The sequence below is a fragment of the Bartonella sp. LJL80 genome, from assembly GCF_054871565.1.
Map to the genome: position 1 here is coordinate 7,501 of NZ_JBTXLM010000001.1, position 56,372 is coordinate 63,872.

56 protein-coding genes and 1 riboswitch (2 of these 57 only partly in view) are annotated in these 56,372 nt (G+C 49.9%); of the genes, 33 read left to right on the top strand and 23 right to left on the bottom strand.

All coding sequences use genetic code 11. The annotated features are described in order from the left end of the window. Window positions 1-295, bottom strand: partial view of a zinc ABC transporter substrate-binding protein gene (locus ACYSNS_RS00040; protein WP_461721086.1) — the start only. 602 nt of this gene lie to the left of the window's left edge; only the first 295 of its 897 coding nucleotides appear in the window; it begins with the start codon at window positions 293-295; its stop codon lies off the left edge, out of view. 153 nt (window positions 296-448) lie between these two features. Here ACYSNS_RS00040 and ACYSNS_RS00045 point away from each other — a divergent pair, with 153 nt between their 5' ends. The 6 genes from ACYSNS_RS00045 to ACYSNS_RS00070 all read left to right on the top strand — a co-directional run bounded on the left by ACYSNS_RS00045 (window position 449) and on the right by ACYSNS_RS00070 (window position 6,560). Beyond that, window positions 449-1,246, top strand: a complete 798-nt coding sequence (locus ACYSNS_RS00045) for an ATP-binding cassette domain-containing protein (protein ID WP_461721087.1) — start codon at window positions 449-451, stop codon at window positions 1,244-1,246. After that, window positions 1,239-2,045 (top strand): iron chelate uptake ABC transporter family permease subunit, encoded by an 807-nt coding sequence (locus ACYSNS_RS00050; protein ID WP_461721088.1) that lies wholly within the window; start codon window positions 1,239-1,241, stop codon window positions 2,043-2,045. The genes ACYSNS_RS00045 and ACYSNS_RS00050 overlap by 8 nt, the downstream gene beginning before the upstream one ends. Further along, window positions 2,038-2,430: a Fur family transcriptional regulator gene (locus tag ACYSNS_RS00055; RefSeq protein ID WP_461721089.1), complete on the top strand. Its 393-nt coding sequence runs from the start codon at window positions 2,038-2,040 to the stop codon at window positions 2,428-2,430. The genes ACYSNS_RS00050 and ACYSNS_RS00055 overlap by 8 nt, the downstream gene beginning before the upstream one ends. A 72-nt stretch (window positions 2,431-2,502) precedes the next feature. Beyond that, window positions 2,503-3,609, top strand: a complete 1,107-nt coding sequence (locus ACYSNS_RS00060; RefSeq protein ID WP_461721090.1) for an HlyD family secretion protein — start codon at window positions 2,503-2,505, stop codon at window positions 3,607-3,609. Window positions 3,610-3,616: 7 nt separating this feature from the next. Then, window positions 3,617-5,188 (top strand): DHA2 family efflux MFS transporter permease subunit, encoded by a 1,572-nt coding sequence (locus ACYSNS_RS00065; RefSeq protein ID WP_461721091.1) that lies wholly within the window; start codon window positions 3,617-3,619, stop codon window positions 5,186-5,188. Between the two features lie 199 nt (window positions 5,189-5,387). Continuing rightward, on the top strand, window positions 5,388-6,560 hold the full coding sequence (locus ACYSNS_RS00070; protein ID WP_461721092.1) for an iron-containing alcohol dehydrogenase: 1,173 nt from the start codon (window positions 5,388-5,390) through the stop codon (window positions 6,558-6,560). A 348-nt stretch (window positions 6,561-6,908) separates the two neighbouring features. Here ACYSNS_RS00070 and ACYSNS_RS00075 read toward each other — a convergent pair whose 3' ends face one another. Both ACYSNS_RS00075 and ACYSNS_RS00080 read right to left on the bottom strand, forming a co-directional pair. Then, complete coding sequence (locus tag ACYSNS_RS00075; protein ID WP_461721093.1) at window positions 6,909-7,499, bottom strand: GNAT family N-acetyltransferase; 591 nt, start codon at window positions 7,497-7,499, stop codon at window positions 6,909-6,911. Between the two features lie 82 nt (window positions 7,500-7,581). Then, complete coding sequence (locus ACYSNS_RS00080; RefSeq protein ID WP_461721094.1) at window positions 7,582-8,715, bottom strand: type III PLP-dependent enzyme; 1,134 nt, start codon at window positions 8,713-8,715, stop codon at window positions 7,582-7,584. A 577-nt stretch (window positions 8,716-9,292) separates the two neighbouring features. Between ACYSNS_RS00080 and ACYSNS_RS00085 the strand changes: the two genes are divergently transcribed. Beyond that, window positions 9,293-10,207, top strand: coding sequence for a LysR family transcriptional regulator (locus ACYSNS_RS00085; RefSeq protein WP_461721095.1), 915 nt, complete (start codon window positions 9,293-9,295; stop codon window positions 10,205-10,207). A gap of 13 nt (window positions 10,208-10,220) precedes the next feature. Here ACYSNS_RS00085 and ACYSNS_RS00090 read toward each other — a convergent pair whose 3' ends face one another. The 3 genes from ACYSNS_RS00090 to trhO all read right to left on the bottom strand — a co-directional run bounded on the left by ACYSNS_RS00090 (window position 10,221) and on the right by trhO (window position 12,601). After that, window positions 10,221-10,916, bottom strand: coding sequence for a GNAT family N-acetyltransferase (locus tag ACYSNS_RS00090; protein ID WP_461721096.1), 696 nt, complete (start codon window positions 10,914-10,916; stop codon window positions 10,221-10,223). A gap of 52 nt (window positions 10,917-10,968) precedes the next feature. Then, a complete protein-coding gene (locus tag ACYSNS_RS00095) occupies window positions 10,969-11,622 on the bottom strand; it encodes a tellurite resistance TerB family protein (protein ID WP_461721097.1) in 654 nt (217 codons plus the stop codon). Between the two features lie 61 nt (window positions 11,623-11,683). Then, on the bottom strand, window positions 11,684-12,601 hold the full coding sequence (gene trhO, locus ACYSNS_RS00100; RefSeq protein ID WP_461721098.1) for an oxygen-dependent tRNA uridine(34) hydroxylase TrhO: 918 nt from the start codon (window positions 12,599-12,601) through the stop codon (window positions 11,684-11,686). Between the two features lie 113 nt (window positions 12,602-12,714). On the opposite strand from trhO, the gene ACYSNS_RS00105 reads away from it, so the two are divergent. Then, window positions 12,715-13,353, top strand: a complete 639-nt coding sequence (locus ACYSNS_RS00105; RefSeq protein ID WP_461721099.1) for a 2-dehydro-3-deoxy-phosphogluconate aldolase — start codon at window positions 12,715-12,717, stop codon at window positions 13,351-13,353. A 430-nt stretch (window positions 13,354-13,783) separates the two neighbouring features. On the opposite strand, the gene ACYSNS_RS00110 is transcribed toward ACYSNS_RS00105, so the two are convergent. Continuing rightward, window positions 13,784-14,614 carry a ferredoxin--NADP reductase gene (locus ACYSNS_RS00110; RefSeq protein WP_461721100.1) on the bottom strand — a complete coding sequence of 277 codons (831 nt, stop codon included), beginning with the start codon at window positions 14,612-14,614 and terminating at the stop codon, window positions 13,784-13,786. Between the two features lie 238 nt (window positions 14,615-14,852). Between ACYSNS_RS00110 and ACYSNS_RS00115 the strand changes: the two genes are divergently transcribed. The 3 genes from ACYSNS_RS00115 (at window position 14,853) to ACYSNS_RS00125 (ending at window position 17,446) form a co-directional block, all read left to right on the top strand. Next, window positions 14,853-16,280, top strand: coding sequence for a phosphomannomutase (locus ACYSNS_RS00115; protein ID WP_461721101.1), 1,428 nt, complete (start codon window positions 14,853-14,855; stop codon window positions 16,278-16,280). Then, window positions 16,274-16,561, top strand: coding sequence for a putative quinol monooxygenase (locus ACYSNS_RS00120; protein WP_461721102.1), 288 nt, complete (start codon window positions 16,274-16,276; stop codon window positions 16,559-16,561). Before ACYSNS_RS00115 ends, ACYSNS_RS00120 begins: the two co-directional genes overlap by 7 nt. A gap of 135 nt (window positions 16,562-16,696) precedes the next feature. Further along, window positions 16,697-17,446 carry a FadR/GntR family transcriptional regulator gene (locus ACYSNS_RS00125; protein WP_461721103.1) on the top strand — a complete coding sequence of 250 codons (750 nt, stop codon included), beginning with the start codon at window positions 16,697-16,699 and terminating at the stop codon, window positions 17,444-17,446. Between the two features lie 51 nt (window positions 17,447-17,497). On the opposite strand, the gene ACYSNS_RS00130 is transcribed toward ACYSNS_RS00125, so the two are convergent. Then, the gene (locus ACYSNS_RS00130) at window positions 17,498-18,886 is read right to left on the bottom strand and encodes a uracil-xanthine permease family protein (RefSeq protein ID WP_461721104.1); all 1,389 of its coding nucleotides are present in this window, start codon (window positions 18,884-18,886) and stop codon (window positions 17,498-17,500) included. Window positions 18,887-19,185: 299 nt separating this feature from the next. Here ACYSNS_RS00130 and cueR point away from each other — a divergent pair, with 299 nt between their 5' ends. The 4 genes from cueR to ACYSNS_RS00150 all read left to right on the top strand — a co-directional run bounded on the left by cueR (window position 19,186) and on the right by ACYSNS_RS00150 (window position 22,316). After that, a complete protein-coding gene (gene cueR / locus ACYSNS_RS00135; RefSeq protein ID WP_461721105.1) occupies window positions 19,186-19,587 on the top strand; it encodes a Cu(I)-responsive transcriptional regulator in 402 nt (133 codons plus the stop codon). Between the two features lie 245 nt (window positions 19,588-19,832). Further along, window positions 19,833-20,405 (top strand): cytochrome b, encoded by a 573-nt coding sequence (locus tag ACYSNS_RS00140; RefSeq protein WP_461721106.1) that lies wholly within the window; start codon window positions 19,833-19,835, stop codon window positions 20,403-20,405. Window positions 20,406-20,493: 88 nt separating this feature from the next. Continuing rightward, window positions 20,494-21,654 carry an alpha-hydroxy acid oxidase gene (locus ACYSNS_RS00145; protein ID WP_461721107.1) on the top strand — a complete coding sequence of 387 codons (1,161 nt, stop codon included), beginning with the start codon at window positions 20,494-20,496 and terminating at the stop codon, window positions 21,652-21,654. Window positions 21,655-21,665: 11 nt separating this feature from the next. Next, the gene (locus tag ACYSNS_RS00150; RefSeq protein ID WP_461721108.1) at window positions 21,666-22,316 is read left to right on the top strand and encodes an FMN-binding negative transcriptional regulator; all 651 of its coding nucleotides are present in this window, start codon (window positions 21,666-21,668) and stop codon (window positions 22,314-22,316) included. 170 nt (window positions 22,317-22,486) lie between these two features. Here the strand turns inward: ACYSNS_RS00150 and ACYSNS_RS00155 are convergent, their stop codons facing one another. Next, window positions 22,487-22,951, bottom strand: a complete 465-nt coding sequence (locus tag ACYSNS_RS00155; RefSeq protein WP_461721109.1) for an Lrp/AsnC family transcriptional regulator — start codon at window positions 22,949-22,951, stop codon at window positions 22,487-22,489. A 163-nt stretch (window positions 22,952-23,114) separates the two neighbouring features. Between ACYSNS_RS00155 and alr the strand changes: the two genes are divergently transcribed. After that, entirely contained in the window at window positions 23,115-24,260 is a 1,146-nt protein-coding gene (alr, locus tag ACYSNS_RS00160; RefSeq protein WP_461721110.1) for an alanine racemase, read from the top strand. Beyond that, complete coding sequence (locus ACYSNS_RS00165; RefSeq protein WP_461721111.1) at window positions 24,257-25,513, top strand: D-amino acid dehydrogenase; 1,257 nt, start codon at window positions 24,257-24,259, stop codon at window positions 25,511-25,513. The genes alr and ACYSNS_RS00165 overlap by 4 nt, the downstream gene beginning before the upstream one ends. Window positions 25,514-25,642: 129 nt before the next feature. On the opposite strand, the gene ACYSNS_RS00170 is transcribed toward ACYSNS_RS00165, so the two are convergent. The 5 genes from ACYSNS_RS00170 to crcB form a co-directional block, all read right to left on the bottom strand. Next, window positions 25,643-26,548 (bottom strand): HEPN domain-containing protein, encoded by a 906-nt coding sequence (locus ACYSNS_RS00170; protein ID WP_461721112.1) that lies wholly within the window; start codon window positions 26,546-26,548, stop codon window positions 25,643-25,645. Between the two features lie 67 nt (window positions 26,549-26,615). Beyond that, the gene (gcvP, locus tag ACYSNS_RS00175) at window positions 26,616-29,411 is read right to left on the bottom strand and encodes an aminomethyl-transferring glycine dehydrogenase (protein WP_461721113.1); all 2,796 of its coding nucleotides are present in this window, start codon (window positions 29,409-29,411) and stop codon (window positions 26,616-26,618) included. 5 nt (window positions 29,412-29,416) lie between these two features. After that, a complete protein-coding gene (gene gcvH / locus ACYSNS_RS00180) occupies window positions 29,417-29,785 on the bottom strand; it encodes a glycine cleavage system protein GcvH (protein ID WP_461721114.1) in 369 nt (122 codons plus the stop codon). Between the two features lie 5 nt (window positions 29,786-29,790). After that, the gene (gene gcvT / locus ACYSNS_RS00185; RefSeq protein WP_461721115.1) at window positions 29,791-30,897 is read right to left on the bottom strand and encodes a glycine cleavage system aminomethyltransferase GcvT; all 1,107 of its coding nucleotides are present in this window, start codon (window positions 30,895-30,897) and stop codon (window positions 29,791-29,793) included. A gap of 145 nt (window positions 30,898-31,042) precedes the next feature. Continuing rightward, window positions 31,043-31,142, bottom strand: a riboswitch (glycine riboswitch). A gap of 92 nt (window positions 31,143-31,234) precedes the next feature. Beyond that, entirely contained in the window at window positions 31,235-31,660 is a 426-nt protein-coding gene (crcB, locus tag ACYSNS_RS00190) for a fluoride efflux transporter CrcB (RefSeq protein ID WP_461721116.1), read from the bottom strand. A 72-nt stretch (window positions 31,661-31,732) separates the two neighbouring features. Here crcB and ACYSNS_RS00195 point away from each other — a divergent pair, with 72 nt between their 5' ends. The 6 genes from ACYSNS_RS00195 to ACYSNS_RS00220 all read left to right on the top strand — a co-directional run bounded on the left by ACYSNS_RS00195 (window position 31,733) and on the right by ACYSNS_RS00220 (window position 37,324). Continuing rightward, a complete protein-coding gene (locus tag ACYSNS_RS00195) occupies window positions 31,733-32,239 on the top strand; it encodes a prolyl-tRNA synthetase associated domain-containing protein (RefSeq protein WP_461721117.1) in 507 nt (168 codons plus the stop codon). Between the two features lie 71 nt (window positions 32,240-32,310). Beyond that, window positions 32,311-33,261: a thioredoxin gene (gene trxA / locus ACYSNS_RS00200; protein WP_461721118.1), complete on the top strand. Its 951-nt coding sequence runs from the start codon at window positions 32,311-32,313 to the stop codon at window positions 33,259-33,261. Between the two features lie 92 nt (window positions 33,262-33,353). Further along, window positions 33,354-34,010 carry an LON peptidase substrate-binding domain-containing protein gene (locus ACYSNS_RS00205; protein ID WP_461721119.1) on the top strand — a complete coding sequence of 219 codons (657 nt, stop codon included), beginning with the start codon at window positions 33,354-33,356 and terminating at the stop codon, window positions 34,008-34,010. 63 nt (window positions 34,011-34,073) lie between these two features. Continuing rightward, complete coding sequence (locus tag ACYSNS_RS00210; RefSeq protein ID WP_461721120.1) at window positions 34,074-34,265, top strand: Trm112 family protein; 192 nt, start codon at window positions 34,074-34,076, stop codon at window positions 34,263-34,265. Window positions 34,266-34,431: 166 nt separating this feature from the next. Beyond that, the gene (gene leuB / locus ACYSNS_RS00215; RefSeq protein WP_461721121.1) at window positions 34,432-35,544 is read left to right on the top strand and encodes a 3-isopropylmalate dehydrogenase; all 1,113 of its coding nucleotides are present in this window, start codon (window positions 34,432-34,434) and stop codon (window positions 35,542-35,544) included. 748 nt (window positions 35,545-36,292) lie between these two features. Next, the gene (locus ACYSNS_RS00220) at window positions 36,293-37,324 is read left to right on the top strand and encodes an aspartate-semialdehyde dehydrogenase (RefSeq protein ID WP_461721122.1); all 1,032 of its coding nucleotides are present in this window, start codon (window positions 36,293-36,295) and stop codon (window positions 37,322-37,324) included. Between the two features lie 65 nt (window positions 37,325-37,389). On the opposite strand, the gene ACYSNS_RS00225 is transcribed toward ACYSNS_RS00220, so the two are convergent. After that, window positions 37,390-38,001 carry an SH3 domain-containing protein gene (locus ACYSNS_RS00225; RefSeq protein WP_461721123.1) on the bottom strand — a complete coding sequence of 204 codons (612 nt, stop codon included), beginning with the start codon at window positions 37,999-38,001 and terminating at the stop codon, window positions 37,390-37,392. Window positions 38,002-38,412: 411 nt separating this feature from the next. Between ACYSNS_RS00225 and ACYSNS_RS00230 the strand changes: the two genes are divergently transcribed. From ACYSNS_RS00230 to ACYSNS_RS00250, 5 genes are all read left to right on the top strand, one after another. Then, on the top strand, window positions 38,413-38,598 hold the full coding sequence (locus ACYSNS_RS00230) for a hypothetical protein (protein ID WP_461721124.1): 186 nt from the start codon (window positions 38,413-38,415) through the stop codon (window positions 38,596-38,598). A gap of 256 nt (window positions 38,599-38,854) precedes the next feature. Further along, on the top strand, window positions 38,855-39,673 hold the full coding sequence (locus tag ACYSNS_RS00235) for a MetQ/NlpA family ABC transporter substrate-binding protein (protein ID WP_461721125.1): 819 nt from the start codon (window positions 38,855-38,857) through the stop codon (window positions 39,671-39,673). A 7-nt stretch (window positions 39,674-39,680) separates the two neighbouring features. Beyond that, window positions 39,681-40,712 (top strand): methionine ABC transporter ATP-binding protein, encoded by a 1,032-nt coding sequence (locus tag ACYSNS_RS00240; RefSeq protein ID WP_461721126.1) that lies wholly within the window; start codon window positions 39,681-39,683, stop codon window positions 40,710-40,712. Then, a complete protein-coding gene (locus ACYSNS_RS00245) occupies window positions 40,705-41,364 on the top strand; it encodes a methionine ABC transporter permease (RefSeq protein ID WP_461721127.1) in 660 nt (219 codons plus the stop codon). Before ACYSNS_RS00240 ends, ACYSNS_RS00245 begins: the two co-directional genes overlap by 8 nt. Window positions 41,365-41,402: 38 nt before the next feature. Beyond that, the gene (locus ACYSNS_RS00250) at window positions 41,403-41,840 is read left to right on the top strand and encodes a hypothetical protein (protein ID WP_461721128.1); all 438 of its coding nucleotides are present in this window, start codon (window positions 41,403-41,405) and stop codon (window positions 41,838-41,840) included. A 185-nt stretch (window positions 41,841-42,025) separates the two neighbouring features. Here ACYSNS_RS00250 and ACYSNS_RS00255 read toward each other — a convergent pair whose 3' ends face one another. Further along, on the bottom strand, window positions 42,026-42,499 hold the full coding sequence (locus ACYSNS_RS00255; protein WP_461721129.1) for a MaoC family dehydratase: 474 nt from the start codon (window positions 42,497-42,499) through the stop codon (window positions 42,026-42,028). Window positions 42,500-43,236: 737 nt separating this feature from the next. Here ACYSNS_RS00255 and ACYSNS_RS00260 point away from each other — a divergent pair. Beyond that, window positions 43,237-44,559, top strand: coding sequence for an NAD(P)H-dependent oxidoreductase (locus tag ACYSNS_RS00260; RefSeq protein ID WP_461721130.1), 1,323 nt, complete (start codon window positions 43,237-43,239; stop codon window positions 44,557-44,559). 85 nt (window positions 44,560-44,644) lie between these two features. Here ACYSNS_RS00260 and ACYSNS_RS00265 read toward each other — a convergent pair whose 3' ends face one another. Genes ACYSNS_RS00265 through ACYSNS_RS00280 form a run of 4 tightly spaced genes read right to left on the bottom strand, consistent with a single transcriptional unit; the run spans window position 44,645 to window position 49,112 of the window. Next, a complete protein-coding gene (locus ACYSNS_RS00265; RefSeq protein WP_461721131.1) occupies window positions 44,645-45,865 on the bottom strand; it encodes an NnrS family protein in 1,221 nt (406 codons plus the stop codon). 36 nt (window positions 45,866-45,901) lie between these two features. Continuing rightward, window positions 45,902-47,302 carry an NAD(P)(+) transhydrogenase (Re/Si-specific) subunit beta gene (locus tag ACYSNS_RS00270; protein ID WP_461721132.1) on the bottom strand — a complete coding sequence of 467 codons (1,401 nt, stop codon included), beginning with the start codon at window positions 47,300-47,302 and terminating at the stop codon, window positions 45,902-45,904. 11 nt (window positions 47,303-47,313) lie between these two features. Then, on the bottom strand, window positions 47,314-47,724 hold the full coding sequence (locus ACYSNS_RS00275; RefSeq protein ID WP_461721133.1) for an NAD(P) transhydrogenase subunit alpha part 2: 411 nt from the start codon (window positions 47,722-47,724) through the stop codon (window positions 47,314-47,316). Next, window positions 47,724-49,112: a Re/Si-specific NAD(P)(+) transhydrogenase subunit alpha gene (locus ACYSNS_RS00280; RefSeq protein ID WP_461721134.1), complete on the bottom strand. Its 1,389-nt coding sequence runs from the start codon at window positions 49,110-49,112 to the stop codon at window positions 47,724-47,726. The genes ACYSNS_RS00275 and ACYSNS_RS00280 overlap by 1 nt, the downstream gene beginning before the upstream one ends. 292 nt (window positions 49,113-49,404) lie before the next feature. Here ACYSNS_RS00280 and ACYSNS_RS00285 point away from each other — a divergent pair, with 292 nt between their 5' ends. After that, on the top strand, window positions 49,405-50,175 hold the full coding sequence (locus ACYSNS_RS00285) for a gamma-glutamyl-gamma-aminobutyrate hydrolase family protein (RefSeq protein ID WP_461721135.1): 771 nt from the start codon (window positions 49,405-49,407) through the stop codon (window positions 50,173-50,175). Between the two features lie 427 nt (window positions 50,176-50,602). Here ACYSNS_RS00285 and ACYSNS_RS00290 read toward each other — a convergent pair whose 3' ends face one another. Both ACYSNS_RS00290 and ACYSNS_RS00295 read right to left on the bottom strand, forming a co-directional pair. Continuing rightward, entirely contained in the window at window positions 50,603-51,622 is a 1,020-nt protein-coding gene (locus tag ACYSNS_RS00290; protein WP_461721136.1) for a LacI family DNA-binding transcriptional regulator, read from the bottom strand. A 319-nt stretch (window positions 51,623-51,941) separates the two neighbouring features. Beyond that, the gene (locus tag ACYSNS_RS00295) at window positions 51,942-52,424 is read right to left on the bottom strand and encodes a MarR family winged helix-turn-helix transcriptional regulator (protein WP_461721137.1); all 483 of its coding nucleotides are present in this window, start codon (window positions 52,422-52,424) and stop codon (window positions 51,942-51,944) included. A gap of 171 nt (window positions 52,425-52,595) precedes the next feature. Between ACYSNS_RS00295 and ACYSNS_RS00300 the strand changes: the two genes are divergently transcribed. From ACYSNS_RS00300 to ACYSNS_RS00310, 3 genes are all read left to right on the top strand, one after another. Beyond that, on the top strand, window positions 52,596-53,342 hold the full coding sequence (locus ACYSNS_RS00300) for a creatininase family protein (protein WP_461721138.1): 747 nt from the start codon (window positions 52,596-52,598) through the stop codon (window positions 53,340-53,342). 84 nt (window positions 53,343-53,426) lie between these two features. Beyond that, a complete protein-coding gene (locus ACYSNS_RS00305) occupies window positions 53,427-54,533 on the top strand; it encodes a CobW family GTP-binding protein (RefSeq protein WP_461721139.1) in 1,107 nt (368 codons plus the stop codon). An 11-nt stretch (window positions 54,534-54,544) separates the two neighbouring features. Further along, complete coding sequence (locus ACYSNS_RS00310; RefSeq protein ID WP_461721140.1) at window positions 54,545-55,516, top strand: WD40 repeat domain-containing protein; 972 nt, start codon at window positions 54,545-54,547, stop codon at window positions 55,514-55,516. A gap of 448 nt (window positions 55,517-55,964) precedes the next feature. On the opposite strand, the gene ACYSNS_RS00315 is transcribed toward ACYSNS_RS00310, so the two are convergent. Continuing rightward, window positions 55,965-56,372 carry the final stretch of an alkene reductase gene (locus ACYSNS_RS00315; RefSeq protein ID WP_461721141.1) on the bottom strand. Its footprint extends 708 nt past the window's final position, so 408 of the gene's 1,116 nt are visible here — the last part of the coding sequence; its start codon lies beyond the right edge, outside the window; its stop codon occupies window positions 55,965-55,967.

Consider the following 56,372-nt stretch of genomic DNA (forward strand, 5'->3'; position numbering starts at 1 on the left):
GCGACAATATGACAAGCTGCTTTCCGGCGCTAAGGCTTTCGATCGGTTTTTGCAGAAATCCTTCCATATGCGGATCGGCAATAAAGATGATATCGGCGTGCGAAAGCATCTCAGCATCCGAAGGTTTAAGGGCATAGCCGTGTTCGGACCCGGCACCTTTTACAATGAGCCCAGGTGTCGCAACGCCTTCCATCACCGCTGACACCAGCGAATGAAGCGGTTTGATAGAAACGACGACCTGTGGCGCTGCACTTGCAGAAGCACTAAAAAGGCTTAAAGCAAATGCCAATGACATTGTAACCATACAGGATAAAATGGGGCGGAACACGTTTAAACCTCACAAATGTTACTATATTACGTAACCACTCTGTATTAAAACGGACAAACGCAACGCGCAAGCAATTTTGAAAAATAGACAAACAGGAAGAAATAGGCAGGAAGAAATAGAATGATCGGTGAATGGTTGTTATCGCTCGACAAGGCCGGCATTCAACGCGATGGGCGTTGGCTTGTCCGCGATATTGATCTTGATATATTTCGAGGGGAAATCGTTACACTGATAGGCCCCAATGGCTCAGGCAAATCAACAACGGCAAAGATGGCATTGGGCATTCTCGCGCCGACGCAAGGCAATATGCGTCGCAAAGCCGGATTGACAATTGGCTATGTTCCGCAAAAGTTGACAATCGACCCTTCCCTGCCATTGACGGTCCGTCGGTTGATGACATTGACGGCAAATCTTGATAGCGCTTCGCTGAAAGCAGCTCTTGCACAAACCGGGGTTGAAAATTTGGAGACATCCAATGTGGCGGATTTATCCGGTGGCGAGCTGCAACGCGTTTTATTGGCACGCGCCATAGCGCGTAACCCAGACTTGTTGGTGCTTGACGAGCCGCTGCAAGGGGTGGACTATAACGGGGAAAGTGAGCTCTACGCCTTGATTGCCAGCCTTCGTGAAAAGCTTGATTGTGGTATTCTCCTCATCTCACACGACCTTCATATTGTTATGGCAGCCACCGATAGAGTTTTGTGTTTGAACGGCCATATCTGCTGCAGCGGTACACCGGCAGACGTTGCCGCCAGTGAAATCTACACGAATTTAATGGGCAATACGGCCGAAGCGGGGTTGGCCCTCTATCAACACCACCATGACCATCGTCACAGTCCGGATGGTTCCTTAAGCAACGATAATCCGACATGCTGCCACCACCATAGCGGACATAACGGGACAGAGAACGATGTTTGACGATTACATTTTACGCGCCATATTTGCCGGCATCGGCATTGCCTTGATGGCCGGACCGCTCGGTTGTTTCATCGTGTGGCAGAGATTGGCCTATTTCGGTGATACAATGGCGCATTCGGCATTGCTCGGTGTTGCTTTTGCTCTTTTATTAAACATAAACACGATGCTGGGCGTTTTTCTGGTCGCGGTGATCGTTTCACTGGCGCTTTATTTTCTACAATCCCGCGAGAAATTATCCGGTGATTCTCTTCTCGGCATTTTATCCCATTCGACATTGGCCATCGGTTTGGTTCTCATTGGATTTATGACGTGGACGAATGTGGACATGAACAGCTATTTGTTTGGAGATATCCTCGCCGTATCCCGCAGTGACCTTACGACAGTATGGGCAGGATGTGCGTTTATATTGATTTCACTATTTATCTTATGGCGCCCGCTTTTAGCACTGACCATCAATGCGGATATGGCTAAGGCTGAAAACATGAATCCCGATCGCGCACGTTTCATTTTCATGCTGCTTCTGTCTATTGTTATTGCGGTTGCAATCAATATCATCGGTATTCTGCTGATTACAGCCCTTTTGATTATTCCGGCCGCAACAGCAAGACGATTTTCATCTACACCGGAACAAATGGCGGGTATCGCTGCTGTTATAGGCATTGCAGGAATGGTGCTTGGCCTTTATGCTTCGGTACAATTCGACAGCCGCTCAGGCCCAAGCGTCGTGGTGGCGTTATTTTTATTGTTTGTTGTAAGCCGCTTGATTCAAGCGGTCACAAAGGAGCGTCGGCATGGCTGACAAGCTAACTCGCAACCAGGGTTTGGTTCTTTCAATTCTTGAAAATGAAAAAGCTCCGTTAAGTGCCTATACCATTTTGGATCGTTTGCGATCAGAAGGCTTTCGCGCTCCGTTGCAAGTGTACCGCGCTCTGGAAAAACTGATTGAAGCAAAACGCGTACACCGTTTGGAAAGCGTCAATGCCTTCATGGCCTGCACGCACCCCGACCATTGCGACCATGGGCTCACAGCTTTTGCCATTTGCGATGTCTGTGGCGAGGCGACTGAAATAGAAAGTCACGCTTTGGCGCACAATATTGATAAGATTGCGGATGGCATTGGTTTTACACCGCGTCAAAGCATGATCGAAATTCGCGGAACATGTGCACGCTGCGCAAATAAATAAGCACCTTTTGATTGCCGGTTTCTGTCGTTTGTATTAAGAATGCATCTTTCGCCAGATTGAAAGCCCTCTCACATGTCCGAACCGTCGCAAAGCGCGTCAGAACCTTCCGCTGCCAAAAAAACATCGCGTAAAAAAATTGGCCTCGTCATTCTTGTTATTGCAGCTTTGGTTCTTGCGTGGTGCGGTTATCGCTGGATCACCGAATGGCGTTTTTTAGTCACAACGGATGATGCCTATGTGCAAGGGGACATTGCCGCAATTGCACCAAAGGTAAATGGCTATATCGAGGAAATACCGGTTGAAACGAACCATCCGGTAAAAAAAGGCGATGTCTTGTTCCGTCTCGATGATGGTGATTACAAAATCGCCTTTGATCAGGCAGAAGCAAAACTTGAAACACAAAAGCGCACCCTGCAGCGGATTGAAGCGCAGATTACCGCATCGAAAACATCGTTGGATGAGGCGCGGGCACAAAAGGATGCTGCAAGCGCTGTCGCGGTCAATGCAGAAATAACTTTGAACCGTGCCAAACAGCTTAATGCCGACAGCTATGTTGCCAAATCCGAAGTCGACAATGCCAAATCCGCCTATGATCAGGCGATTGCCAATGTAACGCGGGCGGAGGCGCAAATTGCTGCTGCTCAAGCCAATATTGCGGTTCTTGAGGCAGAAAAAGAGGAAACGACCAGCGAAACGCGCAGCCTCGAGCTAACTCGTGACAAAGCAAAACGCGACCTCGATTTCACAATATTACGGGCGCCTTTCGACGGTGTCATTGGTAATCTATCGGCCAAAAAGGGTGATTTTGTCGCCAATGGCCAACGTTTGGCCGCTCTGGTTCCTGTCCATGCTTTGTATATTGATGCCAATTACAAGGAAACACAGCTCCCCTCAATTTACGGCGGGGAAAAAGTCCGTATTTCCATTGACGGTTTGGATGGCGAAACATTTGAAGGAACAGTGCTTTCCCTATCGCCTGCCTCCGGTGCGGTGTTTTCACTGCTTCCACCGCAAAATGCGACAGGCAATTTTACAAAAATTGTGCAACGGGTGCCCGTGCGTATCTCTATCCCGCAAGATGCCTTGGACACAGGGCGTATTCGCGCCGGCATGAGCGTTGTTGTGAGCGTGGACACACGAACGAAACCTGAAGGCGCAGAACCGCTGGCGCAAAAGTGACACGCCCATGACCGGCTCCAACCCTGCCATTCCAGCCGCTGACGACCATATGGAACCACGCAAGATCGTGGCATTCATTGCCATGGTTTTTGGTATGTTCATGGCTATTTTGGACATTCAAATCGTTTCAGCATCATTGGCGGAAATTCAGGCCGGTCTTTCAGCAAGTTCTGATGAAATATCGTGGGTGCAAACATCCTATCTGATTGCAGAAGTTATCATGATACCGCTGTCCGGCTTTCTTGGTCGGTTGCTTTCCACGCGGGTGCTCTTCACTGTATCCGCCGCAGGATTTACACTGGCCTCCGCCTTATGCGCCACAGCAAGCTCGATCGAGCAGATGATTATCTATCGCGCGATACAGGGGTTTATCGGCGGCGGTATGATACCAAGCGTTTTTGCAGCGGCCTTTACAATTTTTCCTCCGTCCAAACGACCCATCGTATCACCGATTGTGGGGCTTGTGGCAACACTTGCTCCGACGATCGGGCCGACAGTTGGCGGTTATCTCAGCCATGCTTTTTCCTGGCATTGGTTATTTCTGGTCAATGTACCATTCGGTATCATTGTTGCCATCGCTGCATGGAAACTGATCGACTTTGACAAGGGTGATTCTTCGCTGTTTGAAAAATTCGATTGGTGGGGCCTTATCGGTATGGCGACATTTCTTGGCTCGCTCGAATATGTTTTGGAAGAAGGCCCGCGCAATGACTGGATGGAAGATGAACTCATCCGTAGTTTCAGTGTTGTGATGGTTGTGGCTGCGCTTTTGTTTTTCTGGCGGGCATTTACCGCTAAAGAACCGATTGTTGACCTGAAAGCCTTCGCCAATATGAATTTTGCGCTAGGATCGCTATTTTCGTTTGTTATGGGGATCGGGCTTTACGGTTTAACCTATCTTTACCCGCTCTATCTCGGTCAAATCCGCGATTACGATGCCTTGATGATCGGCGAGACGATGTTTGTGTCGGGTTTGACCATGTTTTTCTCCGCACCGCTGGCAGGGTTTCTTTCAACACGGCTTGATCCGCGACTGATGATGGCGCTTGGATTTGCCGGATTTGCCTGGGGCACTTGGCTTGTTACCGGCATGACAGCTGACTGGGATTTCTGGGAGCTGTTTTGGCCGCAAATCTTGCGTGGTGTGTCGTTGATGCTGTGCATGGTGCCTATCAATAACATTGCACTAGGCACCCTTCCACCTCAGAGGCTCAAAAATGCATCGGGCCTTTTTAACCTCACCCGCAATCTTGGTGGGGCGGTTGGGCTTGCCGTGATCAACACAATCATTATGCGTCGCACAGATTTGCATTATGAACGGCTTGCTGAAAATGTCCAATGGGGCAATCATCAAGCGCTGGATTTATTGTCGGGCCTAGCGGCGCGGTTGGACTTTCCCAATCTCGATTCAAAAACTGCCGCGTTGATGCAGCTCTATAATATTGTCCGCGAACAGGCGACCATCATGGCATTTATTGATGCATTTTTCATTTTGACACTGCTGTTTCTCTCACTCACCATTTTGGTGTGGGCGGTAAAAAAGCCCTCTCCCATGGCAAGTGGTGGCGGCGGCCATTAAAAGAAAGGCACGCGGCACAATTCCCGTGCTTCTTTGTATTGGCTCACAGGTTTCCGTATCAAATACAGTCTTCCGTCCTGTATCATGGAAATGGTCTACTTTTGTAAGTACCCCTGCACCAATATAGAAAGCGGTTGATTGCTCTGACAAAACGCAAAGGTTTCATGAAATCTTCGGGTTTGTACACTATATCGGATATATGACTGAGATGAATTTACATGCTGAATGGATATTTCCCACCCGAATCGCTTTGGGTGCAGGACGCCTTGCCGGTTTGGAAGACTTGCTACAGCGCGCTGAGGTCAATTCGGTCATGGTGATTACAGATCGTGGATTGGCGCTTTCCAACCCTTTGAAGAAGTTGCTTCGCCGCATTGATAAATCGCAAATCGGCTTTGGTGTTTTTTCCGCCTTAGATGGCGCGCCTGATCGTGAAATTCTGGAATTGGCGGTTCGCCTTTATCGAAGTGGCGGTTTTAATGGTATACTGGCATTTGGCGGCGGATCGGCGATTGATTTGGCAAAGCTTACTGCTTTGTTTTGCAGTGGCGATGCCGATTGTCGCAATCTTCTCATACCGCGTCGCGATGTCATCGTTCCGCCCGTCATCGCAGTTCCCACACTGGCTGGAAGCGGAGCAGAGGTTGAAGAAAGCGCTTATCTTGCGACCAACGATGCCCAAGGTGGACGTACCTTTAATGACCCGCGGCTACGGCCTTCGCTTGTCGTTATGGATCCGCAATTAGCCGCCACAGCATCGTCTGCCATCATTGCCGGTGCAGGTATGAATGCATTGGTGCACGCGGTCGATAGCTGGTGTTCACCATTCTTCAACCCGGCAGCAGATGCATTGGCAGTAGAAACGATACGGCTTGTTTTTGGTCATCTGCCGAAAGCTGTCAGCGAGCCTCAGAATTTGGAAGCGCAGACTTATATGCTGAGCGCATCGGTATCCGGTGCCTTAGCGGCCACCAAAGGTTTGGGCGCAACAATGGCGTTAGCGCATTCGGTCTGCCATCGCTATCATACGCATTTCGGTATGACAGCGGGTGTCTTGTTGCCGTATGTGTTGGCGTTCAACCAACCCGTCATTGAGGCACGAATCAATTTACTTAACGATCGACTAGGAATTAAAGGCGGATTTAACGGTTTTGCCAGCGTATTGCTCGCACTGCGCAAGACGATCGGCGTTCCCACAAAGCTCGGCGGTTTGATCAAGGATAAAAAGATCAAGGCCAAGGATAAGGCTTTGATTGATGGCCTGGCCATCGAAGATCCTGCTGCTGGCGAAAATCCAATTCGGTTGACAAAAAAAGCGGCATTGGAAATTCTCAATGCCGCTATTGCTGGAAAAATGAACCGGAAAAAATAGAGCATTGGGAACGCGCGTCGCGTTCGATTGCATCCAGGCAACACACATTAACGATTTGTTTTTCGCGTATTGTAGCACCAATGCGGTTCCCACTTTTAGCTACACGCTGTTGATCGCGGTGGCTCATCACTCTCATGCTCTAGAGCATTTTCGAGCCAAATGTGGAATCACATTTGCGCGCGAATAATGCGACAAAATAATGAATCTAGAGCACATGTTTGGTCTATCAAACACCGAACGTGCTCTAGACCGGTTCCCGATTGATGTGAATCATCAATCGGATATGATACCGTTACAAATCAAAAGCTTGAGGCGCGCCGGCCGGATAGCATCCGGTCGAAAAGCGCTTTAAGCGACCTGTTTTTCTCTCGTTTTGCGTGCACTCGCGCGCATTCCCGCAGGTTCCAAGACACCATGGCAACCATCAAGATGCTCCTCAATCAGCTCCAGAGCCTGGAAACGGTGCTTTTCATAAGGTCCGGGCATTGCAAATGTCTTGGTCAAAACAGATGAAAAGCCGAAACGCTGGTAGTAATCGGGATCACCCACGAGAAAGATAGCGCCATGACCAAGCCTACTTGCTGATTCGATCGCTTGGCGCATTAAAGCAGAACCAAGACCACAGCCGGCAACATCCGGGTGGACAGCCAAAGGCCCTAGAAGCAGCCCGGTATGAATATCGTCTTTATCACGGCCAAAATGAACATGCCAAAGACGCAAAGTTGCAACAATATTCTGCTGCAAATCTGTCACGACGAAAGCAAGTTGATCTGCTGGGAGACGACCGCGACGGATAGCTTCGGATGACTTACGACGACGCCCTTCCCCCATCGTTAAATCAAGCAATACTTCACGCGCATGCAGATCGCCCTCACTTTCGAGGCGAAGGGTGAACGATTGGCCGTTTACAGCGACAATGTCGGAGTATGAAGAAAACATAGCCGGAATCCTCTCAAACTCAGCCAGCCGGAAAAACCGGCCGGCATAAGTATTCAGAATGGTAACAGAGTGAGAGATAAAATCAGATAACGTAGGACCGCAAAGGTTCAAAGCCGTTAAATGCCACTGAAGCATAGGTCGTCGTATAAGCACCTGTGCCATGGATGAGCAACTCATCACCCACTGTCAAAGAGATCGGCAGCGGATAAGGTGTTTTTTCATACATCACATCGGCTGAATCGCATGTCGGACCAGCCAACACGCAAGGCTCCATCACGTCGTGATCCCGGGTTGTTTCAATTGGATAACGAATAGCCTCATCCATTGTCTCGGCAAGGCCATTGAATTTGCCAACATCAAGATAAACCCACCGAACATTATCATTGTCGGCTTTTTTAGAAACCAGAACAACTTCAGTGCGGATAACACCGGCATTGCCAACCATGCCGCGGCCCGGCTCGATGATGGTTTCAGGCATACGGTTCCCAAAATGCTTGCTCAACGCGTCAAAAATAGCCATGCCATAGGCCTGTGCCGTAGGCACATCCTTGAGGTAGCGTGTTGGGAAACCACCACCCATATTGACGAGTTTCAGCAAGATTCCTTCTTTTGCCAAGGTCTGAAATACCTTCGAAGCATCTGCCAAAGCACGGTCCCATGCTTCCAGATTGGTTTGCTGTGAACCAACATGAAACGATACACCATGGGCTTTCAAGCCCAATTCATGGGCGCGACGCAATACATCGACAGCCATGGCAGGCACACAACCGAATTTGCGCGACAGCGGCCATTCCGCGCCCTCACCATCTGTCAAAACACGACAGAAAACGCGGGCACCGGGTGCTGCACGAGCAACTTTTTCAACTTCTTCGACGCAGTCGACCGCATAAAGCGAAATACCCAATTCATGGGCGCGCGCTATATCGCGTTCCTTTTTAATGGTATTACCAAAGGAAATACGGTCAGGTGTTGCACCGGCATCCAATGCCATCTCAATCTCGGCAACAGATGCTGTATCGAATGATGAACCCATGGAAACAAGCAAACGCAAAATTTCAGGCGCAGGATTGGCTTTTACAGCATAGAAGATGCGTGATTGTGGAAGGGCTTTCTCGAAGCCTTCATAATTTTCGCGCACAACATCAAGGTCCAGGATCATGCATGGGCCTTCTGGGCGGCGAGTTGCGAGAAAATCGCGGATGCGTTGTGTTGCCATTTCGGTTCTCCTTGGGAAAGCTATACTTCCCCGATCTTTGCCTTTCATGACACCACGTCATGAAAAGCCAAGGGACAAAGTGCAGGCTCTTGCTTTCACGTATTCCGGTTATTGGAGTTACCGAAAAACCTTCTGCAATGCTTGCGGCGGAGGAACAGCGCGCGCCAACGCATTGTTCCGCTTTGTCTGCCTTTTGATTGGAAACGAAAACCGTATCCGCACGGAAGGCAATGAGGTGTGCCTCTTCAGTAATTCCAGCGTTTGGACAGCTGGAAGACACCAGAAAGGCCCGCACCGTCGTTGCTTCAAGATGTCCTCATTCCTTCGGTTGGCCGTAAGAATGACTGGAGCGGTTAGGTCCAGGTACCGTACCGGCTACCCTCACCATTCGAGGACCGGCGGACACCCACAGGCACGTGCGACTTTGGGCAAGAGCGCATATAGGCGCAACCTATAGGGCTTTCAATATTTTTTTTCTGTTTTTCGCATTTTTTTATTTCCATTCGGCTTTTTGATGCGCAAAAGTCACAATAACAGGGTTATAACAGGTAAAATTGACCAAAAAAGGATGAGCACCATGGGACTTTTCACAAGAATGCGTGCTTTTGTTGACGTGGTCGAGGCGGAAGGCTTTTCTGCCGCGGGGCGAAAAACCCATAAATCGAAAGCTTTGCTGTCAAAGCATGTGCGTGAACTGGAAGATGAGTTGGGCGTCTTGCTGCTGAACCGCACAACGCGCCAGCTTTCTCTTACCGAAGCCGGACATACTTATTATTTGCGCGCACTTGAGATCCTCAAAGAACTTGACGATCTGCAAGACAGTATCACCCAATCGAATACCGTTGCGCATGGCCGCATCAAAATCAGTGCATCGCGTACCTTTGCTGATGCGCCTATTGGCAAATCACTGGTGGATTTTCTGGTTTCCCATCCAGACATCCACCTTGATGTCCACCTTGACGATCGCTTTGTCGACCTTGTCGACGAAGGCTTTGATCTTGGCATCCGTATCACACGAATGGAAGATTCATCACTGATCGCGCGCCGTCTTATCAATATCGCGTCGGTCATTGTAGCCTCTCCCCAACTCCTGGAGAAAACCGGAACCCCATTGAAGCCGCAGGATCTACGCAGCATGCCTTGTCTTGTTGATCGGAATAATCGCAGTTTCAACAATTGGGCATTCATGACCGAAGATGGAAACCTGTTTTCCATCCCCATTTCCGGCCCTATGGAAGTCAATGGGCCAATCATTACCCGAACCGCGGCAATTGCTGGAATAGGTTTCGCCCGTATGCCGCATTTTGTAGCCGCTGAAGAAATTTCCAAAGGCAGACTGATTTCTGTGCTGGATGCCTATACAGTTAAAGATACCGGCATTTTCGCAGTCTACCCGCATCGGCGCTATCTCCCTGCCAAAGTGCGGCTTCTTGTCGACTATCTTGTGCATTGGTTTAAAACCTACGACAAAGAGCAGACAAAACCACGTTGAAAAATTCCTGTTTTCAAGATGAGGTGGCAGAACGCTCGGCATCAATGAATGCGGCCAAGGGTTTTATCTGTTGCTGGTCTTGATCAAAATTATCCGGCTTCAACCAGTGTTCATAAGCACGTTTCAACCATTGCCACTCGTGATCGACAATGGAAAACCACGCCGTATCGCGGTTTTTACCTTTTTGCACCATGTGTTGCCGAAACAGCCCCTCATAGGTAAAACCAAAGCGAGCAGCGGCCTTCTTCGATGGCGCATTTTCATTGTTGCACTTCCATTCAAACCGGCGATAGCCGAGAGTGTCGAAAATATAGGATGCAAACAGGTAAAGCGCCTCGGTTGCCTTGGCGCTGCGCTGCATTTTTGGGCCCCAATAGATATGGCCGATTTCAGCAACGCCATTGGCGGCATCAATCCGCATGAGGGCCTGCCTGCCGCAAGCATTGCCATTGCTCCGGTCCACAACCGCAAAAAACATTGGATCGTTAAGGCCCTCGACGCTTTTAATCCACGTTTCCATTTCTTGACGATCACGCGGTGGCTGTTCAAAAAGCCAACGGAACCGTTCCTGCCCATCAGGCTGATGGCCTGCGTCGAACAATCCGTCGAGATGTTGTTCGACTGACATTGGCTCCAGACGCACAAAACGGCCCTCCAGAGTTTTTCTTTCCGGAAAAGACCGTTTTTCAAAATGCGCAAGATCCGCCATTTGGCACTCCTTCAGGTTTAAACCGTCAGGAAATAGCAGAACCTTTTATCTGTCAACGCCCGACTTGGGCAATCGCCTGCTCAACCTGTTTGAGCAGTCCCTCTGGCAGGGATAATTTCTGCGTCAGATTGTCAAGATAATTGCGGTCTTTCGGCTTATTGGGGTCGAGTGCCATGCGCGATGCAACATAAAGCTCGGTCTTTTGCTCGTCGGTGTTGACGGTTTTAACGAGACTGTCAAGATCGACGGGCTTTTCGAGCTCCGCCATCAAAAACTGTGTTGTCTTTTCATCAATATCGGATTCCGCAATTTTTGCCTGAATGAGCTTGCGTTCTTTCGCATCAACATGTCCATCAGCTTTGGCCGCCTGGATCATGGCTCTCACCAATGTCAAAGCAAAATCAGAATTATGTTCGGCACCACTTTGGCCGATATCGGTCAAATCCACCTTCTGGTTGGCGGCATCGTCATCTTTTTGGAAATTCTTCAATGCTTCAAACGCAACACCGGCAATAGCTGCCAGACCACCACCTTTGATCAGGCCTTCCAGCATGTTGCCTTTTTGGTTGCCACCAAATAAGCCACCAAGCAAATCACCGACGGAGAAGTTGGCTGCATTATTTTGCTCTGTAGCATTTTGACTATTCTGCGTGGCAGAATCGCGCGACTGCAACAGGTCGGTAAATATCTTTTTAGCATCAAGCATATCTGTATCCTCAGTTGACGCCCCCAAGCAACAACTAGAGCGAGCATACAAAATAGCAAGGTCAGTGGCCGATATGTGGGCCATCTCCGCGCTTGCGCGCCAATTTGATCTGCTTGTTTCTTTCGCGGAAACGCTGGCGATCATCTTCGCTTCGCTCGCCATAACAAGCCTCGCAGGAAACCCCTTCTTCAAAATGGGGTTGCAACTTATCGGCCGCACTCAAAGGGCGCCGACATGCGCGGCAAAGTTGAAGGCCGCCTTCCTGCAAACCATGCCCCACAGAGACACGTTCATCAAAGACAAAACACTCACCCTTCCAAAGGCTTTCTTCCTGCGGTATCTCTTCCAGATACTTCAGAATGCCGCCCTTCAAGTGGTAGACCTGATCAAAACCAAGGCCGCGGACGTAAGCGGTGGATTTTTCACACCTGATGCCGCCCGTGCAAAACATCGCAATCTTGCGCTTTTTTTGCAGTTCGCCATCATGCTCGGCAACCCATTTGGGAAAATCCCGAAAGGTTTTAATATCGGGGTCAACAGCGCCTTCAAACGTGCCTATGGCATATTCATAGTCATTACGCGTATCAATCAGGATAGTATCTTCATCCGTAATCAGAGCGTTCCAATCTTTCGGCGCAACATAAGTGCCAACCACTTCCAGCGGGTCGACATCTTCGATCCCCATGGTGACAATTTCTTTTTTCAGCCGAACCTTCATCCGGTGAAATGGCCGTTCGGTCGCTGTTGAATATTTCAATTCGGGATTTTGCAGCTCTGGCTGCGTGGTAATAAAGGCGATGAGCTTTGCAACCGCCTCGGCGCTACCGGCGACTGTGCCATTGATCCCTTCATGGGCAAGCAGCAATGTGCCTGTTATATTGTTCTGCTCGCACAAGGTGCGCAAGGGTTGTTGCAGCGTACGATAACGCTCCAAGCGGGCAAAACAATAAAGGGCGGCAACGGTGAATTTCTGTTCCATTCTCCTGCAATAATGCCAAGCAGGCTCTAATTCAAGAACAATTCACAACACCCTTTTATATCCATGGTGAAAAGCCTATAACAACCATATAAAAGCCGTCTGGAGATAGAGCAATGAGTCAAAAAGTCGAACGCCTTTTACCCATCATGGAAGGACAGAGCGTCATACCGGTCTTATTGATTGATCGTCTTGACGATGCCGTACCTTTGGCTCGGGCCTTGGCAAAGGGTGGTTTAAAAGCCATCGAAGTAACATTGCGCACCCCGGTTGCGCTTGATGCCATTCAGGCAATTGCTGAAAATGTGCCGGAGGCAATTGTTGGCGCTGGTACGATATTGAACACCGACCATTTTGAAGCAGCCGAACATGCAGGGGCAAAATTTATCGTCAGTCCCGGTCTGACAGGCGAGCTGATTGATATCGCGGAAGATAGCGAAATACCGATGTTACCGGGAGCCATCACACCAAGCGAACTCATGGGTGCCATGGAAGAAGGGTATCACTATTTGAAATTCTTTCCGGCGCAGGCCGCAGGCGGCGTTGACTTTGTTAAATCGCTTGCCTCACCCTTCGCAGATATCAGGTTTTGCCCTACTGGTGGCATTTCACTCAATAATGCGCCCGAATGGCTACAGCTGGCAAATGTTGTCTGTGTCGGGGGATCATGGGTTGCGCCGAAACAACTTGTTGAAGCCGGCGACTGGGACGGTATCACGAAATTGGCAGCTCAAGCCGCTGAACTTAAAGCTTAGAGCGTGTTGCGAAAAGTATAAAGCGCATCCGTTGGGAAAACGTGTCACGGGATGATTTTTTAATCCCGCTCCTATCGGATAAAAACGTGGCTTAAAGAATGGATTAGAGCGCATTTCGATCTAATCCAACTAGAGCATGTTCGGTATTTGATGAACCAAATACGTGCTCTAAGCTTCTGTTTTTCCGCATTTTTTGTCCGAAAACCCTTCACACTTTTCGGAAAATGCTCTCGGTCAAAATGCGCTCTAATGCATGCAGCGTTGTCTTGAGATCAGATAAAACGCATGAACACTCTGATTTATTGCGTTTATATATCTGATACCAACCGGATTATAAAAACTGGCGCTCAGACTGTTTTATCGGCAGATGCGGTCCCACTTTTCGCACCACGCTATGACGTTCGTGTAAGCTGGCAGCCGGTTCCGGCTGTCAATCGACAAATGCACGTTCAACCACATAGGTGGCGGGTGCATTATTGGCGCCTTCTACTAGGCCGAATTCTTCACACATGGCTGCGCAATCCTTGAGCATTGCCATGGAGCCGCAAATCATGACACGGTCTTCCTGTGCATTGATATTGGCCAGACCTGTATCCTTGAAAAACACACCGCTACGCATTGCATCGGTAATCCGTCCCATATGCGGGGACTGCTCACGGGTGGTCATAGGGTAAAATTTCAACTGCTGTGCAAATTCTCCAATCAGCGGATCTTCTTTCAATGCCTGCACAAGTTCGCGCGCATAATTCAGTTCGTCAACCTCGCGGGTTGTTTGGATCAGCACAACCTCTTCAAACTTTTCATAAGTTTCCGGATCTCGGATCAGGCTGGCAAACGGTGCAACCCCTGTCCCCGTTGATAAAAGATACAGCCGCTTGCCCGGAACCAAAGCATCAAGCACCAATGTTCCGGTGGATTTTTTGCGCATCAACACCGTGTCGCCAATTTTAATTTTCTGCAAATGCTCGGTCAAAGGTCCTCCCGGCACCTTAATGGAAAAGAATTCCAGCTCTTCATCCCAAAACGGGCTTGCAATCGAATAGGCCCGGTAGACCGGTTTTTCCGCATTGGGCAAACCGATCATGACAAATTCACCCGAACGGAAACGGAAGCTTTCCGGCCGGCTCACACGAAAACGGAAAAGTCTGTCTGTATAATGCTTTACGTCACGCACAGTCAGCGCAAATACATTTTCCGGAATGGGAAAGCTTGATGTTGCGGCAGGTGCATTGGTAGCTGCATTGGCGGCAGACGCACTCATGGGAAAGTTCCTTATGATTGTGTGAGCGGGTATTCTTGACAATTGCGGACATGATATAACCCTGTCCGCTTGATCTGCCAACATCTCTATTGCATCTTTCTGACATAAAGACGAAAATCTTTTCGTCAAATGTCTGTTGTAGATAATGTATGACCGTTAGAAATCGAACTGAGACTGAATTGGAAAACCCAGATGCGAGAACCTTGTAACGTCCATCATCTCCGCACATATGCCGCTCATGACTGAAACAGTAAAATTCGGGACAAGCGGCCTTCGCGGTCTGGTCAGCATGATGCGTGATGATGTGTGTTACCGTTACACGGTCGGCTTTCTCAGGCATTTGTGTGCATCAGGTCTCATCGAGCCCTCGACTTCGCTTCTGGTAGGCATGGATCTGCGGGCCAGCAGCCCGCATATTGCAGCTGCCGTAATGGCGGCTGCCGCCACTGAAGGCTTCACTGTTGTGAATGCAGGCCCCCTGCCCACTCCGGCCTTGGCGCTGGCGGCACAGAGCCGCAAATTGCCGGCGATCATGGTGACGGGGAGCCACATACCGGAAGATCGTAATGGTTTGAAATTCTATCGCCCTGATGGGGAAATTACCAAACAGGATGAAAGCGGTATTTTGCAGCATCTGCCGCAAAGCGCGGTCACAGACATTCCGCTAGGTGCAGTGGACATCGACCCTACAATTTTGCAAGCCTATCGTCACCGTTGTCTTTCAATCTTGCCGAAAAACAGCCTGCAAGGTTTACGGATCGGCGTTTATCAGCATAGTTCCGTTGCACGTGATCTCATGGTCGATATCTTAGCGGCTTACGGGGCAAAAACCATCGAAATCGAGCGGGCGGATCGGTTCATTCCCGTAGATACAGAGGCCCTACGCGACATCGATTGCGATATTGCACGACAGGCTGTCAAACAGCATAGGCTGGACGCGCTTATTTCGACCGATGGTGATGCTGACAGACCTTTGATTGCGGGGTCTGACGGAACTTTCCTCAAAGGCGATATTGTGGGATTGCTGACTGCCGATTTCCTTTCTGCCGATGCTGTTGCCGTGCCTGTGACAGCCAGTTCGGCCATTGAAACGAGTGATTTATTTGAAGCCGTCTACCGTTGTCGTGTCGGCTCGCCTTATGTTATTGCCGCCATGGGCCAGGCATTGGATGATGGATACACAAATATTGTCGGATTCGAGGCGAATGGCGGTGTACTGACGGGCAGCGACATTGTGACGGAACAAGGTGTCCTGGCAAAATTACCTACCCGCGATGCTATGCTGCCGCTTTTGAGCGTGCTTGGACTGGCGCAATTGCGCGGCGTAAGTATTCAATCGCTTTATGCCGGTTTGCCGCAACGTTTTACCGCCAGCAACCGCCTCACCAATGTCGATACCAAAAAAGCCGGCAATATTCTTTCCTCTTTGGAAGATTGTACCAACAGGGTACATTTTTTTCACCCGCTGGGGACAATTTCCCATTGGGACGTTATAGATGGTCTACGCGTCATCATCGATAACGGTGACATCATCCACTTTCGGCTTTCGGGCAATGCACCCGAACTTCGATGCTACTGCGAAGCATCCTCACAACCACAGGCAGACAGGCTCTTGCAATGGGGGCTACAGACGATTGCCGCAAAACTGGAGAATACATCATGTTGAAAGTTGTCGCCCATAAATATCTCAAGCCAGAATTATTGGATAAAACCGACGGATTGTTTTCAGAGCTGGTTGAAAAAACCCGTAAAGAAGACGGATGTATCTCCTATGACCTTTTTGTGGATGAGGAAGATACCGGACATTTTGTGTTTATAGAAACATGGCGTGATCATGCGGCACTTGGCGCGCATGCACAATCTGAACACTTCACCCGTATCGTACCCGCATTGGACGCAATGGCACGAAAAGAAGGCGTGGTTGCCAAGATGAAGCAGAAGCTTTGATATAATCTTTTCGGCATGGTGCGCCAAATTGTTGCACCTGCCGACTATGTTGGAAGTTGAAGCACAGATGTGTTAAAGGCGCTTGCTATATGACAAGAGACTTGTGAAAGTGATTGACAATGGGAGGCGGTGATTATGGACGGTCGGGACATCAAAGTGGCTGAGGAGACCTCTTCTTCAACTGCCCTGCTTGATCTCATCCCGGTAAAGCGCCGTGAGACCCTCGCAGACCAGATTGTCGATGTATTGCTTGCCCGTATGACCTCTGGCAATCTTAATCCGGGTGACCAGTTGCCCACCGAACAACAGCTTTCAGAAGCGTTTCGGGTGAGCAGAACCGTTGTGCGTGAGGCAATTGCAAGACTGAAACAGGAAGGCCGCATCGAAACACAACAGGGTCGCGGTGCCTTTGTTGTCGAACAGGCCACACCAAGCTTTGTTCAAAATATCCAGCTGCATTGCGAATTGCTGCCCACCCACATTATGGAGCTGCGGCGTATTATAGAACCGGCAGCGGCAGCGCTTGCCGCAAGTCGGCGCCAAGATGCAGATCTTATTGCCTTGACCAAAGCGGTGGATGCATTGGAAAAGGCCGGGGATTGTTTCCACGATCGGGCACTTGCCGACATGGGATTCCACTGCGCTGTAGCAGTTGCAAGCGGCAATCCGCTCTTTGTTTCTGTCATTCAGACACTGCACCAGCCGATGACAGATTTTCTTTCGCTCGCCCATTGCAATACAGCCAAAGTTACCGGCGCTTTCAGTGCAGCCGAACAGGAACATGCAGCGATTGCCAAGGCAATTATTGACGGCGAGCCGCGTGAGGCGGAAAAGGCCATGGCCCGCCATCTCAAACGCTCTGCAACGCGGCTTTCCATATCCTGAACATCGTTTTGTCGACATGGGCATTCCCATGAGCGTATAGGACGGCCATGATCAACCTTCTTGCGTGCTTTCTAGCTCCACCGGTGTTTCAGGCAAAAGCAGATTAAGCACGATGGCTGTTATACCGCCTGCAGCCAAACCCGACTTCATAATGTCTGCAATCCAGACGGGGAGATGGCTGACAAAATCGGGCACCTGCGGCACCCCTACGCCAACAGCAAGAGCGATTGCGATGATCAACAATGCGCGACGATCAAGCTTGACGGCTGAAAGAATATTGATGCCCGAAGCGGCAACCGAACCAAACATAATCATTGCAGCGCCGCCAAGAACAGGTTCCGGCATCGCCTGAATGAGCGCCGCGATTTTGGGAAACAATCCCATAACAATGAGAATGGCTGCAATCCACAGTCCAATGTATCGGCTGGCGACGCCAGTCAGCTGGATAATACCATTGTTTTGCGCAAAGACCGAACTGGGAAATGTATTGAAAAAACCGGCAAGCAGCGAATTGGCGCCATTCACCAGAACGCCGCCTTTGATACGTTTCATCCATACCGGGCCAGTGACTGGCTGACCGGATATTTTACTGGTTGCGGTGATGTCGCCAACAGCTTCCAACGATGTGACCAGATAGATAACAATGAGTGGGATAAACAGCGACCACGAAAACGAAAGACCGAAATGCATAGGTGTCGGCAGCGCAAACAATGCAGAATTCTCAAAGCCTGAAAAATCCAGCCTCCCTAAAAAACCGGCAATGATATAGCCGACCGCAAGTGCCAGAATGATTGCACTGGAACGTATCCACGCAATATTGACGCGATTGAATAGAATGATCAACGCGAAGACCGAGCAGGACAAACCAAGATTTTCGAGACTGGCAAAATGGCCTTCCGGGCCCATGGATGCATAACCGCCCCCCATACTGACCAAACCTTCTTTGATCAGGGTCAAACCAATGAGCAACACAACGATGCCCGTCACCAACGGCGTAATCATCCGGCGGATAAACGGCAGTATGCGCGATACGCCCATCTCGATGAACGAGCCGGCAATCACCACGCCAAAGATTGCCGCCATCACTTCATGCGGTGGAATGCCACTGGCAACCATGGCCGCAGCACCCGCAGAAAGCGGCCCGACAAAGTTGAAACTGGTGCCTTGCACAATCAAGAGACCCGCACCAAACGGCCCGATTTTTTTACACTGGAAAAATGTTGCAATACCGGAAATGACCAACGACATGGATAGAACCATGGCCGTATCTTCCGGTTTGAGCCCCGCAGCACTGCAAATGATAAAACCAGGCGTAATGATGGGAACGATAATGGCCAATAGATGCTGGAAAGCAGCCAGAAAGGCGACGGGTGGCGATGGCCTGTCTTCAAGTGCATAGACCAGATCAGCCGATGTGGATTGCGGCAATTCTTTTGTCATGATTTCGCTCCGGTGGTTTCTCGCCTTGCTGGTGGATCATTCAATGCTGTTTAAGAGTGACCCTGTTTTGATAGAGGCACGAGATCACTCTGAGCTTTTCTTTTTACGTATTTTCCAAACGAAAAAGTCATGCAACTTTTTCTGGAAATACTTTAGTCCAGTAAGCCGTAAAAAAGGTCAAGCGACTTTGTGTCAGCGCTTGCATTATCCACCACCAAGACCGATTATATAAGCAAGTTCTCCTCAAGACAGGCCACACATCTGACCGCGATGGCGAAGGCAAAAACAGGATCAAGCATATGAATATCGGTGAAGCTGCCAAACAATCCGGATTAACAGCCAAAATGATCCGCCATTATGAAGAAATCGGCCTGATTGCACCGGCCCACAGAAGCGATAGCGGTTACAGGGTTTATATGCCCAATGACATTGCCAATCTAAGATTTGTCCGGCGTTCCAGAGCATTGGGGTTTTCCATCGAGGATATCCGGCTGCTGCTGGAATTATGGAAAGACCGCAGCCGGGCCTCCAGCGATGTCAAAAAGCTGGCGCTTTCCCACGTAAAAATGTTGGAGGAAAAAATGGCGGCGTTGCAGGCCATGGTGGATACGTTGAACCATCTGGCCCACAATTGCCATGGCGATGACCGGCCGGATTGCCCCATTCTGGAGGATCTGGCGGGTTGCAAAAGCTGCCATTGAACTTAAAGAGCGGTGACAATCCAAGCATTCGCTGCAGCAACACAAAAATGTTGGCTGGATAGCAGAGACACCGCGTGCGGCGTGCTTCCACCGTCGAGGTTTTTAAACGCGGTCAAACCAAATTTCTGCCCAATCCTTGCAGGGCCATGATAAATTGTCACCGCGCCCGAATGGTTTGCAACATTGCCCTTTTTGGTGCAAAATCAAGACAGGATGCAACCGCAAGTTTAAAAAAGGACCTCGCCATGATAAACGAAAGCCGCAGCCACGATAACGGCTTATGGGACAGCCCGACACGTTTTGGCATTGGCAGCAGAATTTTCCACTGGTCGATGGCAGGACTTTTCATCTGGCAGTTCATCACCGCCATCAGCCATTTCTTCTTGAGCCCCGACAGCAGCTTGCGCGGTTTTTTCTGGCAGACCCATTACACAGTCGGAACGATCCTGTTTGTTTTGGTGCTGTTACGCGGTATTTGGGGGCTTATCAATTTGCGCAGACGCCCTTCATTTGCGCAAAACTTTTGGGGATTGGCTGCCCGCCTTGGCCATTTTGCCCTCTATTTACTGATGTTTTTGGTGCCCTTTTTCGCATTATTGCGGGCTTATGGTTCCGGCCGCGGCTTTTCGGTATTGGGCTTACAAATATTTCTGCCCACCGGCAATCAGGCTCCTGAGCTTATGGCGGCTGGCAACAAGTTTCATGGTGAGCTGGGATGGTTATTACTGCTTTTGATCATCGGCCATATCATGATGGTCTATGTCCACCGACTTATATTGAAAGACGGCCTCGACAAACGCATGTCACGCGCGCGGTAACAATTTCGTCGATTGCCAATAAAAGGCTTTTTATTGCAAGGCGACGGGATTAGACCTTATACAATTGAAGCAATGAGCGAGGCTTGAAATGGCTGAAATTCTCGAGATCAACGATCTGAAAAAAATGGCGAAGCGGCGTGTGCCGAAAATGTTTTTCGACTATGCGGATTCCGGCGCCTGGACTGAAGGCACCTATCGCGCAAACGAAGAGGATTTTCAGAAAATCAAGCTGCGCCAGCGCGTTCTCGTTGACATGACCAACCGGTCTTTGGAAAGCCAGATGATCGGGCAGAAAGTGGCTATGCCAGTCGCGCTTTCGCCGACCGGTCTTACCGGCATGCAACACGCCAATGGCGAAATGCTGGCCGCGCAGGCTGCAGAAGAATTTGGTGTGCCCTTTACCCTTTCGACCATGAGTATCTGTTCGATTGAAGATGTGGCGTCAGTCACAACAAAGCCATTCTGGTTCCAGCTTTATGTGATGAAAGACCGCGATTTTATTGCCAATCTGATTGACCGTGCAAAAGCGGCCAAATGCAGTGCACTGGTGCTGACGCTTGATTTACAGATTCTCGGGCAACGCCACAAAGATCTGCGCAATGGTTTGTCTGCCCCACCCAAATTCACCTTGAAGCATATCTGGCAGATGATGACCTGCCCGCTTTGGTGCATGCAAATGTTGCAGACCAACCGGCGGACATTCCGAAATATTGCGGGCCACGCCAAAAACGTCACCGATCTTTCTTCGCTCAGTTCGTGGACAGCCGAACAGTTCGACCCCAAGCTTAACTGGAGCGACGTCGAGTGGATCAAGCAGCGCTGGGGCGGGCCGCTTATCCTCAAAGGCATTCTTGATGCTGAAGACGCCAAAATGGCCGTCAAAAGTGGTGCCGATGCCATTATCGTTTCCAATCATGGCGGGCGTCAGCTGGATGGAGCACCATCTTCGATCTCCGTTTTACCGGAAATCGTCGATGCGGTTGGCGACAAGATTGAAATCCACATGGATGGCGGCATCCGCTCCGGTCAAGATGTGCTGAAAGCCGTCGCATTGGGGGCAAAGGGCACTTTTATCGGGCGGCCTTTTCTCTATGGCCTTGGTGCCATGGGCAAGGACGGTGTCACCAAGGCGCTGGAAATTATTGCGCGCGAAATGGATATCACCATGGCACTGTGCGGCAAACGCGATATAGCGGATGTCAACCATAACATATTATACGACTATCGGCCGAGCCGCCCCAAAAAATGAACGGATAGACGATGTATACGCCACCTGCATTCCGCATTGACGACCATGCCGCCATGCAGGATTTTATCACGCAGGTGGCCCCCTTTGCTATTCTCGTTTCCAATGGCGAAAACGGCCCTGTCGCGACGCATCTGCCTTTGTTCCTTGATAAGGGTGAAGGTACGCTTGGAACACTTTACGGCCATTTAGCCAAAGCAAATCCGCATTGGAAAAATGCCGGACCGGGCCAATCACTTGCCATATTCTCCGGCCTCGATGCCTATATCAGCCCGAATTGGTATGCCACGAAGCAACAAAACCACAAGGTTGTGCCAACATGGAATTACGATGCTGTGCATGCTTATGGCCACTTGGAAATTTTCGATGAGCCGGATGCCCTGCGCCAAGCCGTGGAGACACTGACAAACCTGCACGAAAGCGGTCAGGATGTTCCATGGCGCGTAGGTGACGCACCGGCCGCATTTATCGATGCGCAATTGAAAGGGATTATCGGCATCAAGCTCATCATTGAACGTTTGGAAGGCAAGACCAAAATGAGCCAGAACCGCAGTCTTGAAGACCGCCAAGGCGTTATTAAAGGTTTGAATGCCAGTAGCGAGCAACGTGACCACAAAGTCGCACAATGTGTCGCCATGACAATCAAGCCGGATATGCTGCGATAGCTACAAAGGTGGCGGGGATTATGCCCGTTATAGTTGCTTGTCACTTTTCATCAAAGTGGATGGCACGTATCTGGCCAAATACAAAAAACCGCCTTAAACGAATGCAATCGACGACAATCCGTATGTGTCCAATGACAGCTTTACTGGCAACTGCACATAGACCAGCATGGTCAGGCGTTCGAAGGTGCCCGCTGGGTTAAAACCGACCGGATTGAAAAACTCGAATGAATGCGCGAGACACCCGGCAGCCGCGATAGAATTTCCTTATGGATGATTTCATAGGCGGATGCGTTTTCCGCCTCGGCGCGCAACCAGTAATCGGCATCGCCTGTCATGAGATAACATTCTTTGATTTCGGGGTGACGACGCACGGCGGCTTCAAAACGGTTAAGATACTCTTCCGTCTGTTTTTCCAATGTGATCTGGATGATGGCCACAAGCCGGTCTTCCCCCTCGACGGCACCGAGTATAGCCGTATAGCCGCGAATGACGCCGCTATCTTCCAATATTTGTACCCGCCGCAAACAGGCCGAGGGTGAAAGCCCAACCTCTTGCGCCAATTTGGCGTTGGTCATGCGGCCATTGCGGCGCAAACAACGGATGATGTTTCTATCTATCGCATCAATGTTTTGCATAATATTTCACAAAATAGTTTTTAAACTCTATAATTCGCTAAAAATTATATATTATATCAAAAATAGACACAACATTCGAATGGTGTTCAATTATTATCGGTTTAATAATAACGGTAACAGCCGTAGGAACACGTGTGTCTGACGCACCAGACAGGATTGAAAAATGGGTAATTTGCAGCAAAACCAGCGAATCTCGGCCTTGGCCTATGGGGCTATTGCAACAATCGACCTTGATGCGATTGCGCATAATTATAATGTTTTGCGCATGCGGGTTGAACCTGCTGCCTGCGCTGCGGTGATAAAGGCGGATGCATACGGTTTGGGTGCGGCACAAGTGGGCCCGACACTTTATCAGGCGGGATGCCGCATTTTCTTTGTTGCCCAGCTTGTCGAAGCGCTGCACCTTAAAACCATACTGCCGGCAGATGTGACGATCGTCATTTTAAACGGCATACAGCCGGGAGCGGAGGCATTGACAGCCGAAGCGGGCGTTGTGCCGGTGCTCAATTCATGGGCGTCGATTGTCGCATGGCAGACACTGTGCCACGACAAAGCAGAAAAATTGCCAGCCATGATCCAGATTGATACCGGCATGAGCCGTTTAGGGCTGGATCATGATGAGCTTAACCACTTGATTACAGATCCGGCGATTTTTGAGGCCGCCGATATACGCTACATTATCAGCCATCTGGCAAGTGGTGATGAAGCGCAAAACCCATCCAACCAAACGCAGTTTGCCGCAATGAAGGCAGCGCTTTCGAAACTGCCAGACTGTCCGGTGGCTTTTGCCAATTCGGGCGGCATATTTTTACAAGCCGACTTTGCGTTCAATCTGGTACGCCCCGGCATTGCACTTTATGGCGTCGATCCGCATGGCCATGTCCCCACAACCATCAAGCCTGTGCTACGTCTGGATGCAAGGGTGATACAAAGCCGTCATGTGCAGAAAGGTGCAGCCATCGGTTATGGCGGAAGCTTTACCACCACACGGCCAAGCATCATCACTACTATTGCGGTCGGCTACGCGGATGGCTGGCATCGCGCCCTTGGCAATAAGGGTTCTGCCTATTTCAACAATCAACGTTTGCCCATTATCGGCCGCGTATCCATGGATTCCATAACGCTGGATGCAACCGATCTCGGCGACGACGCATTAAAGCCGGGTGATGTTGTAGAACTCATCGGCAACAACCAATCGCTGGAAGATGTGGCGCGAGACGCCGGCACAATTCCTTATGAAATTCTGACATCGCTCGGCAAACGCTACGAGCGCATTTATTTGCAAAACGGGCGGAGGGTTGAAATATGAAAGTTCTGGTTCTGGGAAGCGGCGTTGTTGGTGTTACCTCGGCCTGGTATCTGAATAAAGCCGGTCATGATGTGACCGTGATAGATCGTCAGCCCGGGCCGGCTTTGGAAACGAGTTTTGCCAATGCGGGTCAGGTATCCTTCGGTTACACCACACCGTGGGCCGCACCGGGCCTGCCTTTGAAAGCCATGAAATGGATGACACGGCCAAATTCGCCACTGATTATCCATCCCAAGGCAAGTCTCAGCCAGATTGCATGGTTGCTTTCCATGCTCGCCAATTGCAACACAGAGCGTTACAAGAAAAACAAGGCGCTTATGGTGCGCGTGTCGGATTATAGTGCGGAATGCCTCAAGGCACTACGGGCCGAGACCGGCATCCATTATGACGAACGCATGCAGGGCACCATCCAGCTTTTCCGCGATCAGCATCAACTTGATGCAGCGCACAAGGATATGGAAGTGCTGAAAGCCGACGGCATTGCCTTCAACATGTTGGATGCAGCCGGCTGTGTTGCGGTAGAGCCGGGCCTTGCGCCGCTCAAAGACCAGATCGTGGGCGGCTTACAAACCCCAGAAGACGAAACCGGCGACTGTCAGATTTTTACCACCAAACTTGCCGAAATGGCGCAGGCAAACGGGGTCAAATTTCAATATAATACCGACATTAAAAAACTGCACCTTGAGGGCGGACAAATAAGCGGGGTGGAAACATCAACCGGTTTGGAAAACGCCGATGCCTATCTTGTCTGCATGGGATCATTTACTCCGTTCCTGTTGCATGATGTGGGTTTGCGTGCACCAATCTATCCGGTCAAAGGCTATTCCATTACGGTGCCCATTACCGATGAAAGCAAAGCGCCGGTTTCTACTGTGATTGACGATATTTACAAGGTGGCTGTCACGCGCCTTGGCGACCGTATCCGTGTCGGCGGCATGGCGGAGGTTTCCGGTTACACGATCAGGCTTACAGAACCGCGGATGAAAACTTTGCAGGAAGCTTTAGGCATGATGTTTCCCGGGTCTTATGACCCGCAATACCAGCCGGAGCTATGGTCGGGTTTGCGGCCTGTGACACCGGACAGTGTGCCCATTCTAGGTGGCACGAAATATCCCAACCTGTTTATCAATGCCGGTCACGGCACACTTGGCTGGACCATGTCGACAGGCAGCGGTCATTTCATTGCCGACATCATCAGCGGCAAGAAACCGGAAATCGACCCATCAGGTTTGGATATCAGCCGTTATCATTAGAGCGGTTCCCGATTGATGTGCATCATCAATCGGATAAGATACCGCGACAAATCAAAAGCTTGAGACGCGCCGGCGCCGGATAGCATCAGGTCGAAAAGCGCTCTTATGAAGCGGTTTTGTCGGGAAACGCTACTTGGCTGCAAGCGCCTTTTCGCAAGCCGCAACCACCTTTTCGCGCAACAGTTTGATGCGGCTTTCCAGCCAATCAAGCTCTTCATTGGTGATTTCATAATGGCGTGAATAACGCCCTTTGACATAAGCGTCATACAACCGCTCAAAAGCGCGTTCTGCACGACGGTCATGAATAGGCCAAAGGTCTTTCAGTTCCGGCACCAAGTTTACTGCCTTTTGGTGCAATTTTTTAAGATCGTGAAGTTTAGGTGCATAAAGCTTCAACGTTAAAAGCACACAATGATAAAGCGTTTCTGTTGCTTGATGGAGATGAAAAGCAGCAAGATTTTGAAATTTATCCCCTTGTTCTCTTGCAAGACTTGCCATCTTCAAGAACTTATCGGCTTCTTCAATATATTCATGAAACCATCTTTCCGCCATCACCTTACGGCGTTTGGGTTTCAGGGGGCCAATGGGGCTGAACGGATAGCCTTCCAATTCGTATAATGTAATACCGTCATTGACTATATCCACATAGAACGGCCAGCCATCTCTGAGCTTGGCGTTCATCTCCTTATAGCCGTGTATCACCAAACCGGGACTGGAATGGTCGGATGCACTCAGTGACGGTATATTTATGAGGGCCTCTTCCACACCATGCCAGTATTTAGGATTTTTAAAGCGTGTATTGTTGAGCAGTATGCAAAAATCATAATCAGAATGATAGCCCGATGTATTATCATTGACATAGCCGCCGCGGGCATGGGAGCCATAAAGAATAACTCTAACAATTTTCGCGTCTTTAGTGCTGCGGTACGGGCTTGGTTCAAACTGCTGTTGAAATGTATGCAAGATCGTGTCCAGCATCAGCTTGACCATGCGCTGTTTGGATTGTGGCAAATGCTCTAGCTTTTCATCCATCATAGTTTAGCTTTAAACGATGAAGGGTTAAAATAAAAGAAAAAGCCCGCAATTAAGCGGGCTTTCATTTTTAGCGGTAGTTGGAGAGTGGCGGACAGGAACAGATAAGATTTCTGTCGCCCGCCACATTGTCAATGCGCGAGACAGGCGGCCAGTATTTATCCGCCGGATCGCTATTGGGGTTCGGGAATGCCGCGACCTGTCTGGAATAGGCATGGGCCCAATTGTCGTCAATCGTGTCACCCAGCGTATGGGGTGCATTGGCCAACGGATTATCATCCTTCGGCCAAACACCGGCACCCACTTTTTTCGCCTCTTCCGCAATCGAAAGCAGTGCTTCACACAAACGATCGATTTCAGACTTCGGTTCGGATTCCGTTGGCTCAATCATCAATGTGCCGGGCACTGGAAATGACATGGTTGGCGCATGGAAGCCATAGTCGATCAAGCGCTTGGCCACATCATCAACCGTAATGCCATATTCGTCCTTCAACACGCGTGTGTCCACAATACATTCATGCGCCACGCAGCCCTGCTTGCCCTTGTAAAGAATCGGGTAAGCAGCCGACAAACGTTCCGCAATGTAGTTGGCATTCAAAATGGCAGTTTCTGTTGCCAGTTTCAAACCATCCGGCCCCATCATACGGATATACATCCAGGTGATGACAAGGATTGACGCACTGCCAAAAGGCGCTGCCGACACGGCATGACTGGTTGCACATTCTTCATGCCCCGGCAAAAAGGCTTTCAAATGCTGTGCCACACCGATCGGCCCAACACCCGGGCCACCACCGCCATGTGGAATGGCAAAGGTTTTATGCAGGTTCATGTGGCAGACATCTGCCCCCACATCAGCCGGACGTGCCAACGCTACCAGCGCATTGAGGTTGGCACCGTCAAAATAGACCTGACCGCCATTATCGTGGATAATCTTGCAGATATCCTTGATGCTTTCCTCATAGACCCCATGAGTGGAAGGGTAGGTAATCATCAAAGCAGCCAAATGGTCTTTATGCTGCTCGGCTTTGGCTTTCAGATCATCAACATCCACATCGCCATCACTCAAACATTTTACCACAACAACATCCATGCCGGCCATATGGGCAGAGGCAGGGTTGGTGCCATGGGCCGATGCCGGAATGAGGCAGATGTTACGGTTATGGTCGCCGCGCGATTCATGATAGCGACGAATAGCCAGAAGACCGGCATATTCACCCTGCGCACCGGAATTCGGCTGGAAGGAAACCGCTGCAAAACCGGTAATTTCGCACAGCCAGTCATGCAACTGGCCAATCATTGCCTGATAACCAGCGCTGTCGCTTTCTGGTGCAAAGGGGTGCAGGCTTGCAACCGAGGCCCAGCTGACCGGAATCATTTCGGCAGCGGCATTAAGCTTCATGGTGCAAGACCCAAGCGGGATCATCGCACGATCAAGTGCCAGATCCTTGTCGGCCAGACGACGCAAAAAGCGCATCATCTCTGTTTCGGAGTGCACGGCATGGAAAAATGGCTGGCTGAGGAAAGAAGCATCGCGCGCCTTGCCAAACATTTTTGAAGCGGCTTTTTCGCTAAGCTTCGCACCAAACAGTTCAGCCAGTGCGGATGCATCATCTTCGGTCGACAATTCATCAAAATTGATGGAAACCATGTCGCCGTCCAAAACACGGATAAGGCGGCCGCCTGCTTCAGCATTGGATACAATGTCCTGTGCCTTGCCTTTGGCATCAACCGTGACACAATCAAAAAAGCTTTCGCTTGCAAGTGTGTAGCCTGCAGCTTTCAACCCTTCGGCAAAACGTGCCGCCAGATCATGAATGCGGCTGGCAATCGCCTGCAAACCCTTCGGCCCATGCCAGATGGCGTAAGCTGTTGCCATATTGGCAAGCAGGGCCTGTGCTGTACAGATATTGGATGTCGCTTTATCGCGACGGATATGCTGTTCACGTGTTTGCAAGGCAAGGCGGAAACCGGCGCGCCCCTTGGTATCAATCGACTGGCCAACAATACGACCGGGGATCAAACGGGTGAGCGGTTCACTCACAGCCAGATAACCGGCATGCGGGCCGCCAAAGCCCATCGGCACGCCATAACGCTGCATCGAGCCGACGACGATATCGGCACCCCATTTTGCCGGTGCTTCCATCATTGTCAAAGCCAGCGGATCAGCGACAACAATCACCAATGCGCCACTAGCCTTTGCCTGCTTGATCGCATCGCTATGATCGAGGAACCGTCCCTTTGTATCCGGCCAAGCCAGAACAATGGCAGCGGTTGCGGTGGAAATTTCCCCATTCTCGACAATCTGGTAGCCTTGCGTTTCCGCACGGGTTTTTGCCACATCCAATGTCTGCGGATGAAGGTCACCGATGACAGAAATTTCGGTTTTCTTATCACGGGAAAAACGCACAGCAACAGCATTGGCTTCTGCCAAAGCGGTTGCCTCATCAAGCAGTGAAGCGGCAGCAATGGGCAGGCCTGTCAATTCGGCCACCAATGTCTGGAAGTTGAAAAGCAATTCCAGACGCCCTTGGCTGATTTCAGCCTGATACGGTGTATAGGCTGTGTACCACGCCGGATTTTCAAACATATTGCGCAAGATGACCGGTGGAACAAAGGTACCGTGATAGCCCTGTCCGATAAAGCTTTTACGCAAACGGTTGCGGTCCATCAAACCGCGCAATTCATCCAAAGCCTGTTGCTCGCTGGCAGCCTTTGGCAAATCCAGCGGACGGTTAAGACGGATAGATTGTGGCACTGCCTTAGAGACCAGCGCTTCAAGACTGGAAACCTTAAGGGTTTCCAGCATCTGCGTTGCCTCTTCAGGGCGAGGACCAATGTGACGTGAAGAAAAGGGAAGTTCCTGCATCAAAATTATCCAATCAGGGCTTTGTAACCGTCAGCGTCCATCAAACCTTCAAGCTGGCTTTCATCAGCAAGCTTCATTTTCCACAACCAGCCTTCATTTTCAGCCTTCTGGTTAACCATAGCAGGGTCTGACGACAGAGCTTCGTTGACCTCTGTCACATCGCCATTCACCGGCGCATAAACGTCTGATGCAGCTTTAACCGATTCTACCACAGCCACAGCGTCGCCCTTGGACATGGTGCTGCCGACTTCCGGCAATTCAACAAATACCAGATCGCCCAATTGTTCTTGCGCGTGATTGGTAATGCCAACGGTTGCAACGCCACCCTCGACGCTGATCCATTCGTGGTCTTCGGTGAAATATAATTTTGCCATGTGAATTATCCTTTGAAATAACGTTGTTCGACGAAGGGGAGCGAATGCACGGAGAGTTCTATTTGTCTGCCACGCACTTCGGTAAAGAGTTTGGTGCCGACAGTCGCAAGATCTGCCGCGACATATCCCATAGCTACCGGCCCATCAAATGAAGGGCCAAAGCCACCGGACGTAACAGTCCCGACCGACTTGCCATCACCATCAAAAATTTCAGCACCGCCACGCACCGGCTGGCGGGTTTCCGGCTTCAAACCGACACGGCGGCGGCTTGGCCCTTTGGCCAAGGCATCCAGAAACGCTTGCGCGCCGACGAAACCGGCCTTTTCACGCACGGCTTTGGTAACCGCCCATGTAATACCGGCTTCCACAGGATTGGTATCAACGGTAATGTCATTGCCATGCAGACAAAGGCCTGCTTCAAGCCGTAAGCTGTCACGCGCGGCAAGACCGATCCATTCCACACGCGGATCTGCCAATAATTTTTCTGCCAATGCCACGGCTTGCGCTTCCGGCAGGCCAATTTCAAAACCATCTTCACCGGTATAGCCCGAGCGGGTCATAAACCAGTTTTCCTTGGGCTCGAAACCATGCATGAAGACAAGCTCATTACCGGCCAAACCGGCATCGGCTATCACCTTTGCGGCTTCCGGCCCTTGCAATGCCAAAAATACGCGATCAAGCGGTTCAACCTTGCAATCGAAACCGTTGGCACGCTTCGTCAATTCGGCAATATCGGCATCGGCATTACCGGCATTGGCAACAACCATAAAACGGCTATCGCCCAAACGGGTGACAATCAAATCATCAAGAATGCCCGCCTCGTCATTGAGCAGATAGTTATAGCGTGACTGCCCCTGCTTTAACGCACTCGCATCAATTGGCAAAGCCGCTGCCAGAAAGTCTGCCGCTTGCGGTCCTTCCACCACAATCAGCTTCATGTGCGAAATGTCAAAAAGCCCTGCATGGGCGCGGGTGTGGAGATGCTCCTTCATGACACCCAATGGATAGGTCAAAGGCATATTCCAACCGGCAAAGCCGCCAAATTTGGCACCGGCTTTTTCATGCAATTGATGAAGCGGTAAAATTTTCAAATCTTGAGAATGGTCGCCCATAATAACTCCGAGGTTGTGCCAACAGGCGCACAATGCGCCTATCTTACACCCCTCTGTCTCAAGCCTGAGAGACTCGCGGAAAGGCGTAACCCCTCCCACTTACACCTTCGGCGCGGGGATAACCCCGACTTTCCAGAGCTGTCTTGGTCTTTTTACGGTTCCTGATGCCTGAGAGATTACGGGCTGTTTCCCCTTCGGCGGTGGATCACACGGTTAAGTTTTCCACACTCTCCCGCAAAAAGATGAAAGAGATGTCGCCATCCTTCCTGACATAATACGCTTCTATCGTATCTCAAAAACGAAGTCATCCGCTATTTTCATGTCGCTCACAGACAAATCACGCCTCTTCTTCCACCTGCAGCTGGGCAATCTCGCGGCCACCGCCATTTAGCTTTTGTGCGCAATAAAATCCCAATGCGGTGGCGGCAAGACACAAGACCACCGAGAGAGCGATATTGATAAATGCCCGCCCCACGGCGCCATTGCGCAAAAGCTCGAAACTTTGCAAACTAAACGATGAAAAGGTGGTGAAACCACCACAAATACCGATCATAACAAACAAGCGGATATTTTCAGACAGCGGATATTTTGCCCCGACAACCGTCATCGCGCCAAACAATGCAATGATGAAAGAACCGACAATATTGATGGTTATGGTGCCCCAAGGCAAATTTTTGCTAAGGGCCGCCATGGCGATCCCCAGCCAGAAGCGGGCAATGCTCCCTATGGCACCACCAAGTGCGACACACAATGTTGCAGTCATCGTTCATTCTCCTTATGAAGGATGGATAGAATGTTTCAAACAGTGAAACAATGCAAGGTTTTGTGAGGGCTCATGGCAGCGGGACAACAGCAATTGATGGACTATTTGGCAGATTTGGGCATAAAGGTTAAAACCCACAGCCATGATGCGGTATTCCGGGTGGATGAAGGCGAAGATATCAAGCAGGATATACCCGGCGGCCACACCAAAAACCTGTTTTTAAAAGATAAGAAAAGTCGCTATTTCCTCGTCACCGTAGATGCCCATGCCGTTGTCGACCTGAAGCAGCTTCATACTTTAATTGGTGCGTCGGGCCGCCTGTCTTTTGGTTCGGCTGAAAAGCTCGACGAATATTTGGGGCTTTATCCCGGTGCTGTGAGCGTTTTCGGTTTGCTGAACGACACACAAAAGCAGGTGACCATCATTCTGGATGAAAGCCTCATGCAAAATGATTTGATCAATTGCCATCCGATGACCAATGAAGCTACAACTTCTATTGCGCGCGATGATCTTTTAAAATTCATTACCGCGACCGGACATGAACCGCATATACTGCATGTTTCACAGACGCAGGGTTGAAATCGCCATCGGGCGATACGATTTTGATACAGAATAAACGCATTAATTCCACGCTTTGACAGGACTTCCAAATGAGCGACAACCCTTTTGCAGCACCAACAGGCCAGATGAATGCCAATGTCGATTTTAGCAATGGCGCTTCAGCAGCTGGCGGCACTGTTGTCAAAGACACAACCACGGCAGGTTTTCCCAACGATGTATTGGCTGAGTCAAAAAAACAACCGGTGCTGGTTGATTTCTGGGCCCCATGGTGTGGCCCCTGCAAGCAATTGGGGCCAATCATTGAAAAGGCGGTGAAGGATGCAAAAGGCGCCGTCAAACTGGTAAAGATGAATATTGATGACCATCCCGCTATTCCGGGCCAGTTGGGCATACAGTCTATACCGGCAGTGATAGCATTTGTCGACGGACGCCCGGTCGACGGGTTTATGGGTGCGCAACCGGAAAGCGAAGTCAAAAAGTTCATTGCAAAACTGACCGGTGGTGAAAAAGAAGCGGCCATTGCCGAAGCCGTGGAAGCGGCCAGCACGTTGGTGCAAAGTGGCGACCTGACGCAGGCCGCCAATCTTTATGCCCAGATTTTGCAACAGGCGCCTGAAACGGTTGCTGCCATTGCAGGACTCGCGGACATTATGCTTTTGACCGGTGAAATGGATCAGGCAAAAGCCATTTTGGCAACCGCGCCGGAAGGCAAGCAAGGCGACCCGCTTTTGCGTGCGGTAGAGGCAAAAATTGCCTTACAGGAGCAAACCGCCGCACTTGGCGACCCAATGGCTCTTACAAAACGTATTGCTGAAAATCCAAAAGATTATCAGGCACGTTTCGATCTCGCGCTGATATATAATGCACAAGACAAACGCGACGAAGCCGCGGATGAATTGTTCACCATCATGAAAGCGGATCGCGCATGGAATGATGACGGAGCAAGAAAGCAGTTGTTGCAGTTTTTTGAAGCCTGGGGCGCGATGGACCCCGCAACACTTTCTGCCCGCCGCAAATTATCATCGCTGCTTTTCGCCTGAGAAATCTGCGACATATAGGATAAAGTGAGACGATGTGTACCATATCGCATCGGCAGTGCAACGAAGCTACAGAACTATAAGACAGGATTTTTATGAAAGCTGGAAATGCCCACTATACAGGCTCTCAAGACCTGCCCGATCAGGTTGCTTTATTTCCGCTTGAAGGTGTTCTTTTGTTACCGGGCGGCTACCTGCCGTTAAACGTCTTTGAACCGCGCTATCTTGAAATGATAGAGGATGCGATGGGGGGAAACCGCTTAATCGGGATTATCCAGCCATTATCCGGCGATGAACCAAAACCGGAGCTGTACAAAATCGGCTGCCTTGGTCGTATTTCAAGCTATAGCGAAACCGGTGACGGGCGTATCATGATCGGCCTTCAGGGCATTTGTCGCTTTTCGCTTACCGGCGAACTCGCAACACAGACCCCCTATCGTATAGCGACAATTAAACCCGATCCGAGTGACCTTGTCGAAGCGGAAGATTTTGATCTTGTCGACCGTGAAGATCTGCTCAATACGTTTGAGGAATTTCTGGACGCAAATGAGATGGAGGCCGATTGGGACAGCATCATGCAGGCTCCAACGCAAACGCTTGTCAACGCGCTTTCCATTGTGGCGCCGTTTGGCCCTGCTGAAAAACAGGCTTTATTGGAAGCACCCGACATTGCAACCCGGGCTGAAACATTGATAGCATTGACCGAACGGTCTTTGATGATGCAGACCGGTGACGACACAGTATTAAACTGACAGGCCGGGCCTATTTTCACAAGACCGGCCTGGATGAACAGGTCTCGATTGACAGGTAGTCAAATGACAAAGCATGCCACTGATCCTAAAATGCTTGAGTTACTGGTTTGTCCGGTAACAGGCGGCTTGCTGCATTTCGATCGGGAGCGGCAAGAGCTGATATCCAAGAAAGCACGTCTTGCCTATCCTATCCGCGATGGCATTCCAATTATGCTGGCATCGGAAGCGCGGCCGCTTGAGGAAAATGAAATTTAATTTTCAGCCATAGTTTCGCTTTACAAATACCATGCTATAACAGGCCGATAAGCGCGCAGCCATGACATCAATGATGATTTGCGGCGCATTTCTTCTATTTGATGCGACCGGTTTTGAAAGCCACCGGTTTTTCGGCCGTCGCAGAATTTTTTAGGGCGGAACAATTATGGCATCCAGAAAACTCTTTCTTCTTCCCGGCGACGGGATCGGCGTTGAATCCATGGCCGAAGTGCGCAAGATTATAAGCTATATGAACGACGAGCTTGGCCTCGATTTTGTATGTGAGGAAGGCCTAGTCGGCGGAGCGGCCTATGACGCACATGGCAAAGCCATATCCGATGAGGATATGGCCCGGGCGCTCGCAGCCGATGCTGTTTTGTTTGGTGCCGTGGGCGGCCCGAAATGGGATGGTGTGCCATATGATGTGCGGCCTGAAGCCGGCCTTTTGCGTCTGCGCAAGGATTTACAGCTTTTTGCCAATTTGCGTCCCGCCATCTGCTATCCGGCCTTGGCGTCTGCCTCATCGCTCAAACGCGAGCTGGTTGAAGGTTTGGACATCCTGATTGTGCGTGAATTGACGGGCGGTGTCTATTTCGGCGAACCAAAGGAAATCATCGATCTGGGTGAAGGTCAAAAACGTGCCATCGATACGCAGGTTTATGACACCTATGAAATTGAACGCATTGCCGCTGTTGCATTCGAGCTTGCACGCACAAGAAAGAATAAAGTAACATCAATGGAAAAACGCAACGTCATGAAATCTGGCGTTTTGTGGAATGAAGTGGTCAGTAAAGTCCATAAGGATAATTATTCCGACGTTCATTTGGAACATATGTTGGCCGATTCCGGCGGTATGCAGATTGTGCGGGCGCCAAAACAGTTTGACGTGATTGTCACCGACAATCTATTCGGCGATCTCCTTTCAGACATTGCTGCCATGCTCACCGGTTCACTTGGTATGTTGCCATCAGCATCCCTTGGTGCGGAGGATCCAAAAACCGGCAGCCGCAAGGCAATGTATGAACCGGTTCATGGTTCAGCGCCTGACATAGCCGGCAAAGGCATTGCCAATCCGATTGCGATGATTGCTTCGCTTGCCATGTGTCTGCGTTATTCATTTTTGATGGGCGCAGAAGCAGAGCGGTTGGAACGCGCCATTTCAGCTGTTCTGGAAGATGGTGTCAGAACCGCCGACATTTATGCCGAGGGCACCAAAAAAGTATCGACAAGTGAAATGGGTGATGCGATTTTGGAGAAATTCAAAACAATGGCGGCTTGACGCCATTATATATCGTCAATGCAATAGCAATTTGAAATCAGCGGCAGGGAAACCTGCCGCTTTTTTGTTCTTTCACGGCAATCATCTTTTTGACAAACGCTCGGCATCCATAGCAAGCCGTTAGTTTCTGACATATATGTAATATGACGACGATCCAGCCATGACCTTTAGAGCACGTTCGGTATTTGATGCACCAAATACGTGCTCTAAGTTTTTGGTTTTTCCGCATTTTTGTCCAATAGGAGTGGGATTAAGAAAACGATCCTGTGAATCGTTTTCCCACGGATGCGCTTCACACTTTTAGGAAAATGCTCTAGCGACGCTGCACTGTGATGGCCTTATTCCTTCATTTGCTAATCGGAAGATGCAAGAGGGATACGAAAAAAGATGCCCGATGCCTCATATTTCTATCACAGCCAAAAAGTCATTCGAGCAGAATTAACGGGCTTCAGCCAATAGACATGCATTGTGTTTCTTGACAGACGTTTAAAATACGATAAAAAAGCGGTACTCAAGGAGTTTTTGGATGCGCAATCACGCGATCTCGGCTGAACAAAGATACTGCCTATCTCATGGCAGCGTTTTTGCATGCACTTTCTTGACCATTATTGGCCTCAAAAAAACGACGATTAAGATTATCTGACGTCCCTTGGCCAACCTGCCCTCTCCCGGGTCCGGCCCGGGGAAGGAAAGCCCGACCGGCCGCCGGGCTTCTTCAACAGACGGAGAGGGACAGGAGTTTAAATAAATGGGTTTTAAGGTTGCAGTTGTCGGCGCCACCGGAAATGTCGGTCGCGAAATGCTCAATATTCTGGAAGAACGTGGATTTCCCGCAGATGAGGTTGTGCCATTGGCATCACGCCGCTCATTGGGCACGGAAGTTTCCTATGGCGATAAAACGTTGAAGGTTAAGGTTCTCGATACATACGACTTTTCCGATACAGATATTTGTCTGATGTCTGCAGGTGGCAACATTGCCAAGGAATGGGCACCAAAAATCGGTGCAGCCGGCTGTGTTGTTATTGATAACTCTTCCGCTTGGCGCTACGACGCCGATGTGCCGCTGGTTATTCCGGAAGTCAATCCTGATGCCGTCGACGGCTTTAGAAAGCGCAATATTATAGCCAACCCGAACTGCTCCACTGCACAATTGTTGGTGGCGTTGAAGCCGTTGCATGATGCCGCTACAATCAAGCGTGTTGTTGTCTCGACCTATCAATCGGTCTCGGGTGCTGGAAAAGAAGGCATGGACGAGCTATTCGAACAGTCACGCGCCGTTTTTGTTGCCGATCCGGTAACCGCGAAAAAATTCACCAAGCGCATTGCCTTCAACGTTATTCCCCATATCGACGTCTTCATGGAAGACGGATATACCAAGGAAGAATGGAAGATGATGGCCGAGACCAAAAAGATGCTTGATCCAAAAATCAAGCTTTCGGCTACAGCTGTTCGCGTTCCGGTCTTCATCGGCCATGGTGAAGCCGTCAATGTCGAGTTTGAGAAACCCATCTCTGCTGAAGAAGCACGTGATATTCTGCGTGAGGCACCGGGTTGCCAAGTGGTTGATAAGCGCGAAGATGGCGGCTACATCACACCTTATGAATGCGCCGGTGAAGACGATACTTTCATCAGCCGTATCCGTGAAGATATTACCGTTGAAAATGGTTTGTCTTTCTGGATCGTATCCGACAATTTGCGCAAGGGTGCAGCTTTGAACACAATTCAGATTGCTGAACTGTTGATTGCCAAGGGTTTAATCACCCCTAAAGCTGCCCAATAAAACAAAAAAGATCGCTGCAATAGCAAACGCATTGCAGCGATCTGATTATCGTTCTGCCTGAGAAATTACCGATCAATGACCTGATAGCGTGTTTCTACACGTTCAAAATTGCGGTCATTCACGTCATCATTCATGATAGGATTGTAAGCGTTTACGTGGTCGACCGCCCTGTTTGGTAGTGCGACACGCACGTTCTGTTCCTCAACAACCGTTCGATCACTGCGATTTCCGGCTGTGAATGGATAGCTGATAACCTTGACTGGCAACGTTACAACACTGCCAACGATGGGGAATGCCTCATCAAAGCCGATTGTTTTGTCCTGTCTGACGATGGCTGTAGCAGGATCATGCATTGGCTTATAGGAATTATAGCGCACGGCCTGTGTTGTTTCTGCAGAAATCACAGGCACATGATGCGCATTTTTTGCATGGATAAGATTGGCGGCTGACCAGCCGCTGACACCATTATAGCTGACAGAGCACCATGCGCGATTCGCGAGGCAGCCATTGATCTTAACAGCGTTTCCGCGCGGAATTGTCGCAGCTACGCCATAGGCTGTAGATGGCCCCGAACGCAGGTTGACGTTTTGTGTTGCCATGCCGGACGCAGCCATTGCACCGGTAGCGCCGATAAGGGTTGTCAAAGCGACGGTAGACGATAAGAGTAGCGATTTCATTTGAGTGTTTCCTTCCTTTTATAATTGTATTTTCCTGTCATTCACCTTGGGAATGCTTGGATTTTTTTACGTAGACTTCCCAGTTTTTCTGGGTTTTCGGTCTACCTTTTTACATGATGTTGCCATCTTGCCAGTCCCGGCCTGTCTTTAAAGGCATCATCAGACACCAGACAGGTCGTGCAGATTTTTCACACCTGCACTCAGCCAACTTTTCCGCCCCTTAAACAAGCTAAACTGTTTTCACGGGCACATCCGTTGCCGAAGACCGTATGGTAAAATCTTGAGATTTTAGATGGTTCCGAAGAGCGCGATTTTTTTGATCTTTGCAACAATCATGATAATATATAAGACAAGCTGACAGATTCCGGTACAAAACTGGAAGAACAATGCGGCGATAAAAGGAGGCAAAAAATGTTACGTGCTGCTGCTCAGGCGATTTTGGATTGCGCTGGTTTTATTGCCTCGATTTTTGTCCCGCAAGACGCAACGAATTTTGACTTCATTCAGATGTGCGTTGCTTTATTGATGATTATTTTCGTTGCTCTTGCCATTTGGTATCTGCCGCAGCTTTTCCACCGCGGCAACAGCCACCGCTGAAGAGTGTTGAAACATTTTTCCAATGATCCGGCTATTTATGAAAAATAGCTTATGGGAAAAATGATTATCCTATTGAAAATTTTCCTTGGTTTTTATACCACGTCCGATAAAACTATCCTTTAAGTCGCGCTGCAAATGCTGAAAAATCAAAGCAGGCATTTGTCGGGATATTCCGGATCGGCCGGAAAGCACAATCATTTCGCTTGTGTTTTGGGTAAAGTGCCCTGAAAATGGGTTAAAACAAGGATCATGCACTATGTTTTTCGACAAAATCAAAAGACGTACCGCACTGGGTTTGCTCGTTTCATTTGCAGCTTTGGCTGCTTATGCTCCAGCGACCCACGCCGCCGATAAAACCAGTATCAAGCTTGGCACAATGGAAGGCGAAGAAAGCGACGTCTGGAAAGTTGCTGTCGAGCAAGCCAAAAAAGAAGGCCTTAACATCGATCTCGTCTATTTTTCTGATTATGCATTGCCCAATGAAGCGGTAAACTCCGGCGACATTGATGCAAACTCATTTCAACATCAGCCCTATCTTGATGCGCAGATTGAGCAGCGTGGCTACAAATTATCAATTGTCGGCCATACAATCCTTTTCCCCATCGGCATCTATTCGCATAAGATTAAGGATATGAAAGATCTTCGTGATGGTGCGGTTGTCGGCATTCCAAATGACCCTTCAAATGGCGGTCGCGCATTGCGGCTCCTTAATGATATGGGTTTGATCAAGCTTAAGGATCCAACCGACGTTTTGGCAACAAAGCTCGACATTGTTGAAAACCCGAAAAATCTCGAAATCCGCGAACTTGATGCCGGAATGCTCGGACGGGCTATTGATGACTTCGATATAGCCATCGTCAATACCAACTGGGCGCTGACCACCGGCCTTAGCCCGGAAAAGGACGCGATTGCCTGGGAAAAGGCTGAAAACAATCCTTATAACAATATTATCGTTGTGCGCACTGCGGACAAGGATGAGCCTTGGGTGAAAAAACTGGTAGCGGCGTATAATTCCGAACCTGTCCGTGCCAAAATTAAAGAAGTGTTTGGCCCAACCGTAAAAACGTCTTGGTAAAGCAAGAATGGGCTTAGCCTCCGAACCGATTATATCATTAAAAAACATCAGCCGCCGTTTCGCACAAACGGCGGCCGTTGATCGTTTATCGCTGGATGTCCAAAAAGGCGAGATATTGGGCATTATCGGGCGAAGTGGCGCTGGAAAATCGACATTGATCCGCTGCCTCAACGGTTTGGAACGCATAGACGAAGGACAGATATTTTTCGAAGGCCACGATGTTTCCCACTTTGGTGAAACGGATTGGGCACCATACCGCCAACGTATCAGCATGATATTTCAGCATTTCAACCTGCTTTCATCAAAGCGGGTGATCGAGAATATCGCACTGCCGCTCAAGCTTGCCAAAATTCCAAAGGAAAAACGCCGCGCCCGCGCTATGGAGCTGATAGAGCTGGTCGGACTTTCCGGTAAGGAACAACATTTTCCGGCCGAGCTATCGGGTGGCCAAAAGCAGCGTGTTGGCATTGCGCGGGCACTTGCAGCCAATCCCAAAGTTCTTCTTTCTGACGAAGCGACATCGGCGCTCGATCCGGAAACAACCCAATCTATCTTGGAGCTGCTTGCCGATATCAATAAGCGTCTCAATCTGACAGTGGTACTGATCACTCACGAAATGGAGGTCGTACGCACGATCGCCGATCGTGTTGTGGTGCTCAATAAAGGCCGTATCGTTGAACAAGGACCGGTGCGCGATATTTTTGCCTCACCACAGGATGACACCACCATTGCAATGTTGCGATTGGTAACGCCGCAATTACCCTTGGAGTTTGCCCGTCGCTTGCAACCGGTCGGTGATGAAGCAGTGATCGAACTCAATATTGCCGGAGATGTTGCCCGTCAACCGTTCTTGCATCTGATTGAAGCGGAAAGCGGTTTGACGCCGCGCATTCTTCATGGCGGCATTGACACGATACAGGGCGAGCCTATCGGACGGTTCTTCCTCGGTCTTCCGGCAGGTGATAAAAAACGCTTGGATAAAGCGGTGGTCTGGCTTACCAAAAACGGTCGATATTGTGAGGTTCTAGGCTATGTTTAGTGTTGTTTCCAAAGAGCTGCCGCAAGCGATATTCGATACACTGATCATGACCATAAGCTCATCGCTTCTGGCGTTGCTGATCGGCTTGCCGATCGGGCTTATTCTCTATACGACCGCACGCGAAAGTCTTTTTCCCAGCACCATTATCAATCGCACTTTAAGTGCAATCGTCGATAGTGTGCGCGCTATTCCTTTTATCATTCTGGCTTTTTACCTTTTGCCTGTTACGCGCGTGGTCGTGGGAACCGGAGTTGGCATTAAATCGGTTATTTTCGTGCTGACCATATCGGCGATACCGTTTTATGCCCGAATGGCTGAATTGTCATTTCGCGGCGTTGACAAAGGCTTGGTTGAAGCCATTCGCTCAATGGGTGCCAGTCGTTTGCAGATTGTCAGCAATGTCATTGTGCCGGAATCTTTCTCCAGCCTTGTTACAGGCTTTACAGTTATGGTTATTGCCATTATCAGCGCAACATCGCTCGCCGGTTTTCTAGGTGGCGGCGGCTTGGGTGACATGGCTATCCGCTATGGATATCAGCGCTATAACACCGAAATCATGACTATGGTTATCGTTGTTCTGATTATTTTGAATGTCGTTGTCCAATGGTGTGGCGATAGGATATCCCATAAGATGGACCGGACAAAAAGATAGTTCGTATTGAGTTTATTGATTTCGAGAGTGGGGACACCATGAATAATCGTACAAAAAAAAGTCTGTCGATGGCTTCTGTTTGCAGCCTTTTCGCAGCATCCATGCTATTAAGCGGCTGCGGCGGGCGTGAAGCCCATCCTATCTCTATTACCAATCCGAATGACAGCGTCATGGATTGCGCCGGTGTCGCACGCGAGTTTCAGGCGAATGAACGCCAGATACAGGCAACAATCAGCGAACGGAGCGGCGCACAAGGGAAAAACATGGCTTTGGGTGCAGCGGGAATATTCTTCTTCCCTGCGTGGTTTTTTATGGACCCAAAATCGCCTGAACGTGTAGAAATCGACGCATTGCGCAATCGTAATGGCGTTTTGCAGGATATAGCCCGCACAAAAGGCTGTCCAGCTATGAAATCGCAATTGAAAGATGCCTATAAGCAATTGGATAGCGCCACGCAAAGGGGCAACAATAACTGATAAAAAGGCCGGTCAACCGGCCTTTTTTTATACGGATATCCAACGTAATTCCCGAAAAGTGTGAACCCTACCCGCTGGTGGATCGGCCCAAAAGATCAATTCTTTATCCTGCTCCTATCGGATAATAATTGCGAATGGACGAGGAGCTAGAGCAAATTTGCGACTCTACACAGAATAGATCTGCCCTAATCGTCTTTCGGCGGCACCATCGAAATGATGATCCAATTGGCAACCAATGCCGGTTTTTTGACATCTTCAATTTCCAATGTCACCTCATAGTGGAACACCACCCGCCCGGAAGGTCGAATTTCAGCGTCGCTTAATACAAATCGACCGCGAACACGTGTGCCGCTTTTTACCGGGCTCATCAGCCGTACTTTGTCAAAACCGTAATTGATTCCCATCGTTGCGCCTTCAAGCTCGGGCAACGCTTCATATGCCAATGTAGACAGCAGCGATAATGTCAGGAAGCCATGGGCTATCGTGCCGCCGAAGGGCGTTTCCTTGGCTTTGGCTTCATCGACGTGAATCCATTGATGGTCATTTGTTGCATCGGCAAATTGGTTGATCATTTCCTGCGTCACCAGAAGCCATTGCGAAACGCCGACTTCTTTACCAATGGATGCCGGAATTTCTTCTACGGTAACTTTACGCGGCATAGGTTTTCTCCCTATTGTTCAAGCTTTGGCGGCTTTGAGTCCTGCCTGCAAATGCCGCAATGGTTATAAATTCTGCTGGCCTTATATCGGGCTTGCGGGCTTCATGCAATTTTTGTTTTTCATTCAGGCAATGGTGACAAATATAGCGCTTTTCGACCTGATGCTATCCGGCCGGCGCGTCTCAAGCTTTTGGTTTGTCGCGGTATCCTGTCCGATTGATGGTTCCCATCAATCGGCAACCGCTCTAAAGGACATTCAAAATAGGACGCTCGTTCATGATCACCACATCGGGAGGATAGAGAGCTTCTATCCAAATTCAATATACCGGCATCCAACACCGTCCACGATCTGCAGATTATCATGATTGATAAAATATTTTGTAATATCATGCAGCAAACGAGGCCTGCACCACTGACGGCAACGCTTCCATCTTGATGTTTCTCTTAACTCGACGTCATGGCGAAACGGAATGGAATATGCGCGGCTTTGCAAGCGGATGGCAGATGCCAGCATCCCGCTCGTCCTTATCGGTTTTGATTTCTCCAAGACAAAGCATCGTCAACGTATTGCACAATTGACCATGTTGCGACCTCTTCTTTATCAACCACAACCATGCCTGCCCTTGATTTTAAGGAAGTCGGAGATTAGACCGTTGCTTGGGATTTTATAAAATTCCTGTGCTGCCCAAAAATAAGACATCTGATTTTCGAAGATGTCTACAATCCAGTGGAGTTCCCATGACAAGCAATGTAGCCCTGACCGGTTTGGCGCGCGACCTCAAACAGCATAGCGAGCGTGGCAAACCTATTCGAATTGGCTTGGTTGGTTGCGGGGAAATGGGAACAGACCTTTTGGCTGGTGTGGCCCATATGGACGGGATTGAAGTGGCAGCTGTTTCCACCCGTACACCATCGCGGGTCATTGAAGCAGCCAACATTGCCTATCAAGAAAAAGGTCATGCACGGGAAGTCGAGAATGCGGCGGCGATGACAGAAACCATCGAAGCGGGAAAGATTGCCGCAACGGGCGATCTCGATCTGCTGTTGCAAAATGAGTTGATCGATGTGGTGGTGGATGCCACCGGCTATCCGGAAGCGGGTGCCGAAATTGGTTACAAAGCCCTGCAAAACAACAAACACCTCGTCATGATGAATGTCGAAGCGGACGTTACCATCGGGCCCTATCTGAAATATGAAGCGGATAAACGCGGCCTGATCTATACATTGGGTGCGGGGGATGAACCTTCATCCTGTATGGAGTTGATCGAATTTGTTTCAAGCCTGGGGCACAAGGTTGTTGCCGCAGGGAAGGGCAAGAACAATCCGCTGGTTTTTGATGCCATCCCTGATGATTATGAGGAAGAAGCGGCCCGACGCGATATGAATGTGCGGATGCTGGTCGAATTCATCGATGGTTCTAAAACCATGGTCGAAATGACAGCCATTGCCAATGCGACCGGCCTTGTACCCGATTGCGCCGGCATGCATGGGCCAAAGGCCGATATTGATGCTTTAAACAAGGTTCTTATCCCACAAAAAGATGGCGGCGTTTTGAGCAAGTCCGGCGTGGTGGACTATTCGATTGGCAAAGGGGTTTCTCCCGGTGTGTTTGTTGTTGCAGAAATGCGTCATCCCCGCGTTTGGGAACGGATGGAAGACCTGAAAATTGGCCAAGGCCCTTACTTTACTTTTCACCGCCCCTATCACTTAACTGCCATGGAAGTACCGCTTACCTGTGCCCGCGTTATGCTTTATGGCAAACCGGATATGGTGCCGCTGGCGCGTCCGGTGGCAGAAGTTTGCGCCGTCGCCAAAAAAGACCTTCAACCCGGCGACAAACTTGATTTCATCGGCCTTTATACCTATCGCGCATGGAATATGACCGTTGAAGAAGCGCGCCGCGAACAGGCTATCCCCTGCGGTCTTTTAGAGGGGGCCACGGTTACGGCACCTATTAAAAAGAACGCACTGATTACCGAAAGAAATGCGGCGATTAATGAAAAACAATGGATAGCCCGCTTGCGTGCAAAACAAGATGCATTAATTTACGGACAAAGCTGATACTCGGGTCAGGAAGATGCGAGAAAACAGAGTGAAGAGTGGATCCGTAACTCTATCAAAAACGGATTCACTCTAGGGCCTGGCCCTAGTTAGGTTGGCGCTGCATGCGTGGTTTTGTCAGAATGTTCCAATAGAGCAGTACAAAACCGCAGAAAGCAACCATCCATAATGTCCCGGATAGGTGCAGCATCGCCATATTATTATCAGCGATACCCGCAATCAAGCGCAGACACACCGAAACAAACAGGCTGCAATAAACTATAACGACAGGCCATGAAACGCTGAGAGGCCTCCCCGCATGGCCGAGACTGGCACGCGTCATGACGGCAATGGTCATCATGCCTATGCCACCCGCCATCCAAAGATGTTGCATCGGCGCACGGCCACCCGGTATGATGTCAAATTCACCCAAAGTCAGGGCAATAAACCCCAGTGGAATAAACAGAAACCCCAAGTGAAGCACCCATACAAGCGGCTCTTTCAGCGCTAGCCATCCGCGCCAACGGTAAAGGCGATAAAGGTTGGCAAGACCGCTGATACCACACAATACGGCAACTTCGCCGGTATCGGGAAAGATAACCCATAAGATCAATGTGATAGCAGTCAAAACCATGATTGCCTGATCGAGCCTGTCATGGGGCGCGGGCAATAGGGTGCTGTTATTCTTTGCCAGCCAGTTGCGTGTAAAACTTGGTATGATACGGCCACCGACAAGGGCGATGAGGAAAACGGCAATGGCCAAGGCCCAACGTGCACCATAACCGTCGGCTGCAAATTGTCCGTCGAATGCCTCAACATCGAACAACAGATTGGCACAAAACAGCATGGCCAGCAGAATGAGGATTTTGAGGTTGCGCCAATTTTTTCCGGCAATAATCTCACGTCCGATGGCGCATGTGAAAATCAACGGAAAGGCCAGATCGAGTGTAACGACAACCATTGGCGAAAGATAAAGCGAAACAGCCATAGCAAATCGTCCGATTAGCCACAGACCAACCAGAGCGGCAAGAGGCCAGCCCACAATCGGAAAACGCCCGGTCCAGTTGGGAACCGCCGTCATCAAAAAACCGGCAATAACTGCCCATAGATAGCCAAAAAGAAAACTATGGGCATGCCAGGAAAACGGGTCAATGGCAATTGCCAGTACGTCTCGCCCAGAAAAAAGCAATATCCAGCACAACAGACTCACCACTGCCCAGATGCCTGCAAGCAGAAAGAAAGGTCGATAGCCATAGCTCAAAAGTGCGGGTCCCCGCCAAGCTCTAATCTGTTGTGCAGAAGTTGCCATATCATCAATTCCCTTCATGAAAAAAGCCGCCTTTGCAGGCGGCCTTTCATGCTTCTAGTCCATTGCCTTGACAATACTTTCGACCATTTTTTTGGCATCGCCAAAAAGCATCATCGTATTGTCACGGAAGAACAGTTCGTTTTCCACGCCCGCGTAACCAGAACCCATACCGCGTTTCAGGAATAAGACCGTACCGGCTTTATCAACATCCAAAATCGGCATGCCGTAAATTGGTGAAGTCGGATCGGTTTTTGCAGCCGGATTGGTCACGTCATTGGCACCAATGACAAAGGCAACATCAGCGGTTGCAAATTCCGAATTGATATCTTCCAATTCAAAAACTTCATCATAAGGAACATTGGCTTCTGCCAAAAGTACGTTCATATGTCCCGGCATACGGCCGGCCACCGGATGGATGGCATACTTGACTTCCACACCCTCGGCTTTCAGCTTGTCTGCCATTTCGCGCAATGCGTGCTGTGCCTGCGCGACCGCCATACCGTAACCCGGTACAATGATCACCTTGCCTGCGTTTTTCATGACGAAAGCCGCATCATCCGCCGAGCCTTGTTTGACGGGGCGCTGCTCGGTTTCACCAGCACCAGACGGGCCGGCACTGTCGCCGCCAAAGCCGCCCAGAATGACCGAGATGAACGACCGGTTCATACCCTTACACATGATATAGGACAGGATAGCACCAGAAGAGCCGACAAGCGCGCCGGTGATGATCAATGCCATATTGCCCAGTGTAAAGCCGATACCGGCTGCCGCCCAACCGGAATAGGAATTGAGCATGGAAACAACAACCGGCATATCCGCCCCGCCAATCGGGATAATCAGCGTGATACCGATAACCAATGACAAAAGCACAATCAGCCAGAAAACAAAATGGCTTTCCGTGCCCACCAATATGGCGATGAGAATGACAATGGCAGCTGCCAACGCTATATTGATGAGGTGGCGTGACGGCAAGATAATCGGTTTGCCTGACATACGACCATCAAGTTTCAAAAAGGCAATAATGGAGCCGGTGAACGTGACTGCACCGATTGCAACACCCAATGCCATTTCAACCAGTGCACGGCCATGGATAGAACCGATTTCGCCGATACCGAAAGAATGGGGTGAATAGAGCGCACCAGCCGCCACCATTACAGCTGCCAAACCGACAAGCGAATGGAAAAAGGCGACAAGCTGCGGCATGGCTGTCATGGCGATACGACGGGCAACTACGGCACCAATGCCGCCACCAATCGCAAGACCGACAATGATCATCACCAAGCCACCAAAGCTCGGGCGCGCCAGAAGCAAAGTGGTGATGATGGCAATGGCCATACCAACCATGCCATACGTATTGCCTTTACGGCTGGTTGTGGGATGCGACAGACCGCGCAATGCCATAATGAACATGACACCGGAAATCAGATAAAGAAAGGCTGCAAAATTAACACTCATAACTCAACGCCTCACTTATCTTTTTTCTTATACATGGCCAGCATGCGCTGGGTGACGAGAAACCCGCCAAAAATATTGACGCTTGCCAAGACCAGCGCAATAAACCCGAATGTTCCCGCAAGGCCCGACGCTGAAAGGCCGACAGCCAACAAAGCGCCAACAACAATCACCGAAGAAATGGCGTTTGTGACCGCCATAAGCGGCGTATGCAGGGCGGGCGTCACCGCCCAGACAACATAGTAACCAACGAAAATTGCTAGAACAAAAATCGCAAGTTGGAAAATAAACGGGTCGATGACGCCGCCACTGGCAGCGTGAAGCGCCTGTGCTGTGCCGTCACCAATCTGGCCTCCGGCATCACGCACGGCGGCAATGGCCTGTTCCAAGCCTTCAAGGGCTTTATCGAGAGCCTCTTTTGCCATTATTTGGCTCCTTTATCTGTTTTGGTTTCAACCGGCTTGGCCGCAGGTTTTTTTGCTTTTGATGGCGCTGCTTTTTTTGCCGTATCTGCAGGCTTGGCTGTCACTTTCGGCTGTGTCGCAGCCGCTTTTGCCTTTGGTGCGGTCGCCGTCTTTTTTGCGGCCAATTTGGTTGCCGCAGGCTTTGTGGTTGTCTTTTTTGCGGCAACGGCCTTTGCAGCAGCTGGCGCCGATGTCTTTTCAACCGCTTTCACCGCCGTATCTTTGACAAAGGCTGGGTGCACCACTGCGCCATCATGGGTCAGGACGGTAGCTTTAACCAGCTCATCATTGAAATCGATTGCCAGTTGCTTGGCTTCCTTATCCGTCAAAATGTCCAGAAATGCGAAAAGATTGCGCGCATAAAGCTGTGACGCAGTGGCGGCAATACGCCCCGGCACATTGGTAAAGCCGACGATTTTTACACCTTCAACCTCAACCACCTGATCGGCAACCGCACCTTCAACATTGCCGCCGCGCTCGACTGCCAAATCGACAACAATAGAACCTGCCCGCATCGACTTCAGCATATCCTTTGTCACAAGCCTTGGTGCAGGACGCCCCGGGATAAGAGCTGTGGTGATGACGATATCCTGTTTGGATATATGATCGGCTGTCAAAGCGGCCTGTTTGGCCTGATATTCTTTTGACATTTCCTTGGCATAGCCGCCAGCGGTTTCTGCGGCTTTGAACTCTTCGTCTTCGACCGCAATGAACTTTGCTCCAAGCGAAGCTACCTGTTCCTTGGCGGCGGGGCGAACATCATTGGCCGTGACTGAAGCACCCAGACGACGGGCTGTCGCAATCGCCTGTAGTCCGGCAACCCCTGCCCCCATCACGAAGACCTTGGCAGCAGGAACTGTTCCAGCCGCGGTCATCATCATAGGCAATGCTCTGTCATAATATTCAGCTGCATCAATGACGGCTTGATAACCGGCGAGATTGGCCTGCGACGACAAGACATCCATAACCTGCGCACGGGTAATGCGTGGCATGAATTCCATTGTAAATGCTGTTAAACCTACCTTGGCCATGGCATGAACGTCATTTTCATGACCATAAGGGTCAAGCATGGCAATAAGCACAGCACCCTTTTTATAGTGGGCCAATTCTGCTGTCGAAGGACGACGCACCTTGAGTAGAATGTCGGCTTTTTTAGCGTCGCTTGCACTCACCAACGAAGCACCGGCATCAATAAATTCCTGATCGGAAATACGCGATTGCGTTCCCGCGTCTTTTTCAACCAGCACCGTATAGCCGAGGTTCACCAGTTTTTTGACGGTTTCGGGAGAAGCGGCAATGCGTGTTTCTCCTTTCGCCGTTTCTTTGGCTACAAAAATAGTTTGGGCCAAGTGTTGTCTCCTTTTGTCCGGGGAAATTTTCGCGCTCGTTCAAAGCCGCTTCCCCAAATTCCATAACCAATGCCGGATTTCATCATTTCGATCATTCGAAACACATTATTGTTACCTAGAAACATCGCGTTTTTCCAGTGATTTATGCATTTTGTCATCTGTCGCACCGATGTTTTTGCAAGAAGCGGTTAACATGGACAAATCAAAGGCTATGAGAGCCATTTGACATTCGTCAAATTTTCTCCAAACATAAGCGTTCATTTGCGACAAAAGGGAACATCAAGGAAAGAAAATGTCGGCCGGCTCCAAACCTCTCATCGCAGTGCCCGCGGATTGTCCTTACTTCGACGGATATGTCTGGCATGGTGCCCCCGAACAATATCTGAAAGCTGCGGCAAATGTCGCCCTTGTGACACCGCTCATTGTACCATCCTTGGGAAACGACATCGACCTGAATATGGTTCTCAATGCCGTGGATGGCGTGTTGATTACCGGTGCCAAATCCAATGTTGAGCCCCACCATTATGGCCGTAAAGCGACAAAAGAATATGAGCCTTTCGACCCGGCCCGCGATACGTCCTCTTTGGCGCTTATTCGCGCAGCACTGGAACGTGGCTTGCCTTTACTGGCGATCTGTCGCGGCATACAGGAACTCAATGTTGCATTGGGTGGCACCCTAGCACCTGCCATTCAGCAAATTCCCGGCAGGCAGGATCATCGCGCGCCGCAAACCGATGATAGCGATCAAAAATTTGCCATCCATCAGCCAGTTGATATCCGCGATAATACTTGCCTTGCCGCGATTGTCGGCGAAGGCGAAATCATGGTCAACTCAGTTCATCAGCAGGGCATTGATGCGCTGGCCCCCCGCTTGATTGTCGAAGCAACCGCGCCCGATGGCACGATCGAGGCTGTCAGCGTCAAAAATGCCGATACATTTGCAATCGGCGTGCAATGGCACCCTGAATATTGGGCCGAGAGCGATGCACCCTCGAACAAGATATTCAAGGCTTTTGGCGAAGCTGTTCATCGGCACAAGATGTTGCGCATCGGAGCGCTCTAAAGGGCTGCAGCAAACGCTCAACCACGCATTGGCTGACCAGGGTCAGGACCTAGGCTGTAGTGACATTTTATGGAATGGCGGCACCATAGATAAAATTGTCCTGTTTTAAGCGCGACAAGGAAAACATGTGGTGCATATTTGACGATGGGCGACGATAAACAGGACAATTTTGGCATGACCCTAAAAGAGTTGGTGCAGAAATTTTCAAATTGTCACCACCGCCTAGAATGAATCCGTTTTTGATTGAGGCATGGATTCACTCTAACTCTTTGTTTTATCACATTCTCCTAATACAAAAGCTGCTCCAACTTTTGTTGGAAATGCTCTAGAGCAGATTCATTTTATGTTGAGTCGCAGATCTGTTTTAACTCTTTTTTCTATCGCATTTTCCTGACACAAAAGTCTGTCAACTTTTGTTGGAAATGCTCTAGCGATCTCTGGCTTTACCGGTAGATTGTCTGATATGCAGCTCCGGTTTGATCAGGTCATGGCCGTTTTCAACCTCAACCCCATTGAGAAGATCAAGCAGTGCGCGCGCCGCGCGACGGCCAACCTCTCGCTGGCCATTCCAGACCGTGGTCAATGCCGGTGTGGCAATGGCCGCTTCTTCTAGATCGTCATATCCGGTAACCGAAATATCTTCTCCTGCGGCGAGACCGGCGCGGGCAATGCCGTTCATGAGACCGATTGCCGTCAGATCGTTAAAGCAGACGGCTGCTGTCGGTTTATCTTTCAAAGCCAGAAATTGCGGTGCCACTTCAAAGCCGGCCTGCTTTGTCCGTGGCCCTTCAATGCGCCATTGCGGATTGACATCAAGGCCTGCGCGTTCCATCGCATGGATATAGCCTTCATAACGGTCGCGACCGGTTGACGTAAAATCAGTCCCCCCCACCATGGCAATCCGTTTATGGCCAAGCGAAATCAGATGGTTGGTGGCAAGTGAAATGCCATAGGCATCATCACCGCGGAAAACCGGCGCATCAACCCCATCGACGTGGCGGGCAACAAAAACAACCGGCAAACCATTATCTTCCGCCATCTGGATATCGGCAGCAGGCGTGCCGATTGCCGGTGACATGATAACGCCGTCAGCACCAAGCTGCAGCAGTGTTTCAAGAAAATTTCTTTGCTTGTCGAGCTGGTCATAGTGGTTGGACAAAATGAATGTCTGACGCGACCGATCCAGTTCGGTTTCGATAGAACGCAAAATTTCGGCAAAAAATGGATTCATGATATCGTGCACAACAACACCGACAATGCCCGAACGCGACGTCCGCAGGCTTGCCGCCCGCCGATTATAGATATAACCGATTTGGCGCGCATAATCCTTGATTTTCTCACGGGTATCATCCGCGACAAGCGGGCTGTCACGCAAGGCCAATGAGACTGTGGCCGTTGAAACACCCAATGCATCGGCTATTGTAGAAAGCTTGATCTTTTGTGCCAACGGGGTTTGTCCTTCTGCGATAAAATGATCTGGCCGTTATACATAGCGTCAACGGTGACAATTTCCTAGCAGTTACCCAATAAGCGCACAAAAACATGCCGTCATAGCGCTTATCCAGAAGCAATAACATACTGGATTCACGTGATACAATTTGGTCTTCGTCTTGATGTCTGGGGAAAAAACGTCTCTTAAAAAGCAAAAGCCTATGGCTGTGAAAAAATGATCCGATGAATCATTTTGTTCGTGTTATCCTTTTATACGTAAATCCTTCATGGAAAAGGAATGAGCGTCAATCATATCCTGTCCCATTAAAGTTCCTTTAAAGACTATCTGTTTCGGATTGTTCCAAACGAAATAAAGGTGTTGCCAGGCGTCCATTCAAAAGATTGGTTTGTACCCGGTTGAGCATATCGAGCAATGCATTGTATTCTTCCTGCCCGAAACCACTTAACGCATCACGTTCTGTTTCAAGAATGGCCGATTTGATCAATTCCACAGCCTTCCGACCGTTCTTTGTAAGAAAGACGTGAAGTTGCCTTTGATCTTTGCTCGAACCACGCTTGGTTACAAAACCCTGTTCCTGCAAGCGGGCAATCGTTTTGGTAACAGTTGGCGGTTTGACGCCCAATTGTTTCGCCAGCACACCGGGTGATTGGCCATCTTGCGCGGCCAAGGACAGTATAATACGGTCTTGCCCGGCATAGAGCCCATGTTCATTGAGGCGATGAGCCAAAGATGTTCTCATCATTCTGGCCGCGGATTGAACAACATCCAGCGCCAGCTGTTGGTTATTAACTAGCATAATATATATGTCTCCCCGAAGACGATGCGAGAGTGTTCGTTATTCTCTCACAAGGACTATCAAGCAGATTCGCAGGAAAGGCGCAAAACATTGATTTTGATCAAAGCTATTGCAAAATACAAAAGTTGTGAATAACCAATCAAAAGCAAGATTTTATCCAAGGATAAGACGGTGGATGAAAAAAAAGAAATAATCAGTATTCTACCTTTAGGCGCACATGAATATCACGGGCCTCATTTACCTTTGGATACCGACACGATTATAGCAACGGCATTTGCAGAAGCGCTTGCGCGTTTCGCAGACAGCAGACATGCAATATCTGTCTGCCCGACACAGAATATCGGTTACTCAATCGAGCATATGGACGAAGAAGCAACCCGCACGCTGACATTTTCGCAGGCAGTGGAACAATGGATTGCTCTTGGCGAGGCGTGTTACAAAAACGGCAGCAGCAAATTGCTGATTCTGAACGCTCATGGTGGCAATTCGGCATTGATGAGCATTGTCGTGACGGAGCTGCGCTGTCGTTTACCGATGCTTGCAGTCGCAACCAGCTGGAGCCGTTTTGGGCTGCCGGATGGCTTGTTGAGTGCGGAAGAAAAACACCTCGATATCCATGCAGGATTTATCGAAACCTCGCTCATGCTTTATCTTGCACCAGAAACCGTCACCATGTCGAAAGCGGAAAATTTTCATAATCGTCAGGCCGATTTCATTGAGACTTATCAATATTTGCGCGCCTATGGCCCGCAAGCTTTCGGTTGGAAAATGCGTGATCTCAACCCTAAGGGAGCCGCAGGTGATGCAACCAAAGCCAATGCCGATGCCGGTAAATTGATATTCGACCATGCTTTGGCGGGATTATCCGGTTTACTTTCCGATATGTTCCGCTTTAATCTCGACCTCTTCAAACAATAATGTCGCGACAGCGGTGGAAATGGTCAAATGCATCGCTTATATCGAAACGAGTTTCTATAATCCTGTCATTGGAAAGGTCATGCTATGAGCGAGACTGAAAACACTTCGCGCAAAATTCCGGTTACCGTTCTGACCGGCTATCTCGGTTCTGGTAAAACCACTTTGCTCAACCGTATCCTGAGTGAAAACCATGGCAAACATTACGCCGTCATCGTCAATGAATTCGGTGAAATCGGTATCGATAATGATCTGATTGTCGAATCCGATGAAGAAATCTATGAGATGAACAATGGCTGTATCTGCTGCACAGTGCGGGGCGACCTGATCCGCGTTGTCGAAGGTCTGATGCGCCGTCCCGGCCGTTTCGATGCCATTATTGTTGAAACAACGGGGCTTGCGGATCCGGTTCCAGTAGCACAGACATTCTTCATGGATGATGATGTGCGTTCAAAAACCCAGCTTGACGCAGTTGTGGCACTGGTCGATGCGAAACACTTACCGCTAAGGTTGAAGGACAGCCGCGAGGCGGAAGACCAGATTGCCTTTGCCGATGTTGTCCTGTTGAATAAAACCGATCTTGTCAGCCCCCAAGAACTGGCCGACGTCGAGGCAACAATCCGGGCGATCAATCCAACTGCAATGGTTTATCGCACCGAACGGGCCAATATTTCTCTGGATAAGGTTCTGGATCGTGGCGCGTTTGATCTTCAGCGCGCTTTGGAAAATGATCCGCATTTTCTTGATCATGACGAGCCGGGGCATGTTTGCGGGCCGGATTGCGACCATCATCACCACGGTGAGCATGAACACGATCATCACGACCACGACCATCATGATCACCATGACCATGCGCACGGACACGATCACGAACATCACGTGCATGGTGCAGCGCTGCATGACATTACCGTCACATCGGTATCGCTGCGCACGGGCGAGCTTGATCCGGCGAAATTCTTCCCATGGCTCCAACAACTCACACAAAGCCAAGGGCCCAATATTCTTCGTTTGAAAGGCATCATCGCTTTCAAGGGTGACGAAGATCGTTATGTCGTGCAAGGTGTGCACATGATTTTGGAAGGTGATCACCAGCGTCCATGGAAAGATGGCGAAAAGCGTGAAAGTCGTTTGGTTTTCATTGGTCGCGAGCTTGATGGTGAAAAGCTGAAAGCCGATTTTGAAAACTGCGCATAAGGGAGTCCTCCATGCCGACGATTGCCCCGCACGATCTTGATAGCCATTGCCTGCTGGCGGGCTTTGTCAATGACCAAGCTTTTTTTGTTTCTGCTGCCGGACAGATTGCGATTCTGGGGCAGGATGCTGCCACTGTTGAAGCCCATGCCGGAATTGCGTCGGCAGTTATCGGGCATGATGGAAAAACCATTCTGACCGGCGGTGAAGATGGCCGCATCTGCCAGACCGGGCCTGACGGTGTCTGTCATGAACGGGCGCGGCAAGACCGCAAGTGGATCACCTCGATCGCGTCTGGCCCGCATAACGCTTATGCGTTTGCTTCGTCGCGCAAAGCGTGGGCGGATAGTGGCAATGGACTTCGCGAATTTGAGCATGAACGCAGCGTTGAGGGGCTTGCTTTTGCCCCCAAGGGTCTGCGTCTCGCAGTTGCCCGTTATAATGGTGTGACATTGCATTGGCTGGGCTCGGATGCAGCGCCAACCGAACTGACGTGGAAAGGTGCCCATTTCGGGGTGACATTTTCGCCCGACAACCGCTATGTCATTTCCGCGATGCAGGAAAACGCCCTGCATGGCTGGCGTCTCTCCGACGACCAGCATCTGCGTATGAGTGGATACCCGACAAAGGTCAAAAGCTGGTCATGGAGTGCCAAAGGCAAATGGCTGGCAACATCAGGCGCTGCCGCAGCCATTGTATGGCCTTTCCAGTCCAAGGATGGCCCGATGGGTAAAGCACCGCTGGAATTGGGTACGCGTGGCAATGCCATGGTAACCTGTGTTTCCTGTCACCCGAGTGAAGACATGGTGGCTATCGGCTTTGATGATGGATTGATTTTATTTGTACGCTTCGTGGATGCCAAAGAAGTTTTGTTAAGACGCTCTGGTAAAGGTGCCGTGTCGGCCATGAATTGGGATGCCGCAGGGCATAGACTGGCTTTTGGCTGCGAGAGCGGCGAGGCCGGAATTATCGATATCACGTCTTAGAAAAATCAACGTCGTTGAACAAAAAACCATCCGGTGATGACGGATGGTTTTTTCGTCATATATTGATCGGCTCATAGAGCGCTATTCGACCCGATGCTATCTGCCCGGCGCGTCTCAAGCTTTTGACTTGTCGCGGTATCTTATCCGATGGATCTTTCACCTCAATCGGGAACCGCTCTAGAGCGCTTTTCGACCCGATTACATCAGGCCGACGCTCTCAAGCTTTTGACTTGTCGCGGTATCTTGTCCGATGGATCTTTCACATCAATCGGGAACCGCTCTAGAGCATTTCCAACAATATTTGATAGGTGTTTGTGTGCAGACAAAACCTTAGACAAAGAACCAGAGTGAACCCGCTTTTGATCAACACACGGGTTCACTCTGACCTTTTCTTTTTAGCTATCTCCGGAAGGAAAATGTCCTTCAAATTTTTCAGGACATATACGCATCAACCGAAAAACGGATAATCGGTGTAGCCTTTTTCATCACCGCCATAGAAGGTCTTTTGGTCGGCTTCATTCCAAGGTGCATTCTCCTTGATACGACGCACCAGATCCGGATTGGCAATGAAGGGTTTGCCGAATGAAACAAGGTCTGCATAACCCGATGCAACTGCAGCATCCGCCATATCCCGTGTATAGCCATTATTGACCATCCAAGCGCCTTTGCCGCCGCCATCGCGATAAACCTGCTTCAAACGCAGATAGTCAAATGGATAAGAGGCTTCCTGATAATTTCTGTCGCCCCCTGTCGCGCCTTCAATCAGATGGATAAACGCCAGATCATAGGCTGCAAGTGCATCAACAAAATAATCGAAAAGCGGCTGGGGATCGGGATCATGCGCATCATTTGCCGG

What these genes read in the sequence shown, in the direction of transcription:
- ACYSNS_RS00045 (WP_461721087.1), top strand. Translation starts at nt 449, where the DNA reads ATGATCGGTGAATGGTTGTTATCGCTCGACAAGGCCGGCATTCAACGC.
- ACYSNS_RS00050 (WP_461721088.1), top strand. Translation starts at nt 1,239, where the DNA reads ATGTTTGACGATTACATTTTACGCGCCATATTTGCCGGCATCGGCATT.
- ACYSNS_RS00055 (WP_461721089.1), top strand. Translation starts at nt 2,038, where the DNA reads ATGGCTGACAAGCTAACTCGCAACCAGGGTTTGGTTCTTTCAATTCTT.
- ACYSNS_RS00060 (WP_461721090.1), top strand. Translation starts at nt 2,503, where the DNA reads ATGTCCGAACCGTCGCAAAGCGCGTCAGAACCTTCCGCTGCCAAAAAA.
- ACYSNS_RS00065 (WP_461721091.1), top strand. Translation starts at nt 3,617, where the DNA reads ATGACCGGCTCCAACCCTGCCATTCCAGCCGCTGACGACCATATGGAA.
- ACYSNS_RS00070 (WP_461721092.1), top strand. Translation starts at nt 5,388, where the DNA reads ATGACTGAGATGAATTTACATGCTGAATGGATATTTCCCACCCGAATC.
- ACYSNS_RS00075 (WP_461721093.1), bottom strand. Translation starts at nt 7,499, where the DNA reads ATGTTTTCTTCATACTCCGACATTGTCGCTGTAAACGGCCAATCGTTC.
- ACYSNS_RS00080 (WP_461721094.1), bottom strand. Translation starts at nt 8,715, where the DNA reads ATGGCAACACAACGCATCCGCGATTTTCTCGCAACTCGCCGCCCAGAA.
- ACYSNS_RS00085 (WP_461721095.1), top strand. Translation starts at nt 9,293, where the DNA reads ATGGGACTTTTCACAAGAATGCGTGCTTTTGTTGACGTGGTCGAGGCG.
- ACYSNS_RS00090 (WP_461721096.1), bottom strand. Translation starts at nt 10,916, where the DNA reads ATGGCGGATCTTGCGCATTTTGAAAAACGGTCTTTTCCGGAAAGAAAA.
- ACYSNS_RS00095 (WP_461721097.1), bottom strand. Translation starts at nt 11,622, where the DNA reads ATGCTTGATGCTAAAAAGATATTTACCGACCTGTTGCAGTCGCGCGAT.
- trhO (WP_461721098.1), bottom strand. Translation starts at nt 12,601, where the DNA reads ATGGAACAGAAATTCACCGTTGCCGCCCTTTATTGTTTTGCCCGCTTG.
- ACYSNS_RS00105 (WP_461721099.1), top strand. Translation starts at nt 12,715, where the DNA reads ATGAGTCAAAAAGTCGAACGCCTTTTACCCATCATGGAAGGACAGAGC.
- ACYSNS_RS00110 (WP_461721100.1), bottom strand. Translation starts at nt 14,614, where the DNA reads ATGAGTGCGTCTGCCGCCAATGCAGCTACCAATGCACCTGCCGCAACA.
- ACYSNS_RS00115 (WP_461721101.1), top strand. Translation starts at nt 14,853, where the DNA reads ATGACTGAAACAGTAAAATTCGGGACAAGCGGCCTTCGCGGTCTGGTC.
- ACYSNS_RS00120 (WP_461721102.1), top strand. Translation starts at nt 16,274, where the DNA reads ATGTTGAAAGTTGTCGCCCATAAATATCTCAAGCCAGAATTATTGGAT.
- ACYSNS_RS00125 (WP_461721103.1), top strand. Translation starts at nt 16,697, where the DNA reads ATGGACGGTCGGGACATCAAAGTGGCTGAGGAGACCTCTTCTTCAACT.
- ACYSNS_RS00130 (WP_461721104.1), bottom strand. Translation starts at nt 18,886, where the DNA reads ATGACAAAAGAATTGCCGCAATCCACATCGGCTGATCTGGTCTATGCA.
- cueR (WP_461721105.1), top strand. Translation starts at nt 19,186, where the DNA reads ATGAATATCGGTGAAGCTGCCAAACAATCCGGATTAACAGCCAAAATG.
- ACYSNS_RS00140 (WP_461721106.1), top strand. Translation starts at nt 19,833, where the DNA reads ATGATAAACGAAAGCCGCAGCCACGATAACGGCTTATGGGACAGCCCG.
- ACYSNS_RS00145 (WP_461721107.1), top strand. Translation starts at nt 20,494, where the DNA reads ATGGCTGAAATTCTCGAGATCAACGATCTGAAAAAAATGGCGAAGCGG.
- ACYSNS_RS00150 (WP_461721108.1), top strand. Translation starts at nt 21,666, where the DNA reads ATGTATACGCCACCTGCATTCCGCATTGACGACCATGCCGCCATGCAG.
- ACYSNS_RS00155 (WP_461721109.1), bottom strand. Translation starts at nt 22,951, where the DNA reads ATGCAAAACATTGATGCGATAGATAGAAACATCATCCGTTGTTTGCGC.
- alr (WP_461721110.1), top strand. Translation starts at nt 23,115, where the DNA reads ATGGGTAATTTGCAGCAAAACCAGCGAATCTCGGCCTTGGCCTATGGG.
- ACYSNS_RS00165 (WP_461721111.1), top strand. Translation starts at nt 24,257, where the DNA reads ATGAAAGTTCTGGTTCTGGGAAGCGGCGTTGTTGGTGTTACCTCGGCC.
- ACYSNS_RS00170 (WP_461721112.1), bottom strand. Translation starts at nt 26,548, where the DNA reads ATGATGGATGAAAAGCTAGAGCATTTGCCACAATCCAAACAGCGCATG.
- gcvP (WP_461721113.1), bottom strand. Translation starts at nt 29,411, where the DNA reads ATGCAGGAACTTCCCTTTTCTTCACGTCACATTGGTCCTCGCCCTGAA.
- gcvH (WP_461721114.1), bottom strand. Translation starts at nt 29,785, where the DNA reads ATGGCAAAATTATATTTCACCGAAGACCACGAATGGATCAGCGTCGAG.
- gcvT (WP_461721115.1), bottom strand. Translation starts at nt 30,897, where the DNA reads ATGGGCGACCATTCTCAAGATTTGAAAATTTTACCGCTTCATCAATTG.
- crcB (WP_461721116.1), bottom strand. Translation starts at nt 31,660, where the DNA reads ATGACTGCAACATTGTGTGTCGCACTTGGTGGTGCCATAGGGAGCATT.
- ACYSNS_RS00195 (WP_461721117.1), top strand. Translation starts at nt 31,733, where the DNA reads ATGGCAGCGGGACAACAGCAATTGATGGACTATTTGGCAGATTTGGGC.
- trxA (WP_461721118.1), top strand. Translation starts at nt 32,311, where the DNA reads ATGAGCGACAACCCTTTTGCAGCACCAACAGGCCAGATGAATGCCAAT.
- ACYSNS_RS00205 (WP_461721119.1), top strand. Translation starts at nt 33,354, where the DNA reads ATGAAAGCTGGAAATGCCCACTATACAGGCTCTCAAGACCTGCCCGAT.
- ACYSNS_RS00210 (WP_461721120.1), top strand. Translation starts at nt 34,074, where the DNA reads ATGACAAAGCATGCCACTGATCCTAAAATGCTTGAGTTACTGGTTTGT.
- leuB (WP_461721121.1), top strand. Translation starts at nt 34,432, where the DNA reads ATGGCATCCAGAAAACTCTTTCTTCTTCCCGGCGACGGGATCGGCGTT.
- ACYSNS_RS00220 (WP_461721122.1), top strand. Translation starts at nt 36,293, where the DNA reads ATGGGTTTTAAGGTTGCAGTTGTCGGCGCCACCGGAAATGTCGGTCGC.
- ACYSNS_RS00225 (WP_461721123.1), bottom strand. Translation starts at nt 38,001, where the DNA reads ATGAAATCGCTACTCTTATCGTCTACCGTCGCTTTGACAACCCTTATC.
- ACYSNS_RS00230 (WP_461721124.1), top strand. Translation starts at nt 38,413, where the DNA reads ATGTTACGTGCTGCTGCTCAGGCGATTTTGGATTGCGCTGGTTTTATT.
- ACYSNS_RS00235 (WP_461721125.1), top strand. Translation starts at nt 38,855, where the DNA reads ATGTTTTTCGACAAAATCAAAAGACGTACCGCACTGGGTTTGCTCGTT.
- ACYSNS_RS00240 (WP_461721126.1), top strand. Translation starts at nt 39,681, where the DNA reads ATGGGCTTAGCCTCCGAACCGATTATATCATTAAAAAACATCAGCCGC.
- ACYSNS_RS00245 (WP_461721127.1), top strand. Translation starts at nt 40,705, where the DNA reads ATGTTTAGTGTTGTTTCCAAAGAGCTGCCGCAAGCGATATTCGATACA.
- ACYSNS_RS00250 (WP_461721128.1), top strand. Translation starts at nt 41,403, where the DNA reads ATGAATAATCGTACAAAAAAAAGTCTGTCGATGGCTTCTGTTTGCAGC.
- ACYSNS_RS00255 (WP_461721129.1), bottom strand. Translation starts at nt 42,499, where the DNA reads ATGCCGCGTAAAGTTACCGTAGAAGAAATTCCGGCATCCATTGGTAAA.
- ACYSNS_RS00260 (WP_461721130.1), top strand. Translation starts at nt 43,237, where the DNA reads ATGACAAGCAATGTAGCCCTGACCGGTTTGGCGCGCGACCTCAAACAG.
- ACYSNS_RS00265 (WP_461721131.1), bottom strand. Translation starts at nt 45,865, where the DNA reads ATGAAGGGAATTGATGATATGGCAACTTCTGCACAACAGATTAGAGCT.
- ACYSNS_RS00270 (WP_461721132.1), bottom strand. Translation starts at nt 47,302, where the DNA reads ATGAGTGTTAATTTTGCAGCCTTTCTTTATCTGATTTCCGGTGTCATG.
- ACYSNS_RS00275 (WP_461721133.1), bottom strand. Translation starts at nt 47,724, where the DNA reads ATGGCAAAAGAGGCTCTCGATAAAGCCCTTGAAGGCTTGGAACAGGCC.
- ACYSNS_RS00285 (WP_461721135.1), top strand. Translation starts at nt 49,405, where the DNA reads ATGTCGGCCGGCTCCAAACCTCTCATCGCAGTGCCCGCGGATTGTCCT.
- ACYSNS_RS00295 (WP_461721137.1), bottom strand. Translation starts at nt 52,424, where the DNA reads ATGCTAGTTAATAACCAACAGCTGGCGCTGGATGTTGTTCAATCCGCG.
- ACYSNS_RS00305 (WP_461721139.1), top strand. Translation starts at nt 53,427, where the DNA reads ATGAGCGAGACTGAAAACACTTCGCGCAAAATTCCGGTTACCGTTCTG.
- ACYSNS_RS00310 (WP_461721140.1), top strand. Translation starts at nt 54,545, where the DNA reads ATGCCGACGATTGCCCCGCACGATCTTGATAGCCATTGCCTGCTGGCG.